Genomic DNA, 57,671 nt, shown 5'->3' with positions numbered 1-57,671 from the left:
TCATCGCGGCAATCACAATGGGACCGGTTGCCGGTATCCTCGTTGAACTGCTTAAGAACGTCCTCGACTGGGTCTTCTCAGGAAGCCCGACCGGCGTTCCGGTCGGCCATATGGCCAACTTCGCGACGGGTGTCCTGTTCATCCTGCCTGTCTGGTGGGTGTACCACCGCCTGTCCACCGCCAAAGGAATGACCACCGGTCTGATCCTCGGGACGTTCTCGATGGCAATCGGCATGAGCCTGCTGAACTACGTGCTGTTCCTCCCGCTTTATGTGAAGTTCATGAACTTCCCGGTCATGTCGGGCGAAGAACTGTACCAGATGATCGTACTCGGAATCCTGCCATTCAATCTGTTGAAGGGCATTATCCTCGCAGCCATCATCCTGCTGCTGTTCCGCAGCATGCATCGCTGGATCGAAAAACAGCGTGCCGTCTTCCAGGGATAATTCCCCGGGGCGGCCAGCATCCACTATACCTATTCAGGGACCGATTCGGGTAAAACCGGACCGGTCCCTTTCTGTAACCGTGGTGATTCTTCACGGAATATTAAAGCCCGGCGCCAGTAATGCGCAGAAGTCCTCCAATGAATTGGGACAGTAAAGGGGCATGAGTGAAGATTTGGATAAGTTTACGTATGAATCCGAGAAGCTTGCGTCGAAAAGTGGGGGCTGCCACCGGAGTATTCCGGAAAAGAAAAACTGCAGACAAAGGAGCAATCTGCTCACTTTATCTGCAGTCCTGACGGGATGTTCGGGTCAGTCTTCGTACTTCAGCGGATCGCCGTCAAACGGGGCATCGGCGATTTTGATGGAGTCTGTCGGGCAGCCGTCGAGGGCGTCTTCCATGTCCTCGATGAGCAGTTCTGGAACTTCAACAGTGCCCGTGTTATCATCAAGGATAACAAACGACAGGCCCATATCATCGTAATCATATATATCAGGGGCGGCTGCGCCGCAGGCCCCGCATGCGATGCACGTATCCTGGTCAACGATCGTGTACTTCGGCATAGTGGGTCTCTCCTTTAATCAATGAATCTCGAGTTCCGCATTGGCAGAACCGGTTTTGCATCACTACTAATGATAACACTTTATCCCGCGGAGGCGTGCCATGAGCTTCGATGACATTTTATTGAACATCATCAGCCGTCTGGACGGCGAGCGCTACAAGCACGCCGCCTTCCACCTGATGAAGGGGAAGCGGTCGGGCCAGACGCTGCAGGATACGGAGTATTACAGGCTGCACCCATTTTTCGGGATGCTGCCTTCTTTGCATGCAAATGATTTTAACCGGTGCTATCAGCGTCTCATGGCATCGGGCCTGATCGCTGAAAAAGAGGATGGGACCGTTTTTCTTACAGCGGATGGAAGAAAGAGGGCCTCCTCGCTTGGGCCGGTCCGGCTGAACGGCTGGGTATACAGGGGCATGGAACAGGTGTTTTTTGCAAGGCTCGCCCTCACCATCCAGACGGTTTCCCATGTGTCTGCGGGGGACCGCATGTTCATGCCGGTATCCGCCGATCCGGCTGTCCAGAGAGACGTGAGGAATTTGTTCGGGACTGTCCTGAGAGGACGGAAACCCGTGGAAATAGCACTGGAGATCTGTGAAGGACTGGAATCCACCGGAATGGAGGATGACCGTCTTTCCCGTTTTGCCGCCCGACTGACGGGAAAGGGCATGTCCGGCATGACCTGGCATCAGCTTTCCGGACTGACCGGCATGTCCGAAATGGACCTGAAGGTGGAATGGGTGGAAAGCCTCCATATCTGGCTTGATGCGATTGCCGATAACCCGACTCCGATCCTTTCTGCACTATCACGGGGAGTGCGGGCGGAAAGTCCGCTGACAGATTCCGCGAAAAAAACGGACGAGCTGTACCGCGCCGGGATGGGAATGCCCGAAATCGCGCAGCGCAGAAACCTGAAAATGAGTACAATTGAAGACCATTTTGTTGAGATTGCAATCAACGATCCGACATTTCCGTTGCGGAAATTTGCAGCGCCGGAGGACATCGAGGCCGTCAGAAACGAAGCGGACCGCCTGGCCACCCGCAAACTGAGCGTTCTGAAAAAATCGTTTCCGGGACTCAGCTATTTTCAGCTGCGCCTGATCCTCGCCCGGCTCGGAAAGGAGGACGGTCAAGATGGATATGACGATCCCGGAAAACCTGGACAGCCTGCTAAAACAGGTCACGGGCTTTGATGAATTCCGTGAAGGCCAGGAAGAGGTGATCCGCTCGGTGATTTGCGGCCATGACACAATCGCCGTTTTGCCGACCGGTGCCGGCAAGTCATTGTGCTACCAGCTTCCCGTCCACGCTCTGGGAGGGACGGTACTGATCGTGTCCCCTCTCCTGTCGCTGATGGAGGACCAGGTCGCCCAGCTGAAGATGAAGGGCGAAAAGCGGGTGGCGGCATTGAACTCGTTCCTGGCTCCAAAGGAGAGGTCTGATGTGCTGGCCAATCTTGGGAGGTACCGATATCTCTTTATCTCCCCGGAGATGCTGATCCAGCCTTATATCTCCGGTCGGATCAAACAGCTTAAGCTTGCCTATATCGTGGCGGACGAAGCGCATTGCATCTCCCAATGGGGCTTTGACTTCCGGCCGGACTATCTCAGGCTGAGGGAATGGCTCGAGGCATTGGAGAACAGGCCCCCTGTCCTGGCATTGACGGCGACTGCCTCGGAAAAGGCCATCCGGGATATCGCGGACTACCTTCTGATGAAGCAGCCGCAGCTGTTTATTCACCCGCCGGACCGGCCCAATATTGCAATGGAATTGATCGGTCTTGACGGCAGGGAGGAAAAAACGGAATGGATTCTTGAAAACCTCTCACGTTGGAAGGGGCCGGGAATCATCTATGTCCAGTCGAGGAAGCGGGCAGAAGAACTTGCGGACCTCCTGAGAAGCCGGCAGATCAGTGCGGCCGCCTTTCATGCCGGAATGGAGACTGAAGACCGAATCCTTGTCCAGCAGCAGTACCTGAATGGGGAGCTGGAATGGATCTGCGCGACGAATGCATTCGGCATGGGCATCAACAAGCCCGATATCCGGTGGATCATCCATGATCATCTGCCTCCTTCGGCGGCACAGTATATCCAGGAAATCGGCAGGGCAGGAAGGGATGGCGGGCAGTCTTTGTCCACCCTCCTATATTCGGAAAGCGATGCCGATACAGCGGCGTTTATTGCAATGGACGATCTGCCTGAACCGGAAACCGTCCGCTTTATCGGCAGGTGTGCAGCGGAAGGCATGGACATCGCGGAAGCGGGAGAGCGGGCGGGTCTTTCAGAAACCGCGATTCGTGTCGTCTCCTATTGGCTGGGCAGACTCGGAACAGAAAAGGCCGCAAGCCAGATGGAAAGCCTTGCGGCAGGAAAGCGGAATGAAATTATCGCGATGGTCCGGTTTGCGGAAGGACGGGGCTGCATCCGTTCCAGGGCCATGGGCCTGTTCGGCTACTCGCCGGCAGTACGTCCGGCCCATTGCTGTTCGGAATGTGGTCTTGAACCTCCCCAAATATTAATCGCCAGGACATCCGCCGAAAACACCCCCGGTCTTCTTGACTGGAGGAAACGGATTAGCGGTTTGTTCGGAGTTTAAAGCAGTGAATAACGTTTACTTTTCCGACATCTTTCGTCATAATATGTGTACGTACCTTTTATTGGAGGGTGACGGCGATGACGAATGATGACTTCAGGCAGAAGTTCGAGCAGCACCGCAAGGAAATCGCGGTGACAGACGATACGGACGCCTCGGACAAGCCGATGACAAGAGCTGAACTGTTCGGCCGTAAGGAACCGTCAGCCAAGAAAAAGCAGAAGGCCGGCAAGGCAGTCGGAAAAAAGAACAGGCCCAAGGGAAGCACGCTGATCAACACGTTGCTGATTCTGTTTATGTTGATTCCGATTTCGCTATTTATCTATGTTTATAAATTTTACGATCCGATGGAAAGCAGCAATGCGGCCGAACTCGAGCAGAACCTCGAGATCGAGACTTCAATCGCCGGAGAAGATGCCGAGCCGCCGGCAGAAGGCGCTCCCGCTTCTGATGCAGATGAGCAGGAAGAGGAAAAACAGGCGGAAAAGCAGCGGCAAGAGGAGCAAAAACGCCTGGAAGAGCAGCGGAAGCTGGAAGAGCAGAAAAAACTTGAGGAGCAGAAAAAACTCGAGGAACAAAAGCGACTCGAAGAGCAGAAGCGGCTCGAGGAGCAAAAGCGCAAAGAAGAACAGGCCCGGATTGCCGAGCAGAAAAAACTCGAGGAACAGCAGCGCCTTGAAAAGCAGCGGCAGGAGCAGGAAAAAGAAAAGCAACAGGCCAAGCGCGGTACCCACACCGTGCAGCCGGGAGAGACAATTTACCGCATTTCGGTGAATTATTACGGCTCAGGTGACGGCGTCGAAAAGATCAAGCGCGCAAACGGACTTTCCTCCAATGAAATTTCCGTCGGACAAACACTAATCATCCCTTAAACAGCCGGAATAATTAAAGGAATGACCGGTCCGCCTGCCGAATAAAAATATCCAGGACACAGATATCAAAAAGATGGGGTGGGACGATGTTTGTACGAAGCGTCATGATTCCAAAAGAGAAATGTGTGACCATCCAGATCAACGAGTCACTCGAAAACGTTCTTGAGCTGCTACGCCGAAAGGACATTGATGCACTGCCGGTACTGGATGGCGATGAGTATAAGGGCATCATCAACCAGTACCTGACGTATGAGGCTTACTTCCACTCCGGCAAGGACCGGCAATCCTATCTTTCGGAAACATCTCTTAACGACATCATCATCCGGAAGGACATCACGCTCACCCTCGATGATGTATTCGAGAAATCATTCGTTGAAATCAGCGATTTTCCGATTATCGCTGTCACCGATGGACCCAGGTTCCTTGGGATCGTCACGCGCCCGGACATCGTCAACCAGGTGAAAAGCGCATTCGGAATGAGCCGGAAGGGTGTGCGGATCACGTTCACTTCGGTGGAGACGGAAGGTCAGATCGCCCGTCTCGGAGAACTGCTCCACAAATACCACGAGTCCGTCATTTCCCTGATCACCTTTGATGAGACCGACAAGCTGATCAGGCGGATTGTCCTCAAAGTCGAGCAAAACGACAACCTGGGACAATTCCTGAAGCAGCTTGAGAAAATCGGTTTCCGCGTGCTGCACATCCATGAGGAAGACTGAAAAACGAATTTCATAGCGACGGCAGCGGCCTCCGGTGAGCGACCCGAGCTGCTGCCGTTTGCTTTTTTGTCGGGAAATCTTTTCGTGATCCCACTTTCTGTGAAGCGCAATCCGCTTTGGCGCATACTTTAGGCCAAGGCGGGCGTCTTATGAAGAAAGGGTCCAAAAGCCCCCGAAAAACGGGAGTTGATGCAATGGAATTAAAATCTGCTGCCGCCGTTCTGGCGGCAGCGGCGGGCACTGCGCTCGCCGCGATGTATGCCAGCGCCAAGCTGGCGATGCTCAGGAAGCATGAGGCTGTCATCCATACGGATCAGGATGCGGAAGGTCCTGACATCTTTTTTATATCGGATATCCACCGCCGCCGTATATCCAAGAAACTCATAGCGAAGGCTGGCGGTCCGTTTGATGCCGTGATCATCGGCGGGGACCTTGCGGAAGGCGGCGTCCCGGAATCGCGCATCCGCAGGAACATCAGCCGGCTTTCCGCGCTGGGTCCGATATACTATGTATGGGGAAACAATGACCGTGAAGTCGGTGAGGCCCTGATCCGTTCTGCCATCTCTGATGCAGGCGGAACCGTTCTTGACAATGAATCAGACGAACTGATGTCAGGTCCCGTCCGCTGGATGCTTGTCGGTACGGATGATACATCTTCTTTCAATGTCAATGTCAATCAGGCGTTCCGGAATGTCAGGGAGGGGGATGCGGTCATCTTCGTCTCCCACTCGCCGCGTGTGTTCGATATGCTCGGGTCTAGGGACCCGGAAGTCCGGATTGCCGGTCATACCCACGGGGGCCAGATTAGGCTGGGGCGGTTCGGGATGCTTGAAAAGGGCAGCTTCCGGTCGGATAATGGGAAGGTGGAACTCGTGAGCAACGGCTACGGGACTTCTCTCGTTCCGCTCAGGCTAGGAGCCCCGGCAGAAAGCCATGTAATCAGGCTGCGGGCAAAAAAAGAAGCACAGTAATGGAGCGTTGTAAAAATGATTCAGGAAGAAGCAATCATTATTGGGGGAGGGCCATGCGGAATCGCTGCGGCCATCGCATTGCAGGATGAAGGCATCCGTCCGCTCATCATCGAAAAAGGCAACATCGTCAATGCCATCTATCATTATCCGACCCACCAGACATTTTTCAGTTCAAGTGAAAAGCTGTCTGTCGGCGATATCCCCTTCATCACCGAACGGCTGAAGCCGAAACGAAACGAAGCGTTGGTCTATTACCGGGAAGTCGTGCGGAGAAAGCAGCTCCGGGTCAATCGGTTCGAACGGGTCGAACACGTGGAAAAATCGGAAGGCGGATTTAACATCAAAACCGATAAGGGCTATTATCGGACACCTGTCGCGGTCGTAGCAACGGGGTATTATGACAATCCGAACTATCTGGGTATCCCCGGGGAGAACCTGCCGAAGGTTTTCCATTATTTCAAGGAAGCGCATCCGTTTTTCGATACGGATGTACTTGTGATCGGCGGCAAAAACTCGGCTGTGGATGCCGCCATCGAGCTGAACAAAGCCGGTGCCCGTGTTACGGTCTCCTATCGCGGGACGGAGTACTCTCCGAGCGTCAAGCCGTGGGTGCTGCCGGAATTTGATGCACTTGTCCGGAACGGGTCGGTCGATATGCGGTTCGGCACGGCGCCTGTACGGATTACCGGAGACTCCGTCGAGCTTGAGGATAAAGAGGGCCGGATCATTCCGGTTCCCAATGATTTTGTGTTTGCCATGACCGGCTATCACCCGGACCATACCTTCCTGCGGAGCATGGGAATCGGGATCGACGGGGAAACCGGCCGGCCGCATTTTGATCCGGAGACGATGGAAACGTCAGTGCCCGGCCTCTTCATAGCCGGTGTCATTGCGGCGGGGAATAACGCAAATGAGATCTTTATAGAAAACGGACGGTTCCATGGAGGTCTCATCGCAAAGAAAGCGATAGAATATGTGAGGTAAGAAAAGCCGGAGCTGAAATCGGGAATTTCCCGCCATCAGCTCCGGCTTTTGTTTATTCCGTTCACATAATAGTTTTATGTAAACTAAGTCCTTTTTCTGTCTTGAGTGATGGAGCGGTCCTCAATGCCCCTTGAACGATTCTGCAATCTGCTCGGGGCCGATGCCGGACGACAGGGCGAGGAGCAGCTGGATCCTGGCTTTCTGCCCGCTGAGCCCGTGGGCGAAAATCACCCCTTTTTCGTGAAGCATCCTACCGCCCCCCTCGTAGCCGTACACCGGCTGGGCGATTCCATTGAAGCATCTCGAAACAAGCACGACAGGGATTTCATCATCCAGCAGTCGTTGAATTCCCGGCATGAGTGAAGGCGGAACATTTCCCTGTCCGAGCCCTTCGAGAACAATTCCTTCATAGCCTGCGTCTGCCGCATGGAAAAGGAATTCGGAATCCATTCCCGCATACACTTTCAGGAGTGCCACCCGACCGCCGAGCTCGTCCACATGAAAGCGGGTGCGGAGGAGTGGGGCATGATGATAATGGATATGGCCGTTTGTCACAAGGCCGATCGGTCCGTACTGGGGACTCTGGAATGTAGATACGTTTGAGGTATGGGTCTTGGTCACGTTCTGGGCCGTATGGATTTCATCATTCAGAACGACAAGGACACCTTTGCCGCGTGAACCTTCATCCGAGGCGACCCGGATGGCAGACAGAACATTGTGGACGCCGTCTGAACCGATCTCATCGGCGCTTCTCATCGCGCCGGTGAGGACGACGGGGATTTCCAGGTCCAGAGTCAGGTCCAGGAAGTAGGCGGTCTCTTCAAGCGTGTCCGTGCCGTGGGTGATGACGATCCCGTCTGCTGTCTGTTCGCTGAGCAATCGCATAATCAGTTTCTTCAGCTCCAGCATATGGGCAGGGGTGATGTGAGGGGAAGGCAGATTAAAGGCCTCGGTCTCGATGATCTCGTCAGCAAGTCCGAGCTTGTTGATTTCGCCGAGGAGCGGGTTGCTCAGTCCCGGTGTAACGGCTCCCCGTTCGTCGGTGGTCATTGATATCGTGCCCCCCGTATGGACCAGCAGTAGGGTTTTTGTCATTTTGGTACCTCCCGGTAGATTCTGACATGTTAAAATAGGATGATGGATGTAGTTCGCAAGGAGGGGGAGACGCCCTTGTTTATGCTGCTGACGGTGGCGATCGCCCCGGGCCTCGCGCTTTTCAGTTACTTTTACCTGCGCAAGCAGATCCATAAAGAGCCATCACGGAGCCTGCTTCAGACCTATATATATGGAATGATGCTGACATTTCCAATCCTCTTCATTCAATATGTGTTTAAGGAGGAAGGGGTTTTCGACTCGCTCTTTGTCAGTAATGTCCTGTTCACAAGCGGGCTGGAGGAGTTTTTCAAGTGGCTCGTCCTTCTTGTTGTCGTATACGGTCATGTGGATTTTGAGGATCCCTATGACGGCATATTGTTCGGTGCATCAGTATCGCTCGGTTTTGCAACTGTCGAGAACATCCTTTTCCTTCTGACTTTCGGAATGGATGAGGCACTGATCCGTGCGCTGCTGCCCGTCTCCAGCCATGCGCTGTTCGGCGTAGTCATGGGCTATTATCTGGGCCGCGCCAGGTTCGTAGAAGAGTCCGGCACGAAGCCGATGCTGTTCCTGGCATTCTTTACCGCATTCGGTCTCCACTTCGTCTATAATGCTCTTGTCATGACAGGCGGCATGAGAATGTACCTGCTGATCCCGTTTATGCTCTTCTTATGGTGGTTTGCCCTCAAGCGTGTAAAACAGGCGCACAGTCTGAGTGTGGACCAATATATACGAAAACAGCGTACAGTGCGATGACCCGGCCGGAGCCGGGTTTTTTTGTGCCTTTTCCGGCAACAATAAAACATTGATCCTTAAGAGTGAACGAATAGCCATTCCCGGCAAGCAAACTTTTTTCATTTGTCTTTCCCTGTTTATAATCCCCCTATTTTTGCACACGCTATGCAAAAGACCCTCCCGGAATCTCCGGGGCGGGCGATGGAAATCACAGGAGGGATTCATGTGCAAACGAAATCGGCGCGCCGAAAGCGCAGGCCCGTCCTGGCGGTGCTGGTTCTGGTCATGGCCTTATCCGTCCCGGCCGGCATGGACGCGTTCTCCGCGCAGAACATCGGGCGCGGGGCATTCGGCGATGATGTCATCGAACTGCAGGCTCGCCTTCAATGGACGGGATTCTATGACGGGAAAATCGACGGGAAGTTCGGTTATGGGACATACTGGGCGCTCCGGAATTTCCAGCAGTCGTACGGCCTCCCGATCGACGGTGTGGCCGGGGCGGCGACGAAAGAAAAGCTTGTATCTGTTTCAAAATATCACAAAGACTTTGTCATGGGCAATATTGCTGCGGGAAAGGCATTCACCCATTATGGCGGCACGCCGCTTGACGCCCAGGTTAAAGGCGGAGGTGGAGGCGGCGGAGCCGGTGGTGGCGGTGGAAACGGCGGAGGCGGACAAACAGCCAATATCCCTCCCGGCTACAGTGATCAGGACATCCAGCTGATGGCCAATGCGGTGTACGGAGAAGCACGCGGTGAGCCCTATGAAGGGCAGGTAGCGGTTGCAGCGGTCATTCTGAACCGGCTGGAGCATGCCGACTTCCCGAACACTGTGAGCGGAGTCATTTTCCAGCCTCTCGCCTTCACGGCAGTTGCGGACGGACAGATCTGGCTCACTCCGAACGAGCGGGCCAAAGAAGCGGTCATCGATGCCATCAATGGCTGGGACCCTACGGAAAACGCCATCTACTACTTTAACCCGGTCACGGCAACAAGCGAATGGATCTGGTCGAGACCACAGATCAAAAAAATCGGGCAGCATATATTCTGCATGTGAGGGATCCCCATGAAAAAACTGATATTTGTACTTGCCTATACTGTTGCCGCCCTGGCCATCTTTTCCTGGTCAGCCTCCGCCAAAAACGACAGGCTGACCCTGCTTCTGAACGGCCAGTATACAAACAAACTGACCGAGGCCACCGAACAGATGAATGAACTGGAACAGGAAGTGAGGAAGGTCCTGCTTTACGAGGATCACACTTCGGCAGCGGAGCCGCTCGACAACATCTGGAGACTGTCCTCGGAGATCCGGAATAATCTTTCCTCACTGCCGCTTGACCGGGAGTTTTCCTCGGAGTGGATGAATTACCTCACGAGGCTCGGGGATTATGCAGACCTGGCCAAAACCGGCGCGATCCCGCAGGACAAGTGGGAAAAGGCGCTCGGCAACGCGGCCGCGAACCTTGATGAGTTTTCCGACGAATGGTCCTCCGTGACGCAGGGGATGTTTGCGGGAGGCACCGGGCCGGACACGTGGTTTGCCCAGCTTGAAAGCGAGAAGCCCGACAAACGCTGGGCAGATCTCGGCCAGGCAGTCAAAACCTATTCGGAAAGCGATTTTCCGCTGACGGCAAGTGAGCATGACGAGGAAAAGAAAAAAGAACTCAAGATTCTGGAGGACGAACCGATCAGCAGGGACGCGGCGCTCAGCCGGTTTAAGGAAATCTTCCCGGACTATGACGGCGCCACCGTCCATGTAAGCCAGAGTGAGCCGGATGCACCTTACCCGTTCTATCACATCCGCTTCCAGGACGGGGCGAGGATCGGCTATGCCGACTTTACGGAACGCGGCGGCCATCTGCTGTCCCTTCTGGTCGAGCGGCCGGTAGGCGAGGATACCCTGCCTGAGGCGGACATCCGGAAGCGCGCGGAAGAATTTCTCCAACATGCGGGATATACGGATCTTGTCTACGAAGAATCCCGTGAAAACAGCCATTTCTGGCACCTGAGTTTTGTCCGTGTCGATCCTGATACCGGCGGGAAGGTGTTTGCCGACGGTGTCCAGGTCAAGCTCGCGAAGGATGACGGTGAAGTGCTTGGTGTCAACGCGATGGAATATATCCAGGAAGAAAAGCTCGAGGCCCAGCCGATCAACCCGTTCGATCCGGAAGAATTCTTCACGGACGGGACTGAGGTCCAATCGGAAGAGCTCGGATATACCGCCAACCGTGAGCTTGTCCAGCGCCTCTGCCATCTGCTTGTCGTCACCAAGAAGACAGGCGGAAGGACGGACACCTACAGGCTGATGGTTGATACAGAAACCGGGGAAGTGCTGAAGAGCGAAATCCTGAACTGAACCGGTGAAAAGTCCCCGCCATTGGGGGCTTTTCGTTTTTTGGTATGGTACAATGGGGTCGAATTGACTTGAGGAGAGTTGAACGAGATGACGAACGGAATCCGCATTGCGATTGACGGACCCGCCGCAGCGGGAAAAAGTACGATTGCGAAGTTAGTAGCCGAGAAATTAGGTTATACATATATCGATACGGGCGCCATGTACCGGGCGCTGACGTATAAAGCAATCGGGGCGGGCATAGATTTGGACAAGGCCGCCGATGTGGAAGCTCTTCTGCCGGGGACGGAAATTGTCCTGAAAGCCGGAGACAAGGGGCAGACCGTCTGGCTGGATGGCCGGGATGTAACGGATGAAATCCGGACGGATGCCGTGACAAACGGTGTTTCCGCCGTTTCTGCCCATCCCGGCGTGCGTGCCTACATGGTGGATGCCCAGCGCAGGATGGCGGAAGAGGGCGCTGTCGTCATGGACGGGCGTGACATCGGGACGGCCGTACTGCCTGATGCCGAACTGAAGATTTTCATGACAGCAAGTGTGGAGGAGCGCGCAAGCCGGCGCCATGCGGAAAACCTGAGCCGCGGATTTGATTCCTCTTTGGAGCAGCTGGCACAGGAAATTGCTCTCCGCGACAAGAAAGACAGCGAACGCGAATTTTCTCCGCTCACCCAGGCAAAAGACGCAGTGCTGCTTGACACGACGTCGATGACGATCAGGGAAGCGGCAGAAGCGATTATGGAGCTTGTCAGGGAGAAGGTGGACTGATGGACTTCTATCATTTCGCAAAGTCGGTCGTCTACGGCGTGCTCAAGCCGCTGTACCGGCTGGACGTGAAGGGGACCGAACATTTCCCGAAGGAAGGGGGCGTCCTCGTCTGTTCCAACCATATTGCAGATCTGGATCCCCCGGTTGTCGGGATCACCGCCCCGAGGCCGATCAATTTCATGGCGAAGGCCGAACTTTTTGAAGCCCCGATCCTGAAAAACCTGCTGCCGAACCTGCACGTCTTCCCGGTCAAGCGCGGGCTCAGTGACCGGAATGCCATCCGTACGGCAATCAGCCTGCTGAAAGACGGACAGGTTGTCGGGATGTTCCCGGAAGGAACCCGGAGAAAAGACGGAACCCTCGGCAAGGGCATGTCCGGAGCCGGCTTTTTCGCATTGAAGGGCGGCGACACAGTCGTCGTCCCATGTGCCATCATCGGCCCATACCGCCCGCTGAGGAAAGTGAAGGTCCGGTATGGCAGGCCCCTTGATATCACACCGTTCCGGGAGCGGAAAGCAGGGGCGGAAGAAGTGACAGAAGCGATCATGCAAGAAATACGCCTGCTGATAGAAAAAGAAAAATCGGCTAAATAAGCTTAATATTTTGTTTTTACAGGCGTTTTCTAATAAAATGGGGTAAGGAACCTTTATGGAGGAGGACTTAGGCATGAGTGAAGAGATGAATAACATGGAGCAACACATGGAAGAACAAGAAATCCGCGACTTCAAAACAGGAGATCGCATTACGGGGAAAGTCGAAAAGATCGAAGATAAATCGGTGACGGTTACCATCCCCGGAGCACCGTTTGACGGTGTCATCCCGATCAGCGAACTGTCGAGCCTCCATATAGAAAAGGCATCCGATGCAGTCCAGGTTGGCGACACACTGGAACTCATCATCCTCAAAGTAGAAAACGATAATGAGAACTTTGTTCTGTCGAAGCGCAAAGTCGATGCAGAAGCTGCTTGGGATAGCCTGAAGGAGAAGTTTGACAGCAACGAGACCATCACTGCCGAAGTGAAGGACGTTGTCAAAGGCGGTCTCGTTGTGGATCTCGGTGTACGCGGCTTTGTCCCGGCATCCCTTGTTGAAGACCACTATGTCGAGTCGTTCGACGACTACAAAGGACGTGAAATGACGTTCAAGATCGTGGAGATGGACAAGGAGAAAAACCGCCTGATCCTCTCCCACCGCGCCGTGATCGAGGAAGAGAAGGATGCCCAGAAGGGTGAAGTCCTGAACAACATCCAGGAAGGCGATGTTATCGAAGGGACAGTCCAGCGCATCGCTTCGTTCGGCGCATTCGTCGACATCGGCGGCGTGGACGGGCTTGTCCACATCTCCCAGGTTGCGCACGGCCACGTTGAGCAGGTGAGCGATGTCCTGTCCGAAGGCGATAAAGTGAATGTCAAAGTCCTCTCCGTTGACCGCGACAACGAGCGGATCTCGCTTTCCATCAAGGAAACCCTTCCCGGACCATGGGAAGACATCGAAGAAAAGGCGCCAAAGGGCTCTGTTCTTGACGGCGTCGTCAAGCGAATCGTTTCCTACGGCGCATTTGTAGAAGTGTTCCCGGGCGTGGAAGGACTCGTCCACATTTCCCAGATGGCCCGCCACCACATCGGCACGCCTCATGAAGTGATCGAGGAAGGCCAGACCGTCCAGGTGAAAGTGCTCGACGTCAACAAGCAGGACAAGCGCCTCTCCCTCAGCATCAAGGAGACACTGCCGCGCGAAGACCGCCGCGAAGCACAGCCTGACGAATACGAGATGCCTGAAGAGTCCAAAGGCTTCTCGATCAGCGATGTAATCGGCGACAAGCTGAAAGGCTTCCAGGACTGAGCCAGGACAATTCTATGAACAAACCAAAAGGTGATGGCGACTATTGCGCCATCACCTTTTTTGTTTGCGGATCTTCCCTTCCAGCTGCAGGCCGGATACTGAGAGTCATGGATGAATGGTAACCCTGGTGCCAACAGGTACTTGTGAGGACCATTCCATTACGTCATGGTTATGGATCCGAATGCAGCCGTGTGAGACATGCTTGCCGATAGAAGCCGGATTATTCGTGCCATGTATCCCATAATGAGGTTTTGATAACCCCATCCATAGCGCCCCAAACGGGCCTCCCGGATTGAGTTGCTTATTAATAATCGTGTAGGTTCCGGTCGGTGTGGGCGTCAGTATTCTTCCGACCCCGATAGGGTAAACCTTTATCAGCCTGTTTCCATCAAAGAGCCTTAATTGATGTTTAGAGACAGCCACGTCAATCCGTTTAACGATGAAGTTCACTCCTTCTCCGCATTGTATGATGGCGGATGGGATGAAATCATCTTATGTGTCGGAGGCACCGGTTCATCAAATTCCCCATGTGATCCGCAACCTGCGCGGGAATGGATGAGAATGTTCAGAAAAGCTGTAATATCAAGGTTCTGTGACAGCAGATGTTATCATCTGTTTACTGAAACGTTTTGTTGTATAATGACACAAGAAGAAACCGGAAGGGTGGAACAGATGACCAAACCGATTGTAGCGATCGTGGGGCGGCCGAACGTCGGCAAGTCAACGATCTTTAACCGCATCGTCGGCGAACGGATCTCGATTGTCGAAGACGTCCCGGGCGTGACGCGAGACCGGATATACAGCCCGGCAGAATGGCTGAACCATGAATTTAACCTGATTGATACAGGGGGCATCGACATCGGGGACGAGCCGTTCCTGGAGCAGATCCGGCAACAGGCAGAAATCGCGATGGACGAAGCTGATGTCATCATCTTCCTGGTGAACGGCCGTGAAGGCGTGACCGCAGCGGACGAGCAGGTAGCGAAAATCCTCTATCGCACGAAAAAGCCGGTCGTACTCGGCGTCAACAAGATTGACAATCCGGATATGCAGAGCATGATCTATGACTTTTATTCGCTCGGTTTCGGCGAGCCGTTCCCAATCTCCGGTTCCCACGGCCTGGGTCTGGGCGACCTGCTGGATGAAGTCGTCCGCAGCTTCCCTGAAAATGAGGAGGAAAAAATTGAGGATGACGTTATCCGTTTCTCCCTGATCGGCCGTCCGAACGTCGGCAAATCCTCCCTGACGAACGTTTTCCTCGGCGAAGAACGGGTCATCGTCAGCGATATCGCAGGAACAACGCGGGACGCGATCGACTCCGATTTCGTACACGACGGACAGAAGTACAAAGTCATCGATACCGCGGGCATGCGCAAAAAGGGGAAAGTATACGAATCGACCGAGAAGTACAGCGTTCTCCGCGCACTCCGTGCCATCGAGCGATCTGATGTCGTCCTCGTCGTCCTGAACGGCGAAGAGGGCATCCGGGAGCAGGACAAGCGGATTGCCGGCTACGCGCATGATGCAGGCCGTGGTGTCATTATCGTTGTGAACAAGTGGGATGCGGTCGAGAAGGACGAGAAGACGATGAACCGGATGACCGAAGAAATCCGGAAAAACTTCCAATTCCTTGACTATGCACCGATCGTCTTTGTATCCGCGAAGACGAAACAGCGTGTGCTGGCCATCCTCGAAACCGTGAACATGGTGAGTGAAAACCATACGCTGCGCATCCAGTCCAGCATCCTGAATGAAGTCATCGAAGATGCCGTGACAAGGAATCCTGCACCGTCCGATAAGGGTCGCAAGCTCCGGATCTACTACATGACCCAGGTCCAGGTTAAGCCGCCGACCTTCGTTGTCTTCGTCAACGATCCGGAAATCATGCACTTCTCCTATGAGCGGTTCCTTCAGAACAAGCTCCGTGAGGCCTTCGGTTTCGAGGGAACGCCGATCCGCCTCATCACAAGAAAACGCAGCTGATGACGGAAAGGATTTGAACATCATGACCAAAGTCGCCGTGCTGGGATCCGGCAGCTGGGGCACCGCCCTCGCCGCCGTCCTCGCATCCAACGGACACGACTGCACGCTCTGGTCCCGCCGGGCGGAGCAGGCTTCAGAAATAACAGAAAGTCATACGAACGAGCAGTATCTGCCGGGAGCCGTGCTCCCGGAATTGCTAAAGGCGGAACACGACCTCGCGAAAGCTGTAAGCGGAGCATCGGTTATAGTCATGGCCGTCCCGACCAAGGGAATCCGTGAAGTTTGCCGTGCGCTGAACGGCGTGCTGGACAGGCCGGTCCTGTTTGCCCATGTCTCAAAGGGGATCGAGCCCGATACGCACAAGCGCATCAGCGAGGTGATGGAAGAGGAACTGGACCAGGCGGTCTGCGAAGGCATTGCCGTTCTGTCCGGTCCGAGCCATGCCGAAGAGGTGATCCGGAACCAGCCGACAACTGTGACGGCCGCGGCAAAAGATATGGAACATGCCAGAAGAGTCCAGGACCTGTTCATGAACCAGGACTTCCGTGTTTATACAAATGATGACGTGGTCGGTGTGGAGATCGGCGGAGCGCTGAAGAACGTCATCGCACTCGCGGCAGGGGTCACGGATGGCCTTGGCTTTGGCGACAATGCAAAGGCAGCCCTCATTACCAGGGGCCTGGCAGAAATCACCCGCCTCGGTGTCGCGATGGGGGCGAATCCGCTCACTTTCTCCGGACTCTCCGGCCTCGGTGATCTGATCGTCACATGCACGAGTGTCCATTCCCGGAACTGGCGGGCAGGCAATATGCTTGGCCAGGGCAAGACTCTGGAAGAAGTGCTCGACAGCATGGGCATGGTCGTTGAAGGTGTCCGGACCACAAAAGCCGCCCATCAGCTTTCCGTGGAATGCGGGGTGCCGATGCCGATTACGGAAGCGCTCTATGCGGTCCTGTTCGAAGGGGAGAAGCCGCGCGATATGGTGGATCTCCTCATGGGCCGCATGAAAAAACATGAAACAGAAGATCTGGCCGGCTGGTCCTGAACCTGACCGGTCCTGAAAGGTGGACCCGTTTTGTCATCCCTGGATAAAATGTGGCTGTCGTTCTATGCAATGGGGGCAATGTTCGTCTGTATGATCCTCATCAGCATCAGCCGCAATAAGCTTAATAATAAACTGTTGAAATTCGTGTTCAGCCTGACTGCCTGGCTGCTGCTCCTCTTTGCATTTTTCTCGATGGTCTATATTGTCTTCAGCGGGCCGACGGGAGGATGACCGGCATGAGAAAACTTTGGGTCATCCTTCTGTCCGCTGCTGTACTCCTATTGTCTGGGTGCATGTATCCGGACAATGAACGTGCCGAAAGCACGATTCCCTATGAGGAGCAGCTGAGGTCCGTCCAATCCGCGGTCGAACAGTACCGGGAAAACAGCGGCGGCCTGCTGCCGATCAAGACACGCGACCAGGAAGTGGACGCGTTCATCAAGTATCCGATCGATTTCTCGAAAATCGTTCCGGCCCATCTCGAGAAGATTCCGTCGAATGCTTATGAGACCGGCGGAATCTATCAGTACGTCATCATGGACGCAGAAGAAAACCCGACGGTGAAGCTCGTCGACCTGAACGGTCCCGAGCGGATCAGGGAACTGAACCTCCGTAAAAGTGTCAACGGCCATGTGCCGATCGAAGAGATGCTGACGAAAGATGTCTTCCTGCCGAACTTCTCCGCAATGGGCCTGAGTGAACCACCAAAAGTGAAAAGTCCATACAGCGACAGGGAATTGCCGATTGTCCTGTCTGCGGACGGTAATTTCTACATCGATTACACGGCGGATCTGCATGATGCAGTGAGCGCCGGAGCCGATGTTGCACCTGGCGAGGATATCCGGCATATCCTGTACGATGAGAACCCGGTTCTCCCTGCCTACAGCCTGCCGTATACAGTGGATGATGAAGGCAATGTCATCTTCATGACAGAGAAATAATCCGGGCGCTTCATGCTTTTGCATGAAGCGCTTTTTGCGTGCATACAATGAATTGCGCAGAAAAGGAGGGCGAAAGGTTTGAGCGAAGCATTGTATGAAGAATTGGCAAAACGCACAGACGGTGATATTTATATCGGCGTTGTCGGCCCGGTACGGGTCGGAAAGTCGACGTTCGTAAAACGGGTCATGGAAGAAGTCGTCATTCCGAACATGGTCGAGGAAGCGGACAGGACCCGGGCGCAGGATGAACTGCCGCAAAGCTCGCCGGGACCGGTCATCATGACGGCAGAGCCGAAGTTCGTCCCGGCACGGGGGACAGGCATCTCGGTCGGTGACGGAGACCTGACGTTCCAGATCCGCCTTGCGGACTGTGTCGGGTATGTGATTGATGGGGTTAAGGGGCATATGGATGATGACGGCCCCAAATACGTCCACACGCCTTGGCATAATGAGCCCGTGCCATTTGAGGAAGCCGCGCGCATCGGCACCGACAAGGTCATCCGTGATCACTCGACAATCGGGATTGTCATGACAACGGACGGCACGGTGAACAACATTCCGAGGGCTGCAGCACTCAAGGCGGAAGAAGAGATCGTCGGTAAGCTGAAAGAAATCGGAAAGCCATTTGTCATCGTCCTGAACAGCCGGATGCCGGCCCACTCGGAGACGGTTGCGCTCCGCGATGAGCTGACAGATAAGTACGAGGTTCCGGTCATCGCCATCAGCGCGGACCAGCTAAATGCCAATGAGATCCAGCTGATCCTGCAGGAAGCGCTGTTCGAGTTCCCGATTTCTGAGATCGAACTGCAGAAGCCCGAATGGATGGATGTCCTGGCAGACGACCATTATCTGAACACATCCATCAGGAGCAGGCTCGATGATGGGCTGTCCGCGGTTTCCAAGATCCGTGACGTCCAGCGGCTCGCCGCTTCCATCCAGGAGGAGGACTTTGTCCGCCGTGCGGAAGTGGTCGGTGTTGATGCCGGCCAGGGCAAGGCGAACATCCTCGTCGAAACAGAAGACGGCGTCTTCCATGAAGTGTGTGATGAGATGATGGGCGAACCGATCCGGACCAAGAAAGACTGGCTGCTGTTTATCCGCGACGCGGTCAAGTCGAAGGAAGCGTTCGGGCAATACGAGGAAGCGATCGAATCCGCCAAGAAAACGGGATACGGGGTCACCCTCCCGGTCATCCACGACTTTGAACCGACGCCTCCGGAACTCATCAAGCAAAACAACTTCTTCGGTGTCCGGATGAAGGCGAAAGCCCCATCGCTCCATATCATGAGAATTGACATGGAAGCAGAGTTCTCGCCGCTCATCGGCTCGGAGTTCCACAGCCTCCAGCTGCTGAAAGACCTGAAGGAAGCTTACCTGAACGACCGGGAAGCCCTATGGTCCACCCAGTTGTTCGGCACGCCGCTGCATGAGGTGATGAAAGAAAGCATCCGCTTCAAGACAACCGCGGTCCCGGAACGCGCAAGAAACCGGATCCGCGAAACCATGGAGCAGATGGTCAACGACGGAAACAAAGGCATGGTCACGTTCATCCTATGAACTCATCCCGGCACCCGTGGAGGTGCCTTTTTTGGTTTGCGGAAATAAATACAAATAGTAAGACGGGATATCCTTCGAATTTCCGCCCCTACGATTCCTTTTGGGCGATCTGCAGGTTGGTAATATGAGACCATCCTAAGACATTGTGCGATATACTTCTCGCAACGTACATTAGGTGTGTTAATCACTCTCTGCTACACTTTGCTACAACCCATATATAGCTTTGTTGAATATGGCAAGAGTCTGAATACGAACCTGTACATTTAGAACTCATGCCGTCTTAAATCTACGTGTGTAACACTGAGGAGACAAGAATATGTAATTCATCATCCTTTTATTTATACTGTTCAATTTATGAGTCAGATTCCTTCAGCCTAACATGCTCAAAATCAGATTGAAGCGGAGGGCCGAAGACTCCTGCGGGAATAGCGTCAGCTGAAGACCCCGCCGGATGTTGCGCAACGCTTCGCGATGCGCACAGACGCCAGTCTTCGTACTGGCGCCGGCTGAGGCAACTCCTGCGGAAAGCGAAGGCCCGCAGCGGAAAATCCGGAGGAATTTATGAATAGCTGTTTTTAATCGGTATCCAGCCTGTATTTCCGCTATTTTATGAACGAAAAATGACAATCCGGCAGTTTAGCATCCACCATTCGGGGGAAGCATGAGAAACAGGGCCGCAAAAGGCCCGGAAAGCCCGTGAAACCTGTTGCGGTGCGGGTTTGGTTGTGATACAGTTTGAACATGCTTAAGCAAACTTTCTCTTTGAGAGGAGGTGAATGGTATGAACAAGACAGATTTGGTGAACTCCGTAGCGGAAGCGACAGGCCTCTCCCGCAAAGACGCGGTTAATGCAGTTGAATCCGTATTCAGCACAATTTCCGATGCGCTTGCAAAGGGTGAGAAGGTCCAGCTGATCGGTTTCGGCAACTTTGAAGTACGCGAGCGCGCAGCCCGCAAAGGCCGCAACCCGCAATCGGGTGAGGAAATCGAAATCGCTGCGAGCAAGGTTCCTGCGTTCAAACCAGGAAAGGCTCTCAAAGATGCGGTGAAATGATATCCTGACTACATAGGACGGTCCCACACTTCCGGTTCCGGAAGAGGGACCGTCCTTTTATGCGCTCCAAAATATGCCCAAAAGAGGGAATGAAGTCACATGTTTCCGGATGAACCGGTGAATTGTACCCGGACCCCGGTTGTGCTAACATTTAGGAGTACTGCGGAAAAGAAGCCGAATGGGCTTCCTCGCCCTTTGCGGCGGGTGTTTTCCGTATATGGAGGGACGATTATGGGAAAAGTGGACCATGGCAAGATTGAGGAAGCGGTCCGGCTGATTCTTGAGGCGGTCGGGGAAGACCCGGATCGTGAAGGTCTGCTGGATACGCCGAAACGGGTTGCCAAAATGTATGAAGAAGTGTTCGGGGGCATCGGCCAAGATCCCCGTGAATATTTTAAGACCGTATTCCATGAAGACCACGATGAGCTGGTCCTTGTAAAAGATATTCATTTCCAATCGATGTGCGAGCACCATCTGCTTCCGTTCTATGGCAAGGCACATGTGGCTTATATCCCGCGCAACGGGGAAGTGGCGGGCCTGAGCAAGCTGGCACGCGCGGTCGAAGCCGTTTCACGCAGGCCGCAGCTTCAGGAGCGCATCACTGCGGAAGTGGCAGATGCGCTGACCGAGATGCTCGACCCGCTCGGCGTCTATATCGTTGTCGAAGCCGAGCATATGTGCATGACGATGCGCGGAATCCGGAAGCCGGGTTCGAAGACGGTCACCGCGGCTGCACGCGGGATTTTCGACCAGGATGACAGCAAGCGGGCGGAAGTCATTTCTCTCATCAAGATGTCCTGACGTCCGGCATTTTGCGGGCTTCTTCCCTACTGTGATATGATAGGAAAGATTATAGATAGGAGACTGAACATGTCACAAAACGATTATGTCGTCATCAAAGCCCAGGAAGACGGTGTCCAGGTCATCGGCCTTACCCGTGGGGCGGACACTAAATTCGGTCATTCGGAGAAACTGGACAGCGGCGAAATTCTGGTCGCTCAGTTCACCGAGCATGTTTCTGCCATTAAAGTGCGGGGCGATGCAGAAGTGCATACTGCACATGGCGTGGTGAAGGGCGAATCACGGAAATGACGGGCAGCCGTCCGGCTGTCCGGATGGCGGCCGGCAAACCGTCTGATCCGTGCGGAAATGGAGCGGCGGAAGATGAATCCAACAAGTCTACATACAGAAGTTGAACAATTAAACGACGAAATCAGCCGCAAGCTTGCGAACCGGACACTTCTGAAGCATACCGGGCGGCCGGACATCCCGGTACCGGTCCTGGCTTCCCTTCTGTTGCCGAAGCTGTTCGGCGAACGTTGGGAGGAAAGGGACCGGCTTTCGGCTGTTGCGGCAGGAGCGCTTTATGCTGCGTTCACCGCACACGATTCGATCGGCGGGGAGGCGTCGGAAAGCCGGCAGGGACAGCTGACCGTCCTGGCCGGCGACTACTACAGCGGTGTTCACTACCGCATCCTTGCGGAGATGGAGGATATCGGGCTGGTCCGGCGGCTCTCTTCATCTGTCACCAAGATGAGCGAAAGGAAAATCCGGCTCTATGAACACCGTGAAGGAGATTCGCCGGAAGACCTTTTGTCGTATATCGAAACAATTGAAGCCGGGACGGTTTCCGCTTTCCTCCTGGAACGGGGATATGGGTCCTATGAGGCGGCAGCGCGCCATGGGCTGACCGCCTGCCGGCTCCAGGCAGAATCCGGAACCCTCCATGAAGGGGGGCGCACGCCGTTTCTTGATGCCTTTCTGCGTTCAGGGGGGATCGACGGCAAGCCGGCGGCCGCGGCCCGAATCCTGGACCGCAGCCGCCTGTTTCACGCCGGCCGGCTGATTGAAGAAACCGCAACGTTTGGAAACCGTACAGGAGATTTGGTTTCGGCAATTGCAGAAATCTACGAGATCACCGAACCGGCTTCCATACAGACGGGAAAAAAGGATTGAGCAGTTTGGAGACACCAAAAGAGCGACGGGTCCATGACGTGTTTGAAAAGATTTCGGATAACTACGATACGATGAACTCGGTCATCAGTTTCCAGATGCACAAGGCCTGGCGAAAAGAAATGATGAAAAAGATGGATGTCACCAAAGGGGCATCCGCGCTTGACGTGTGCTGCGGAACAGGGGACTGGACCATTGCACTCGCCGATGCAACAGGGCCGTCGGGCAAGGTGACTGGTCTCGATTTTTCGGCCAACATGCTGAGTGTGGCAAAAGAAAAGACCGAAGGCCGTACAAATATCCGGTTTGTCGAAGGAAATGCGATGGACCTTCCGTTCCCGGACAATAGTTTCGACTATGTCACGGTCGGCTTTGGCCTCCGGAACGTTCCCGATCTCCGGAAAACACTTTTCGAGATGCACCGGGTCCTGAAGCCGGGCGGGATGATTGCCTGCCTGGAAACCTCCCAGCCGACGTTGCCCGGTTACCGCCAGGCTTTCAAGCTCTACTTTAACCATATCATGCCGCTATTCGGCCGGTTGTTTGCGAAAAGCTACAAAGAGTACCAGTGGCTGCAGGAATCCGCGGACTCATTCCCGGACGCCCGCACGCTTGCCGGGTTCTTTGCGGATACCGGATTTGAAGGCATCCGCTACAAACCGTTCAGCGGCGGAGCGGCTGCGGGGCATATCGGATACAAACGGAGATAACGAGAACTAAAAGCGGGGAAGGTTTTTCTCTTGGAGAAGTTGAAACTCAAGTCCATCTACTCAGAGTTCCGTCCGGATCTCGAATATATAGAGCGAGAGCTGAACCGGTCGGTCCACTCGGATTCTCCCATGCTGGAAGGAGCCTGCCTGGCACTGATCGGTTCCGGAGGCAAGCGGATCCGCCCGGTCTTCACGCTCCTCGCGTCCAAATTCGGTGACTACAACCCGGCTGTCACGGCAAAGGCGGCCGTTCCGCTTGAGCTGATCCATATGGCCTCACTCGTCCATGACGATGTCATCGACGATGCCGACCTGCGCCGCGGAGAACGGACGGTCAAGTCCATGTACGGAAACCATGCGGCGATGTATGTCGGTGATTTCCTGCTCGGCCGGTCGCTGGAGATTATCGGAGAGCTTGAAGATCCGGAAATCCACCGGGTGCTTTCGCAGACCATGATCGAGATCTGCGTAGGAGAAATTATCCAGATCGAGGACAAGTTCGCGACAGAGCAGAATCTGAGGGATTACCTCCGCAGGATCAAGCGAAAGACCGCTTTGCTCATCGCCTCCAGCTGTGAGCTTGGCGGCCTCGTAGCGGGTGCGGACCCGCGGACGGTCAGGAAGCTGAAACGCTTCGGCTATTATGTCGGGATGTCTTTCCAGATCACGGATGATCTGCTCGACTTCACGGGTTCGGAGAAGCAGCTCGGCAAACCGGCGGGCGGAGACCTCCTGTCAGGCAATATCACACTGCCGGCCATTATTGGCCTCCGTGATCCGGGCCTCCGTCCTCAGCTGCTCGATGCATTGGAAGGCCGTATGGGCACAGAAGAAATGGCACAGCTGCTCGACAGCATGAGGGATTCCGAAGCGATCCGTGAATCGGTGCGCATCAGCGACCGCTATCTGGAAAAAGCGCTCCGGGAGGCGGAGTCCCTGCCGGATCTCCCTGACCGCGATTCCCTGATCCGGATCGCGAAGTTTATCGGAAAGCGTAAATTCTGACCGCACGGGCGCATCTTTTGTTGAAAGTGCGCCCATTGCAGTGGTACCATTTTGAAGGCGGCATCGCCGCACACCCTCAACTCACAAGGAGTGTACATGCAAATGGAAAAAACATTTCTCATGGTCAAGCCTGATGGCGTCCAGCGTAACCTGATCGGCGAAATCGTCAGTCGTTTCGAAAAGAAAGGCTTCCAGCTCGCAGGCGCAAAGCTGATGCAGATTCCTCAGGAACTCGCAGAGCAGCACTACGGCGAGCACAAAGAGCGTCCGTTCTTTGGCGAGCTTGTTGAATTTATCACATCCGGCCCTGTTTTCGCGATGGTCTGGGAAGGCGAAAATGTCATCTCGACAGCACGTCTCATGATGGGTGCAACCAACCCGAAAGAATCTGCACCGGGCACGGTCCGCGGCGACTACGCAGTTACAGTCGGCAAAAACATCATCCACGGCTCCGACTCTCCTGAAAGCGCGGAGCGCGAAATCAACCTGTTCTTCAAGCAGGAAGAACTCGTTTCCTACGAAAAGCAAATCAATAACTGGGTCAACTGACCCCGATGCCCGGCGGCTGCCGGGTTTTTTGTTTTTAGGACCATTTCTCTCCAGCGGTCTGGACTTTGCCCTGATTCTATTGAATGACAGAAATTCTGGCCTTTCTGATGAAATCTTTTCCAATTTTGTTACACTGAGTTTGGACAAAAGCAGAAAGGGGTCATTGATGTGATGAATTACAGAGCAGTCCTGGCCGCAGGAGCGTTGTTCCTTGTCGGCGGGCTTCTCACGGCTTGTTCGGATTCTGACGAACAGGCGGCAAGCGGTAAGGCAGAAGCCGCAAAAACGACGCAGGAGGACGCGGGAGCGTTGCAGGAAGAACGGATTGTCGAATACTTGACGGACTACGAACTTCCGCAGGAAGGACGACTTCCGAAAGATCACGAGTTGTACAGCTATTGGGATGAAGGAGCCGTCATACTATACGAAAACGGATATTCCTTCGATGGTGAAACGAAAGAACTTTTCGCCATTGCAAAGGATAGCGGGGATATGATCGAAGGGCAGGAACCCGCATTCGCCAACATGAAGTTGGAGGAAGCGACGAATTCCCTGGATATGGCTATGCGCCATAACCCTGAAGGGCTTCCCGAAGTCATAGCGACATTGGGCCAGGTAAAGGACGTAAACGAGTTCCCGCCGCTTGAAGGATGGTTGCAGAATAGAATCGACGGGCTGATGGAAGTGGAGGCGATCGAAAACGCCGAAAAACGAAAGGCGATGATCGAACCCGTACTTTTATCAATGGAAAACCTTCTTGAACGGGTTCGTGAAACGGCGAACCCGACGAAACCATACGAACCCGAAATCGCTCAATTCTTTGCTGACTACGAACTTCCCGAAGCAGGACAAATCCCGAAAGATGATCCGACGTACAAAGGGGTGAACGTTGACGCACTTGTCGCATATGAAAACGGCATGATGTTCGAACGGAGCAGCGGGCAAATGGTCGCAAGAAAGCACTATGACGACGGTACAAAATCGGAACCAACGCCCGAACAGGCGACGGGGGCCGTCATGGGCCTGATCGCTGACGCAGCTTCGAACGGCGGAGCGCAAAGACACGCTTCGCAAGGATCGGAATTCATGATTGGCCGACTGTCCGAAGCGAAGGAACTGAACGAGTTCCCGCCGCTTGAAGAATGGCTGACGGCTCGGATCGAAGGGTATACGGCGGCAGATGCAATGAATGACGATCAGGATCGAGTCCTAGCCCTCACGAACGAAAATGCTGAATTGAATAAGATGGTTCAGCTTTTCAGAAAGTAACAAAGGGCGTCCCGTTTGGGGCGTCTTTTTTAAGCGGAAAACGACTTTGTACCATGTCACACATGCAAATCTCTTTCAAAGGCCGATTCAAGTTCAACTGTTTTGGCAGAAAAATGCAACGTCGAAACCTACAAACACGCCTTTTGGAAAAGACAGCGTTTTCATTTGCGGGTATGGCCCAAACCCTTATGTTTTCTGTGAAAATCCGAATGATTCGCCGGGTGGGTTGTGTTATAGTGGTAAGAAAATTAAATGTATTTTGAGCCTGGGGGTAGCAGAATGAGATACTTGACAGCGGGAGAATCCCACGGTCCGCAACTGACCGCAATTATAGAAGGACTGCCGTCCAATCTGGAACTGACGGCGGAGTCCGTTAACCGTGACCTTGCCAGAAGGCAGGGCGGATACGGCCGGGGCCGGCGGATGCAGATCGAGAAAGACACAGTCGAAATCACGGCGGGAGTCCGCCACGGGAAGACGATCGGCGCGCCGGTCGCGCTGACCGTGACGAACGATGACTGGAAGCACTGGACCAAGATCATGGGCATTGAGCCCCTGCCGGAGGATGTCGATCCGGATGAGATCAAGCGCCGTGTGACGCGTCCTCGTCCCGGACATGCCGACCTTGTCGGCGGGATGAAGTATGGCCACCGCGATCTCCGGAACGTGCTCGAACGCTCGTCCGCGCGGGAAACGACCATGCGCGTCGCGGTCGGTTCCGTTGCCAAGAGCTTCCTGAAGGCACTGGGCATCGAAGTGACGGCGCATGTCGCCGAAATCGGCGGCGTGAAGGCCGACATGACCCTGCGCAACGGCAAGACGGTCAATGAGATCCGTGAAATTGCGTCTGCGGATGATGTCTACTGCATCGATCCGGAAGCATCGGAAAAGATGAAGCAGGCGATCGATGACGCGAAGGCAGCCGGTAACTCAATCGGCGGCGTCGTGGAAGTCATTGTAGACGGCTGCCCTCCGGGAGTCGGCAGCTATGTGCAGTACGACCGCAAGCTGGATTCGAAAATCGCAGGCGCCATGGTCTCGATCAACGCATTCAAGGGCGTCGAGTTCGGCCTTGGATTTGAAATGGCACGGCTGCCGGGCAGCGAAGTGCACGACGAGATCGAATGGACGGAAGTATCCGGCTACCGCCGCCGTACCAACAACCTCGGCGGTTTCGAAGGCGGAATGACCACCGGCATGCCGATCGTGGTCCGCGGTGTCATGAAACCGATCCCGACCCTTTACAAACCGCTGGAAAGTGTCGATATCGATACGAAAGAGCCGTTCAAGGCGAGCATCGAGCGCTCCGACAGCTGCGCAGTGCCGGCGGCGTCCGTTGTCGCTGAACATGTCGTCGCATGGGAAGTGGCGAAAGCCATCTCCGAAACATTCCATAGCGATACGATCGAAGGACTCAAAAAGAACATCGGGGAATTCCTCGCTTACTCCCGGGAGTTCTGAAAATGGAAACGGTCAGGGTAGATACGAAGGAACGCAGCTATGACGTGGTAGTGGGTCCGAACGCGCTCCAAAAGCTTGAAAGACTTCTTGCGGATGCCGACCGGGTAGCTGTCATCGCGGATGAAAAAGTGGCGGCTCTCCACGGGGACCGTCTCCGGACAGCGCTCGGTGATGCGGGCAATGAAGTTGCCTGGCTGAATGTGCCCTCAGGAGAGTCCTGCAAGACTCTGGAGTGGTTTGGCAACGCGCAGCAATTTCTCCTGGAAGCGGGATGCACGAGGCAATCGGTCCTGATTGCTTTTGGTGGAGGAGCATGCGGCGACCTTGCCGGATATGCGGCGGCTGCCTATATGCGCGGAATCCGCTTTATCCAGTGCCCGACGACAATTCTGGCACATGACAGTTCTGTCGGCGGCAAGACCGCGATCAACCTCCCCGGCGGAAAGAACATGACAGGCGCGTTTCATCAGCCGATCGCAGTCCTGTACGATACGGAACTCCTGCGGACACTTCCGGAAGTGGAGATCCGGTCGGGTATGGCGGAAGCGGTCAAGCATGTGCTGATATCATCCAAGGAAGACGCACCGGAAATTCTCCGCACGGTCGAGCTCGGCAAGATGAGTGAAGAGGAACTGATCCGCCATATTGTACGCGGCATCCGCGTGAAGGCGGATATCGTCGGCCGGGATGAACGGGAAGGTTCTGTCCGCAAATACCTCAACTTCGGCCACACATACGGCCATGCAGTGGAGGCGGCCGCAGGCTATGGCGGGCTCACGCACGGTGAGGCCGTCATGATCGGAATGATCTATGCACTGATCCTGAGCGAGCAGAAAGCCGGGGCCGGCAGGGAACTCACCGACGCCCTCCAGGAATTTGCCGGCAGGAACGGTTATCCGCTAAAGGAGATTGCGGATCATCCGTTTGAGAAATTGCTCGGATACATGAAAAAAGATAAAAAGGCTTCCTTCGGCGACCTCCACTTCGTCCTTCTTCCGGAAGCGGGCGCGCCGGACGTCAGGCGTGTCACGGAAGAGGACTGCAGGGAGGCGGACAGGGAGTTCAGAATACGCGCGGGGGTGAAACCGGAATGATGGTAAGGGGCATCCGCGGTGCAACATGCATCACGGCAGATGAAGATCAGCAGATTATGCAGGAGACCGCTGCGCTGGCACGGGAAATGGCGGAACAGAACGGACTGGAGCCGGAAGAAATCGTCTCGGTGATCATCTCGACCACGACGGACATTACTTCAGGATTCCCGGCAAAGGCGGTACGGACAATGGATGGCTGGGAGTATGTGCCGGTCATGTGCACCCATGAGATGGATGTGCCCGGGGCACTTCCGCTCTGCATCCGGCTGCTCATGCATGCGAATACCACCAAGACTCAAAAGGAAATCAAACATATTTACAGGAACGAAGCCGTCCGCCTGCGGCCGGACCTGGCAGGAGCGGCTGCCGAAAAGGAGGAAGCAAGATGAGATGGAATCCTCGTCTGGAAGGCATGCGGGCGTACGAGCCGGGCAAAACGATCGGGGAGGTCAAGAGGGAGTTTGGCCTGCACCGCATCGTCAAGCTCGCTTCAAATGAGAACCCGTTCGGCTGTTCCGGAAAAGTAAAGAAATTCATCGCTGAAGCGGGACTCGAAACCGCACTTTACCCAGACGGCTATGCAACAGAGCTTCGGGAGGCGCTGTCCTCCAAATTGGGCGTCGGCCCCCGGCAGCTCCTGTTCGGCGGCGGATCGGATGAGCTGATTGTCATCATCTCCCGTGCGCTGTTGTCCGAAAGTGATAATACAGTCATGCCATGGCCGTCCTTTCCGCAATACCGCCACAACGCCCGCATCCAGGGCGCGGAGGTCAGGGAAGTCCCGCTCCGGGAAGATTTCAGCCATGACCTGGACGGCATGCTGAAGGCCATCGACAAGAAAACTTCGATCGTGTGGCTGTGCACGCCGAACAACCCGACCGGCGGAATCATTCCTCACGAGGAACTGAAGGCCTTTATCCGCAAGGTTCCGGAGCATGTGTTGGTCATCGTCGACAACGCTTATCACGAATTCGTCACGGACCCCGCATACGGCGACCCGCTGGATCTGACCGAAGATTTCCCGAATGTACTTGTACTCCGCACGTTCTCGAAGGCGTATGGACTTGCTGCATTCCGTGTCGGCTATGCAATCGGAAGTGAAGAGGTCATTGCAAAGCTGGACCCTGTCCGTCCGCCGTTCAACACGAACGTCCTCGGCCAGCAGGCTGCTGCCCGCGCGCTCGATGACCAGGCGTTCATCGAAAGCACCCGTCAGCAGAACGAGTCCGGCAAGGATCAGTACACGCGTTTTGCCGAGGCACACGGGCTGACTTGCCCTCGATCGGAAGCGAACTTCGTGCTGATGGAAGTGAAGGGAAGCGCGGATGCTGCTGCGGACGAGCTGCTGAAGCGCGGATATATCGTGCGGAGCGGCGACAAGCTGGGCACACCGGGCTATCTCCGTATTACCGTGGGGAGCAGGGAAGATAACGAGGGCCTGCTTGCCGCACTTGAAGAAATGCTTGCGCAGGGTGTGCCTGAAGCGTAAGCAGTGTTTGATGGGAGTGTTGGGTTTTGTCTGAGTTGAAAGCTGCAATCATCGGCCTCGGCCTGATCGGCGGATCACTCGCCCTCGCGATCCAGCGTCACGGAAACGTCACGGTCACCGGCTTCGATGCCGATCCGATGACGCTCCGTGAAGCACAGACGCTCGGCGTGATCCACCATACTGCCGGATCGGCGGCAGAGGCCGCCGAAGGCTGTGATTACATATTTTTTGCCACGCCCGTCAATGAGACGGTGCGGATGCTGAAAGAGGCCGCTTCCGGCTGGAACCTGAAAGAAGGCGCCATCCTGTCCGATACGGGAAGCACGAAAACCTGGATTATGGAAGAGGCCCGGCGGTTCTCGGGAAGCAGTGCGGTCTTTATCGGGGGGCACCCGATGGCCGGCTCGCACAAGAGCGGTGTCCGCGCAGCCCGTGAGCACCTTTTCGAGAACGCCTATTACCTGCTGACACCTGCCGGCCGGGAGGCTGCTCCGGCAGTCAGGAAGCTGGAATCCTTCCTGTCGGTGACCAAGGCGAAGACGGCAGTCGTCTCCGCCGAAGAGCATGACGCCATGACAGCCGTCGTCAGCCATTTCCCGCATGTCGTCGCAGCCTCCCTGGTCCGCCGTCTTGAACAGGAGACGGAAGAAATGCCATTCACCCGGGAACTGGCCGCGGGCGGCTTCCGTGACATCACGCGGATCGCATCGTCCGATCCGGTCATGTGGCGCGACATCACGCTTCAGAACCGTGACGAACTGATTGTGCAGATCGATCTGTGGATCGAGGAGATGAACACGGTACGGGAAATGATCGAGTCGGGTGACTCCGAATCGATCCATGAATTTTATGGCGGGGCGAAGCAGTACCGGGATACACTCCCTGCCAAGTCGCAGGGTGCGCTATATACAACGTTCGACCTTAATGTCAATATCCCGGACAGCCCGGGGGCAATTTCCGAAATTGCCGGTTATCTGGCGGATGCAGGCATCTCGATCACGAACGTGCGGATCGTCGAATCACGCACAGACGTGTTCGGGATCATGGTTGTCAGTTTCCAGACGACGGAAGACAGGGAAAAGGGCCGCATACTGCTAAGCGACCGTACAAACTACGATATCTACATTACCTAACGGGGCAGGGGGCCGGAACAAATGGACAAGATGACACTGAATTACCCGCAAATACCGCTACGCGGAACGCTCGCCGTGCCGGGGGACAAATCCATCTCACACCGGGCAGTCATGTTCGGCGGGATCGCCAAGGGGCGCACGACGGTCTCTGGTTTCCTGCCGGGCGAGGATTGCCTGCGCACAATCGAATGCTTCCGCCTGCTAGGAGCGGATATCAGCCGCAATGGAACGGATCTGGTGATCGACAGCCCCGGAATTGACGGGTGGCAGGAGCCGGCGGATGTTCTCTACACAGGGAATTCCGGTACGACGACACGGCTGATGGTCGGCATCCTGGCCGGTTCGCGTGTGCATTCGGTCCTTGCGGGGGATGAATCGATTGCCCGCCGGCCGATGAAGCGGGTGACAGGCCCGCTCCGCGAGATGGGGGCTGATATCCGCGGCCGCGATGGGGCACAGTACACACCGCTCTCTATCCTGGGCGGCCCGCTCCGCCCCATTAATTACGAGATGCCTGTCGCAAGCGCGCAGGTCAAATCGGCTATCCTGTTTGCCGCGATGCGAGCGGACGGCACCTCGGTCATCCGTGAGAAGGAAGTATCGCGGGACCATACGGAGCGGATGATGAGAAACTTCGGGATGGAGGTCCATTCGGAGGATGGCTCCATTACGCTGCAGGGCGGCCAGGAGCTCGTGCCGGTCCATGTGGACGTACCGGGTGACATATCATCGGCCGCTTTCTTCCTTGCGGCTGCAGCGTTGGTTCCGGATAGTGAAGTGGTCCTTGAAAATGTCGGCCTGAACCCGACGCGCACCGGCATGATCGATGTCCTGGAGGCGATGGGCGCCGAGTTTACAGTGGATATGTCGGATGCGGATGACTCCGAACTGCGCGGAACCGTCACCATCCGCTCATCTTCGCTGAAGGCTACAGAGATCGGCGGCGACCTGATTCCGCGCCTGATCGACGAAATTCCGGTCATCGCCCTTCTGGCGACACAGGCTGAAGGGACGACCGTGATCCGTGACGCGGAAGAACTCCGTGTCAAGGAGACGGACCGCATCGCAGCCGTGGCCGAGGAACTGGGCAAACTCGGCGCAGACATCACCCCGACCGAAGACGGCATGATCATCAACGGCCCGACGAAACTGTCGGGTGCTTCCCTCGACTCAAGAGGGGACCACCGCATCGGCATGATGGCCGCCGTCGCGGCGCTTGTCACGGACAGCCCCGTGGAACTTAAGGGGCCCGGATGCATCGCAATTTCCTACCCGGAATTTTTCGGGCACCTGGATTCCCTCCGCGGAGAATAAGCTCCCCGGAGGGGCTTTTTTCTTGTGGAGGAAGCCCTGCATCCAGTAGCATTGAAGTATGAAAAAGGCGGGGACGGGTGAATACTGATGGAGACAATCGAACAGCTTCAACAATATATTCTGGATGGGGATTTCAAGAAGGCGGAGTCACTCGTTCTTGAAATCGGGGCTTCTTCCGACATGGAGACGCGCTACATGGCAGCCGGCCTCCTGGCCGAGTTCGGGTTCCTCCAGGAGGCGGACGCGCTCTATGAAGGCATGATTTCACTGATGCCGGAAGAGGCGCAGCTGAAGATCGACCGGGCACAGGTGCTGATCGAGCTCGGGGAGGAAGACGAGGCCCTCCTTCTGCTGACATCCGTCAGCCGGCAGGACGAAGAATATCCCCAGGCGCTTCTCGTTCTCGCAGACTACTACCAGATGGCCGGCATGGCAGAAGCGGCGCTGAGGAAGGTCGAGGAAGCAGAAAGCATGCTTCCCGATGAACCCGCCGTGAAATTCGCGAAAGCGGAGCTTTTGCTGGATGGCGGACGGTATGCGGAGGCGGCAAGGCTCTACAAGGAGGTTCGCCAGTCTGCCGTGGAAATGGCGGGTGTACGGCTTTCGGACCGAATTGCGGAAGCCTATGCAGCCGGGGCGGCCTTTGAAGAAGCCATGCCATACTATATGGAATCGCTGGAAGACGCGAGGACGCCTGATATGCTGTTCGGCTACGCATATGCCGCATATCAGAGCAAACAGTACGGAGAAGCCATCAAGACGCTCGGGGAGCTGAAAGCGATGGACCCCGACTACTTTTCCGCGTATGCCCTGCTAGCCCAGGCTCAGTCGATGGAAGGGGAGGACGAGGCGGCCTACGCAACGCTTCAGGAAGGGCTGGCACGGGACAAATACGACAAGGAACTTTATTTGTCGGCCGGTAAGCTGGCACTTAAAACCGGCCGTCCCGAGGAAGCCGAGTGCCACTTCAATGAGGCGGTCGCGCTAGATCCCGAATATATGGATGCCCTCCATGCGCTCATGTCCCTTTACGATCATCAGGAGCGGAATGAGGACATGATTTCAATGATCCAAGAGCTGCGTGAGGAGGGCCGCGACTGGCCGGCGCTTTATCCGTTTGCAGCAGCGGCCCATGAGCGCGAAGAGCAATACAAAGAGGCATATGAATTTTACCGGCTTGCATATAATGATTTCAGGGAAGACCCGCAGTTCCTTGAGAAATTCTCCCTTTTCCTGCTGGATGAAGGAAAACGGGAAGAGGCCATCGAATTGATAAAACAACTCGCCGTCCTCATGCCGGACGATCCGAGATGGTCTTCATTCCTGGAGACGGAAATGTAAGGGAAAGGAGGGGATGGTGTGACAGCGTCAGTCCCGGTCGCCGAGAAAAAGGAGTTTGTCAGGTGGTTTCTGAAAACCTACCATTTGAAACGGCGGGAGTGCGTTTGGATCCTGAATTATCTCCTGAGCCACGATCAGCTGCTGAATCATGTGCGTTTCGTCGATGAGGCGCACTACTGTCCAAGGGCGATGGTCATGTCCACAACTGACTCGGACGGCATCCCATTCCGCTTTTACAAAGGGAATCTGATGACTGCGGACGCCGAAAAGTCGTTCCATGACCTGAGGCTCCATCCGGAAGAGAACATGTACCTTCAGCTCAACTTCCCAAATCGGCATGCGTGCCCGGAATATGCGGCCGTGCTGGAGGACAATCCGTATGTACCGGAATACATCAAGATCAGTGATAAGGACCGACGTGAAGCTGAACAGCTTCTCGAGGAAAGCGTCCTCGCCTTTCGTGAGGAGCAGCTTCTCCGCCAGATCGACGAAGCTCTCGACCAAAACGACAAAGATAAATTTTTCGCCCTCTCCAAGACGCTCCAATCGATCAAGGAGATCGGCTCCAAGTGACTTCATCCGTCCGGATGAAGTCTTTTTCTTTTGCTTGTGGTAAAGTGAAAAGGCAGGATTGTTTGAATGGAAGCTTTTAGGAGGAGTTTTTCGTATGAACTGGACAGCGAATGACCTGGATCTTTATATGCAGCAGCAGGAATATATCGACACCGCCCTGATTCCACTTGTCCATATCGGCAGTGGAGGCGCGATGAAGCAAAGTGCCTCTTCGGCGGAATTTCTCTTGAATCTGTGCGCATTCATCGAGCGGCAGTTCAAGGGGCGTGTCGTCCTGTTCCCGCCATTCAGCTACACAGACGGCAATGACAAAAGCCGTCTCGCATCGGAGTGGGCCGACTCGGTCTCGGACATGCCATTCAAGCATGTCTTCTACCTGACGACCGATCCGTCCTGGTCCAGGGAAGGCATCATTGCGGATGCCATCTGGATTCCTTCGATCCCGATTGAAAGCATGGACAAGAAATTAAAGCAGTCCGTACTTGAAGATCAGGTGCGCCAGATCATCCCTGTTCTGACAGCCAAGTGGACAACCGAATAAAGTCGACAAAAAAAGTTCACAATCTCCATGTACCGCCAAATGCTTTGTTGAATTTCGAATTTGATTGGGATATCATAGATATGTCCTAGCTAAGCTATTCAGTAAAAGTTTGTCCGATGGACTGAACCTTTAGTAAGAGGGGGGAACATGATGAGCAATACTCGAGTTTCACGGCGCCAATTCCTGAACTACACACTGATGGGCGTCGGCGGATTCATGGCTTCCGGAATGCTCATGCCAATGATCCGTTTCGCAGTGGACCCTGTCCTCGAAGGCGGGGCTGCGGGAGATTTCATCCCGACAAGCCAAAAGGTGAGCGAGCTGACAGAAGAGCCTGTCCGCGTCGACTTCACGTACGATCAGGTTGACGGCTGGTACGAGTCCGAAGTGACCGGTACCGCATGGGTGTACAAGGATGGCGATAAAGTCATAGCGCTTTCGCCTGTTTGTAAGCACCTCGGCTGCACCGTCAACTGGGCGGGGGATTCGGCACACCCGAATCAGTTCTTCTGCCCATGCCACGCGGGCCGCTACGAGAAGAACGGCCAGAACGTTGCGGGTACACCGCCGATCGGGCCGCTGGACGAATTTGATGTAAAAGTCGAAGATGACCTGCTCTATCTTGGGGCCACAAAACCGAATACGTTGATTTAATCTAGTTAGGGGGTAAGACAACCGTGCTGAACAAGATCTACGATTGGGTGGACGAGCGGTTGGACATCACGCCGATCTGGCGCGATATCGCCGACCATGAAGTACCTGAGCACGTAAACCCTGCGCATCACTTTTCTGCATTCATCTATTGTTTCGGGGGCCTGACATTCTTCGTCACGGTCATCCAGATCCTGTCCGGGATGTTCCTCACCATGTACTATACGCCGGACATCGAAAATGCATGGAAATCCGTTTACTATCTTCAGAACGAAGTGGCATTCGGTGAAATTGTGCGCGGTATGCACCACTGGGGAGCCTCTCTTGTCATTGTCATGATGTTCCTCCATACTCTTCGGGTATTCTTCACAGGCTCCTACAAGAAGCCGCGTGAGCTGAACTGGATGGTCGGGGTCATGATCTTCATCGTCATGCTCGGCCTCGGCTTCACAGGCTACCTTCTTCCTTGGGACATGAAGGCCCTGTTCGCGACGAAGGTCGGCATCGAGATTGCCGCATCCGTACCGTTCATCGGGGAATGGATCAAGATCCTCCTTGCCGGGGACGCCACGATCCTTGGTGCGCAGACACTGACACGCTTCTTCGCGATTCATGTCTTCTTCCTGCCGGCTGCCCTTCTCGGACTGCTCGCAGCGCACTTCATCATGATCCGGAGACAAGGTATTTCCGGTCCGTTGTAAGACTGGCGGACACTAAGATCCTTATAGAGGAGGGGACACTATGCATCGCGGTAAAGGGATGAAATTTGTCGGGGATTCCCGTATCCGTTCTTACGAGAAGAACCGGATCCCTAAAGATTATTCAGAGTATCCAGGCAAGACGGAGGCGTTCTGGCCGAACTTCCTTCTGAAGGAATGGATCATTGGCGCCATCTTCCTTGTCGGATTCCTGATCCTTACGGTCGCGCACCCGTCGCCGCTCGAGCGGCAGGCCGACCCAACAGACACCGGGTACATCCCGCTGCCTGACTGGTACTTCCTTCAGATGTACCAGCTCCTGAAATATGAGTTTGCTTCCGGCCCGTACAACGTAATCGGTGCCATCATCATGCCGGGCCTCGCAATCGGCGCGCTCCTGCTCGTTCCATTCATGGACACGTCCAAAGAGCGCCGTCCGTTCAAGCGTCCGCTGCCTACCGCTTTCATGCTTCTCACACTGTTTGCGATGATTTACCTGACATGGGAATCCGTCGTCAACCACGACTGGGATGCTGCAAAAGCTCAAGGTGAAATCGTCGAAGAAGCAGAGTTCGACACATCCGATCCGGGCTATGAAATCTACATGGGCCAATCGTGTGTCACCTGCCACGGCGAGAACTTCGAAGGTACGCCTGCAGGGGTGCCGCTCACGGGTACAGGCCACACAGCTGAAGAGATTGCGGACATCGCCGTCAACGGCGTCGTCAAGGACGGCCAGCAGACCATGCCGGCTGACGCATTCTCGGGCAGTGAGGAAGAGCTTCAGCAGCTTGCCGAGTTCCTCTCGACTGTTACCCAACAATAATTCCGGAAGAAAGAGCCAGGTGACTGGCTCTTTTTTCTTACCCGGAGGTTTGTCATGCAATCTGTGATCCCATACATCCGAGCGGTCCTGGAAGACCGGCGCTTTCTGATCCTGCTTTTCTTCATCAATCTTGGCGGGACGATCTACGGCTATATCTGGTACGAGTCGCAGCTGCGGATTACTGAACCGGTCTTCCTTCTATTTGTGCCGGACAGCCCGACAGCCAGCCTGTTCTTCACGCTTTCGGTCGCTGCCTGGATCTGGGGCAGGCACTGGAAGCTGATCGAGGCGCTTGCCCTGGTCACACTCGTCAAATACGGCCTGTGGGCAGTCGTCATGAACATCTGGACACTCGTGGAAGTCGGAACGATCGGGGCCACGGGCTGGATGCTCGTCGCTTCCCACTTCCTGATGGCGGTGCAGGCGGTCCTTTACCTTCCGAAGTATACGTTCGGCATCTGGCACATCGCCGTTGCTGCGGTATGGACACTGCACAATGACGTGATCGACTATGTGTTCGGACAGATGCCGATCTACGGCCGGATCATGGAGCATATCCGGATCATCGGCTACTTCACGTTCTGGCTGTCGATTGCCTGCATAGCGCTTGCAATATATGCCTGGCACCGCCGAAACGTATCAGTTGCCGCAGAAGCTCCACAGCCGGTAAAATAAAGAGAGAGACAAAAGGGAGGAAGACGAATGTTCCTGATCTACCTGATCATCATCATTGCACTGCCCCTCTATTCGCAGTTCAAAGTCAAAAACACGTACAACAAGTATGCCCGTGTCCGTTCCACATCCGGTATGACCGGTGCGGAAGTGGCACGGATGATTCTTGACCGCAACGGCCTTGACAACGTCAAAGTCGTTGAGACACAGGGCGTCCTGTCCGACCATTACAACCCGCTGACCAAGACGGTTGCCCTTTCTTCGGACAATTACCACAATGCGTCCGTTGCGGGAACGGCAGTTGCAGCCCACGAAGTCGGGCATGCCATCCAGGATGCGCAGGACTATGCGTTCCTCCGCTTCCGCCACCGGCTGGCTCCGGTCGCGAACATCACATCGAACGCCTCGTGGATCTTCATCATGGCCGGCCTGTTCTTCTCCAGCATGAACAATCTGCTCGGAATCGGCATCGTGCTCATGGCGGTCGGTGTCCTGTTCCAGCTTGTGACGCTGCCGGTTGAGTTCAACGCCTCGAGCCGTGCGATGAACCAGATCGTCGAGCTGGGCATCATCCGGAACGAAGAGGAGCCCCATGCCAAAAAGGTGCTCAGTGCAGCCGCACTCACTTATGTGGCCGCAGCCGCAGTCGCTGTCCTCGAGCTCCTGCGACTGGTCCTGATTTTCCAGAACCGCGAATAATTGCATGAACAACACCCCGGCATTCCATCTCGGAATGCCGGGGTGTTGTTGTATGTGAATGATTTGTGCTCAGTCAAGCGGCTTTTTTTCCTCATCCAATGTAAAGCCTTCACCCATGACATCATGTACGTCGGTCACGGAGACAAATGCTGACGGGTCCACACTGTTGATGATGTTTTTGAGCCTGACAATCTCGTTTTTGCCGACCACGCAGTACAGCACTTCGCGCTCCTGCTTGGTGTAGTGGCCGCGGCCCTTCATGACAGTCACGCCCCGGTCCATTTCCTGCGTGATCTTATCCGCGATCTCGTCCTGCCATTCGGAGATGATCCAGGCTCCGCGTCCCGAGTACGCCCCTTCCTGGACAAAGTCGATGACCCGGGCACCCACATAGACCGCCACCAGCGTGTACATCATTTTCGGCATCGTCAGATAGGTTGCCCAGGACAGAAGGATGACCCCGGCATCAAAGATGAACATCGTGCGGCCCATGCTCCATCCATAGTACTTGTTCGCCAGACGGGCGATGATGTCGACGCCTCCGGTCGTTCCGCCGAACCGGAAGATGATCCCGAGCCCGATGCCGATAAAGACCCCGGCAAACAGGGAGACGAGGAGAAGGTCGTTCTCCATGTTAATGTCATACTGGTATGTCGTGAAGATGCGGAGGAAAACGGACACCGCGACTGTCCCGACGACGGTATAAATGAACGTTTTCCGGCCGAGCAGCTTCCATCCGATAAAGAACATCGGCACGTTCAGAACCAGGTTCATGATCGCCGGGTCCATATTGAAGACGAACAGCAGGATCAGCGTCAGGCCGGTAAATCCGCCTTCCGCAAGCTCATGCTGGATATTGAAATGGACAAGGCCGAAACTGAAGATGGCCGCGCCCAGCAAAATCATGATCAGGTTTTTGATTTTAATCCCCCGGAACAAATGCATCACCCCTCCGAACAAGTCTATACCCCACGTCAAGTATCCTTGATTCAATTAGTTTTGACAATAGAGCAGGGGTTTATATACGATTGACGAAGGAGTGATGGATGAATGAATAAATCTCGTACCATGAAGGACATGCAACATGAAGTGGACCGTTACATATCCCAGTTTAAGGAGGGGTATTTCCCGCCGATGGAGATGCTCGCCAGGCTGACGGAAGAGCTGGGGGAACTGTCGAGGGAAGTGCAGCATGTATACGGCACGAAAAAGAAAAAAACCGGTGAGGCGGAGAAATCCCTCGAGGAGGAGACGGGCGACCTGTTCTTCGTCCTCGTCTGCTTCGCCAATGCAAACGGGATCGACCTTGACCGGGCACTGGCCGGGGTTATGGAGAAGTTCAACCGCCGTGATAGCGGACGGTGGACCAAAATCGGGGAGGAATGACGATGATCCGTGTGGCAGTAGCAGGCCCCCGCGGGCGCATGGGTGCGCTCGCAGTCGAGACGATGATCACCGGGCGGGAATTTTTGCTGGTCGGTGTCCTGGACAGGAAGATGGCGGAAAAGGCGGACACGCTGGCAGGTGCCGTCCCGATTTATACGGACATGCTGACGCTCGCGGAAGAGGCGAAGCCGGATGTGCTGATAGAACTGACCAACCATGAGTCGGTCTATCCGAATACGCGGGATGCCATCATGAACGGAATACGCCCGGTGGTCGGGACGAGCGGGCTGACAGAGGAGCAGATCGGGAAACTTTCCGAACTGTCCGGGGAGCATGGCATCGGATGCATCCTGGCCCCCAACTTCTCGATCGGTGCCGCCCTTCTCATGAAGTTTGCCTCCATGGCAGTGAAGTACATGCCGGATGCGGAGATCATCGAGCTCCACCATGACGGCAAGAAAGATTATCCGTCAGGGACTGCGTCGCTGACCGCAAGGATGATGGCGGAATCGGCCGGTACCGGCAGCACTGAAGGAACAGGGGATGGCCGGGGAACGGATGTCTCCGGAATTCCGGTCCACAGTGTCAGGCTGCCGGGCCTGCTTTCCCATCAGGAAGTCCTCTTCGGCGGGGAAGGACAGCTGCTCACGCTCAGGCATGATTCATTCAGCAGGCAGTCCTACATGTCCGGCATGGTGCTTGCGGTGAAAGACGTTATGAACAGGGACTGTCTCATAGACGGATTAGACAAGATTATCGGGTAACAGGAGGGGTTCGGATGAATATTGCACTGATCGCTCACGACAGGAAGAAAGATGACCTGATCCAATTCGTCATCGCCTACCTGCCCATCTTCAAGGAACACGCTTTGTACGCTACAGGAACGACGGGCAAACTGGTTGCGGAGGCGACAGGGCTCGATGTCCACCGGTTCAAGTCAGGACCGCTCGGGGGTGACCAGCAGATCGGGGCGATGGTGGCGGAAAACCGCCTCGACCTGATCATCTTCTTCCGCGATCCGCTCACAGCACAGCCCCATGAGCCGGACGTTTCGGCGCTCCTGCGCCTGTCGGATGTGTACAAGGTGCCGCTTGCCACGAACATGGGCACGGCAGAGGTCCTGCTCCGCGGACTGTCGGAGGATCATCTCGACTGGCGGCTCAACAAAAATCCGGAAGGCGGTGGCCAGGCATGAGAAAGCTCAGGATCGGCATTACCTGCTATCCATCGCTCGGCGGCTCAGGTGTTGTCGCAACCGAACTCGGCATCCTTCTTGCGGAGCGGGGCCATGACGTCCATTTCATCACGTCGGGCCGTCCGTTCCGCCTTTACATGGACCAGCCCAACATCACGGTGCATGAAGTTGAAGTCAGCCAGTATGCGGTCTTTAAATTTACCCCTTACGACATCGCACTTGCCAATAAGATATCGGAAGTCATCGTAGAGGAAGAACTCGATATCCTGCACGCCCACTATGCTGTCCCCCACGCCATCTGCTCTGCGCTGGGGCGTGATATGGCGGGTGTGCCCATCCCGATCATCACGACGCTCCACGGGACGGACGTAACCATTCTCGGCCATGACCGGACACTTTCCGGTACGGTCAAATATGGGATCAACAAATCCGATATGACAACCGCTGTCTCGGATTCTCTCAAGGAAGAGACGTATGAACTGATCCGGCCGGCGAACGAGATCCGGACCATCTACAACTTTATTGACGAACGGAGCTATCGTCCCGTCAATGCGCACCACATGAAGGCGGGGCTCGGCATCGCCGAGACGGACAAGATTGTCATCCATGTATCCAATTTCCGTAAGGTCAAGCGCATCGAGGATGTCGTCAGGAGCTTTGCCATCATTAACAGGGAAGTGCCCTCAAAGCTTCTCCTGGTCGGCGATGGCCCGGAGGTCGAGACGATCCATGCGCTTGTTTCGGAAGAAGGGCTCGGGACAGAAGTGCTGTTTCTCGGAAAGCGTGACGATCTGCCGGACCTGTTCTCGATCAGCGACCTGAACATGCTGCTTTCCGAAAAAGAAGCGTTCGGACTCGTCCTGATCGAAGCGATGGCTTGCGGCGTGCCGTGCATCGGCTCGGATATCGGCGGGATACCCGAAGTGATCGAAGACGGGAAAAACGGCTTTATCCGCCCGCTCGGGGACATCGAGGGATACGCGGAGGCGGCAATCCGCATTCTTAGGGATTCCGATCTGGCCTCAAGTTTCTCACATGACGCCATCCGATCGGTCCGGGAACGGTTCGGCTCGGAGCGGATCGTCCGTGAATACGAGTCGGCCTACTACGAGCTGCTGGAGCGGAACGGGTTTTGACGGACAAGCACTGGCAGTCTGCGTTTGAAGTTGTCGGGCGCCTGAGGGAAGCCGGCCATGAGGCGGTGATTGTCGGGGGCGCGGTCCGGGACCGCCTGATGGGCCTGCCGGCTCATGACGTGGATGTCGCGACGGCGGCACTGCCGGAAGAGGTCAAGGCAATCTTCCCGAAAACGGCCGATGTCGGCATCGCACACGGAACGGTGATGGTCCTTGATCCGTCTCCGCCGGTCGAGGTGACGACCTACCGGACGGAAGGGACCTATACCGACCACCGCAGGCCCGATCATGTGGAATATGTGACTTCACTTAAGGAAGATCTGCGCCGCCGGGACTTTACGATGAATGCCATCGCGATCCGAGGGGACGGCTCCCTCTATGACCCGTTCGGCGGGGAGAAGGACATCGCGCTGGGCATCATCCGTGCAGTGGGTGATCCGGACGAGCGGTTCGGGGAAGATGCGCTCAGGATGCTGCGTGCCGTCCGGTTTGCCGCAAAGACGGGATTCAAGATCGAACCCGGGACCGGGGCGGCGATCGCCAGGCATGCCGGGAGCATCTCACATGTCTCTGTTGAGCGGATCAAGATGGAAATGGACAAGATCTGGACAAGCGGCCGGGCAGGCACGGCGGCACAACTCATGGGGGAATCGGGGCTTGCGGAACGCCTTCCGCTCATGAATCTTGCATTTTCAGGCGAGAATCTTGGCTTCTGGCAGAAATTCGGCAAGCCTGTACAGCCGGTGGAGGGGTGGGCACTGCTCTACCACCTTGCAGGGGCGAGGGACGGGAATCCATACAAGCTGTCGAACGCCGAGAAGCGGTCTGTCAGGGACATTCTCACTTCCTGCCGGATCCGCTCGGAACGGCCGTACAGCCCGATGGATGCTTACCGGCTGCCTGAGCCCGCGCTGATGGCAGGCGCACGGTTCGCCCATTTGACGGGAAAGATTGGAAATCCCGACAGTCCGGATCAGATCAGTTTGCTGAAAAACACACTCCCGATCTCTTCCCTGAGAGATCTTGCCATCACCGGTAATGACCTGATCGCCTGGTCCGGCAGGAAAGGCGGGCCATGGGTAAAAGAGTGGCTGGCCAACATCGAGGAAGCGGTCGTCAGCAGGCACCTGGAAAACACCCGGGAAGACATAAAAGGATGGTTTTTAGATGGAATCGAAAGTGAAGGATAAAGAGAGCCTGCTCAGGCGGCTCATGGAGTCCGGCGGAGAGCCGGTCTCCGGACAGATGTTGGCCGATGAGGCGGGCGTTTCCCGTACGGCCGTCTGGAAGTGGGTAAGGGAACTGGAGGAGGACGGCTACACGGTCCGGTCCATCCGGAAAAAGGGGTATGTGCTCGAAGCTTCACCCGACCGGCTGTCACCCGCGCTGATCCGGAAGTATCTGAATGATGATCCGTTCGTCAGCGAGATCATCCATTTTGAATCCGTAGGCTCCACGATGCCGATCGCCCACAGGGAAGCCCAAAACGGCGCGCCAAACGGGACGGTGATCGTCGCGGAGGAGCAGACGGAAGGCAGGGGGCGGCTTGCCCGGCCGTGGTCGTCAGCCGCCGGAAAGGGCATCTGGATGAGCGTAATCCTCAAGCCGGACATTCCGCCGCACCGCGCGCCGCAGTTCACCCTGATCACGGCCGTGGCCATCTGCCGGGCGATCCGAGAGACAGCGGATGTCGAAGCGCGCATCAAGTGGCCGAACGACCTGCTGGTCGGCGGCTGCAAGGTGACAGGGATCCTGACGGAACTGCAGGCGGACCCCGACCGTGTTCAGGCGATCATCATCGGCACCGGCATCAATGTAAACCAGGAACCCGGAGATTTTCCGGAAGAGCTGGCCGATATCGCGACCTCGCTCCGGATTGAATCGGGCCAGACTGTGGACCGCGCGGCTCTTGCCGCTTCGGTGCTGCGGAACATCGGCCGCTACTCGAGTCTGTATCTTGAAGAAGGATTCGCTCCCATCAAGGCGCTGTGGGAAGAAAACTCCGACACCATCGGCCGGAAAGTGAACGCGGTCATGATGCGGGAGACGGTGACAGGTACTGCCATCGGCATTACCGAAGAAGGCGTTTTGGAGATCCGGACGGACGACGGAACCGTCCGCGGCATTTATTCCGCGGACATCGTGCCCGCAGAATAACCCTTGCGCCCTGAAATCGCTTTCTGCTATATTGGAGGCGGAGAAGGGCGGTATCGTAACTGAACTGCACCTGAAACAAGCTGATTGGCCGGAATAGCGAATCCATCCCGCGACGGGACGGATCGCCTAAAGACTTGGTCCGCCTTGATCCAAAAAAGACAGGGACGGAGAAGACCGGAATGAATGCTCAGCCCTTCTGCCATTTTTTGGCTGAAGGGCTTTTGGTTTTCTCCAGGAAAGGAGAAGAACGGTGACAACCACTGCAGACCTGATGAAGAAAAAACAGAACGGCGAAAAGATTGTAATGATGACGGCGTACGACTATCCGACGGCGAAAATAGCCGCTGAAAACGGAATCGATGTGCTTCTTGTAGGTGATTCACTCGGGATGGTCGTGCTCGGCTACGATTCGACCGTGCCGGTGACAATGGAGGACATGATCCATCACGGCAAGGCGGTCCGGCGGGGGGCAGGCCAGGCATTCACAGTTGTGGACATGCCGTTCGGCACCTATCACGGGAGCCTGGACCGGACGCTTGAAGCGGCAGTCCGCGTGTTCCGTGAAACCGGGGCGGACGCCCTGAAGCTGGAGGGTGCCGGGATTGTGACGGACGCCATCCGGAGACTCGTATCGGCGGGGATGCCGGTCGTTGCGCACCTCGGTCTCCTGCCGCAGTCTGCAGGTGTGACAGGAGGGTACAAGGTACAGGGCAAGACGGCGGAACACGCGCTCCGGCTGCTCCGGGAGGCAAAGGAAGTGCAGGAGGCCGGTGCCTGCATGCTCGTCCTGGAATGCATTCCCCACCAGCTGGCCGGCCGGATCACCGAAGAACTGTCCATCCCCGTGATCGGGATCGGAGCCGGAGCGGAAACAGACGGCCAGGTACTTGTCTTCCATGATCTGATCGCATACGGCAGCCATCACGTGCCAAAATTCGTCCGCCAGTTCGCTGATGCCGGCACGCCGATCCGCGCAGGCATCGCAGCATATGCGGAAGCGGTCAGGGACGGCTCGTTCCCAACGGATGCCCACCGCTTCTCGATGAAAGAGGAAGAGGCAGGCAAACTGTATGGAGGCGATCCGATTGAAACGCATTGAAAAGGTTGCGGACATGGCTAAAACGTCACGAATTCTGGCAGCGGAAGGGAAAAGCATCGGTTTCGTCCCGACGATGGGCTATCTCCATGACGGACATCTGGCGCTTGTCCGGGAAGCAGGTAAAGAAAATGATGTCGTGATCATGAGCATTTTCGTGAACCCGGCTCAGTTCGGCCCGGGGGAGGATTTCGAGAGCTACCCGAGGGATCTCGAGCGGGATGCGGCGCTTGCGGAAAAAGCGGGAGTCGACATCCTGTTTCACCCGTCGCCGGAAGAGATGTATCCGGAAGAAAGCGACATCAGGATACTGCCCGGCAGACAGGCAGACGTATTATGCGGCGCAAGCCGGCCGGGGCACTTTGATGGCGTTCTGAAGGTCCTCACGAAGCTGTTCCACCTGACACGGCCGGAGCGGGCCTACTTTGGGCAAAAGGATGCCCAGCAGCTGGCCATCATCGAAACATTCGTCAGGAACTATAACTTTCCGCTGGAAATCCGCCGCGTGGCGACTGTCCGGGAAGAGGACGGCCTGGCAAAAAGCTCACGGAACGTCCGTCTGACTCCGGAAGAACGCAAGGAAGCCCCGGCCATTTATGCAGCACTAAAAGATGGCGCCAGGATGCTGCGGGAGTCGGGCGATCCGGAACTCGTGCTCGGCATGGTCCGCAACAGCCTCGGACGCATTCCTGATGCGGAGGCCGATTATGCGGAAATCCTCGATTATCCGTCGCTGCGGCCGCTTTCTGCGGAGTCAGGGGAAGCGATCATTGCCGCCGCGGTCCGCTTCTCCGGTGCGCGCCTGATCGACAACATTCTGGTTCCGCTGGAGGGGAAGACTTCATGATGAGAATCATGCTGAACGGCAAAATCCACCGTGCCACAGTCACCGAAGCCAACCTGAACTATGTCGGCAGCATTACGATCGACCGCGACATCCTGGATGCGGCCGGGATGCTGCCCAACGAAAAGGTACAGATCGTGAACAACAACAACGGCGCACGTTTTGAAACCTATATCATCGAGGGCAGGCGGGGAAGCGGGGTCATCTGTGTCAACGGAGCCGCCGCCCGTCTTGTCCAGCCCGGCGATATCGTCATCATCTTGAGCTATGTCCATGTCGATGCGGGTGAAGCTGCCCGGCACACTCCGAACATTGTCCTGATGGGCGAAAACAACCGGATCGACGCTGTCACCGGCCACGAGCCGGAAGCGACGGTTTATTGAAATGCGGACTCCCGAACATGGTGCTTCGGGAGTTCTGTTGTTTGACTGACGGCCGATCATACTTTTGGCAGCCGGCCGGGCGATTCAAAGCCCGGGGATGTGGTACAATTTCCGTAAGACACCGACGGACAGCGAGATGATAAAGATGGATGGAAAACGATATGCGGTCGTGGATCTTGAGACGACCGGACATTCACCGAAGAGCGGCGACAGGATGATCGAAATCGGGATGGCAATCGTGGAAAACGGGTCCGTGACCAAAACATACTCCACTTTCCTGAATCCCGGACGGAAGATCCCTGCCTTCATCAGCAGCCTGACCGGCATCCGGGACAAGGATGTTGCGGACGCCCCGATGTTCGAGGACCGCGCGGCCGAAATCAGGGAGTGGCTGGAAGGATGCGTGTTCGTCGCGCATAATGTTTCGTTCGACCTGCCGTTCCTTCAGCATGAATTCAGGCGCGCGGGACTTCCGAAATGGAGCGGGGAAACAGTCGATACCGTGGAACTCGCGAAAATCATCCGCCCATCTGCAGCAAGCTTCAAGCTCCAGGATATTGCCGCGGAATTCGGCATTGGCCTGGAAAACGCCCATCGTGCCATCGAGGATGCCAAGGCTACGGCTGAACTGCTGATCCGGCTCCAGGAAGAGACCGACCGCCTGCCCGAGCCGACGCTGTCCATCCTCCATAAACGTTCATTCCGGCTCAAGTCGGACCTGAGCTCCCTGTTCTACGGCGCACTTAAGCAAAAACGCAGGCATGCCGCGGCGGAAGGGGGCTACCTCGTCTGGAAAGGCATCGCGATGAAAGAGCCGGTCCCCCAAAAAGAACGCATTTCCGCACGGATCGCCTATCCCGGCAATCCTGAAAAGAAGGAATCCTTGTTCCGGAATGCTTTTGAGCAATATGAAGAGCGCCCGGCACAGTCCGCGATGATGGATGCAGTGTACAGCGCCCTTGAGTCAAAGTCCGAGCTTGCGGCAGAGGCGGCGACCGGTATCGGAAAGACATTCGCCTATCTGCTCCCTGCTGCGGTGCATGCACTCAGGGAAGGAAAGCCGGCTGTGATCAGCACCTACACCAACCACCTGACCGAACAGATCATCGGACGGGACATGGAAAAAGCGGAGCGGGCCGTCGGTGTGCCTCTGCGTACAGCGCTTCTCAAGGGGGTCGGGCACTATATCGATCTCGAGCGGTTTTCGCGCATCCTTGCGGCAACGGATGAGTCCTATGACGAGACGCTTGCCATCTTGCAGGTGGTGGTCTGGCTGGCAGGCACCGAGACCGGGGACTTGGAGGAGCTCAATGTATCCGGCGGGGGCGGTCTGTTCCTTGACAAGATCCGCAAATACCGGGCGGCCGTCCGGGAAGGGGAACTCAAGAAAATCGACTTCTATCTCCGTTCGCTGGATCTGGCGCGGAACGCGGATCTGATCATCACCAATCATGCCATGCTTCTATCCGCGCAGGATCGCAGCCACACACCGTTTCCGCGTCTCTCGGGCATGGTCATCGATGAAGCCCACCAGTTCATCACGGCAGCGCGGTCACATGCGGAGACGCTGTTCTCCTACACGGATTTCAAGTATACGCTCGGCCAGATGGGCAGGTCCGGAGAAGGGTTGCTTCAGGACCGGTTTGTGTCGCTGGCCCGGAAAACCGGCGTGCCCGGCGAGCGGGAAGCCATCCGGGCAGGAGACATGTATGATCGCGCAATGGATGCATTCGATGCAGCGTTCGAGGGCATCCAGCTGCTCATCCAGACATTGGCCGAAGACCGTCCGCACGAACAAAAGCGGACTTATGCACTTGCTGACCTCGAACCGCTCGTCCCCCTCTGCAGGGAGGCGGGAGACCGGCTGTATGCCTACCTGGACAAAGTGACGGAACTTACGTCACCTCTACTTGCAGCCGGGGGGCACCAGCCTGAAGAAGCAAGGTTCCTATCGGAGTGGCAGCACTGGATCCGGGAAATTCGCCTGCAGGCGGCCGGCTGGATGGAACTGTTCGGCCCGGCCGGACTTGAAGATGCGGCTGCCTGGATCGAAGCGGATATGAGAAGCATACCCGGCAGCCTGAAAATCGTACGGCAGCCGGCGGATGTTTCCGGCATGATCCGGAAATCGGTGAACCCGGATGGGCGGTTTGGCGTGATCTGGACTTCAGGGACACTTTCTCTTCCGGGTCGGGAGCGGTTCATCGCCGATCAGATCGGACTGCCCGGTACGGTCGGCATCCGAAAGTTTACGGCTCCGCCGGAATTTTACCGCGGGGCGAAAATGTTCATCGTAAGTGATATGCCGGACATCCTGAACGTACCGCAGCAGGAGTATATCGAATCTGTCGCGGATGCGGTCGTGCAGGCAGTGATCGCGACAGGCGGGAGGTGCTTCGTGCTCTTTACCTCCCATGATATGCTCAGAAAAACGTACGAGCTGATCGTGGACAGCGAGCTCCTCGCGGAATACATGCTGATTGCCCAGGGAATCACGCCCGGAAGCCGGATGAGACTCCTGAAGTCCTTCCAGCGGTTCAGCCATTCCGTCCTGTTCGGCACGGACAGCTTCTGGGAGGGCGTTGACGCTCCGGGTGATGCACTGGCTGCCGTCATCGTCGTGCGGCTGCCGTTCAGTTCCCCGGAGAACCCCCTGTTCAAGGCCCGGGCGGCAAAAGTCGCCGCCTCAGGCAAAAACCCGTTCCAGGAGCTTTCGCTGCCGGAGGCCATCATCAAGTTCCGGCAGGGGTTCGGCCGGCTGATCCGTTCGACATCCGACCGGGGCGCCTATATTGTGCTGGACCGCCGGATCGAGAAGAAATCATACGGCAAGGACTTTATCCGGGCATTGCCGCCGGTACCGGTCGAGAAAGTCGGCCTCGGTGATATGGTGCTTGAATTGGAAAGTTGGTATAATGACGAAGTATGAAGACAGAAGGCAGGTCTAATATGGAGAGCAGAATTGAAATTGTGAACACGGTGAAAGTGAAGTATCAGCCGGACCTCTATAAAATTGTCGACGCGCTCAACCGGACATTGAAGAAAGACGACCTGATGTTCGGCCTTGCGCTTGACCCGGATGATCAGGAAACAGCTGTTTTCACGATCTACAGGACGTGACCGCGTCATGAAAAACTGGATCAGGTTTACCGTCATCTTTACGCTTGCCCTTTTTACGCTTATCGGAGTCGTCGTCTTTTATCAGGCCCAGAAGCCGATCAGCGATGCGGAAAAGAGGGCTGAAGTGCGTGCCATCGAAGAAGGCCATCTTGCCGAGATCACCAGGTCCTACCCTGTGAACGGGGCCGAGCCGTCGATCACGGTGCTCGGCAAGGACAAGGAGGGCCGCCCGAAGGCTGTATTTGTTCCGGACGGGAAAAAAGGCGATATCCGCGGCGTTCTCCTTTCGGATGGCATCAGCCCCAAAGAGGCGCTCTCGGCTGTCCGGAAGGAAATGAACGTCTCGGACGTGATTCACGTCCATCTCGGGACAGACGGATCCGGCCCGTTCTGGGAAGTGGCCTTTTCCGGCCCGGATGACAAGCTGAATTACGTCCAAATGAGTTTCAAGGATGGCAGCACACGAAAAAAAATATTGAACTTATAGGAAGGGGTTCCCGGCATGGACCGCAGACTTGCAAAACGGACAGAAACGCTTACACCATCTTCGACGCTCGCGATCACGGCAAAGGCGAAGCAGATGAAAAAAGAGGGCATCGATGTCATCGGACTCGGTGCCGGGGAGCCGGATTACAATACACCGGACCACATCATCGAAGCCGCCTATGCTTCGATGAAGGAAGGCAAGACGAAATACACGCCGGCAGGCGGTCTTCCGGAGCTGAAGGATGCCATCATCCGGAAGATGTCAGGGGACCACGGACTTACATACAAGCCATCTGAAGTGCTCGTCGGCATCGGGGCGAAGCACGTTCTTTATACGCTCTTCCAGGTCATCCTGGATCCGGGCGATGAAGTCATCATCCCGATCCCATACTGGGTCAGCTATCCCGAACAGGTGAAACTCGCCGGAGGGGTGCCTGTACACGTGGACGGATCGGTTGAATCCGGATTCAAGATCACGGCAGAGCAATTGAAAGAAGCGGTATCGGACAAGACAAAAGCGTTTATCCTGAACTCACCGAGCAACCCATCAGGCATGATCTATACGGAGGATGAGCTGCGTGACATCCTGGAAGTCTGCAGGGAAGCGGACATCTGGATCATATCGGATGAGATCTATGAGAAGCTGATATACGGCGACGCCGAGCATGTTTCCATCGCGACGCTTTCCGATGATGCGAAAGAACGCACGATTGTCATCAACGGCGTATCGAAATCCCACTCGATGACGGGCTGGAGGATCGGTTATGCGTGCGGCGACGGGGCGGTCATCAAGGCGATGACGGACCTCGCGAGCCATTCCACGTCGAACCCGGTCACAACTTCGCAGTACGCTGCAATCGAGGCGTATAACGGGCCATGGGATGCGGTCGAGACGATGCGGAAGGACTTCGGAAAGCGCCTGGATGCCGTATATCCGCTCCTTTCTGACATCCCGGGCTTCAGGGTGCTAAAGCCCCAAGGCGCGTTCTATCTGCTTCCTGACGTGTCGGAAGCGGTTCGAAAGACAGGCTTCGAAGACACGGATGCCTTTGCCCGCGCGCTCCTCGAAGAAGCAAAGGTCGCGGTGATTCCGGGAAGCGGCTTCGGGGCACCGGGCACGATCCGGCTCAGCTACGCGACCGAACTCTCGCAGTTCAAGGAAGCCGTCCGGAGGATCCGTGAATTTGTCGAGGCCCGCTGGCAAGACTGAACGAAAATCGGAGGTTTACTTTATGGATAAAATCATGATCAACGAAATGCCGAAGCATGTAGGGGAAACAGTCCGCATCGGCTGCTGGCTCGCGAACAAGCGCTCGAGCGGGAAGATCGCCTTCCTTCAGCTGCGCGACGGTTCCGGCTTCGTGCAGGGCGTCGTCGTCAAGGCGGATGTTCCGGAAGAATTGTTCGCCACGGCGAAATCAATCAACCAGGAAACATCGATGTATGTGACCGGCACCGTTGTCGAGGACGAGCGGTCCGCATTCGGCTACGAGCTCCAGGTTTCCGGCATCGAAGTGATCGGCGAGGCTGAAGACTATCCGATCACACCAAAAGAACACGGCACCGAATTCCTGATGGACAACCGCCACTTCTGGCTCCGTTCCAAGAAGCAGCATGCCATCATGAAGATCCGGAACGAGATTATCCGAGCGACGTATGAATTCTTCAATGACCGCGGCTTCGTGAAAATCGATCCGCCGATCCTGACCGGTTCCGCACCGGAAGGAACGTCGGAACTGTTCCACACCAAATATTTTGAAGAGGACGCATTCCTCTCCCAGTCCGGCCAGCTTCATCTTGAAGCAGCGGCGATGGCACTGGGCAGGGTGTTCTCGTTCGGCCCGACATTCCGCGCGGAAAAGTCCAAGACCCGCCGTCACCTGATCGAGTTCTGGATGATGGAGCCGGAAATGGCATTCACTGAACACGACGAAAGCCTCGAGGTCCAGGAACAGTATGTGGCACACCTTGTCCAGTCCGTCCTGAAAAACTGCAAGCTGGAACTCGGCGTGCTCGGCCGGGATACTTCGAAACTCGAGAAGGTCCAGGCGCCGTTCCCGCGCATCACTTATGATGAAGCGATCGAATTCCTCCATGAGAAGGGCTTCGACGACATCCAGTGGGGGGACGACTTCGGCGCTCCTCACGAAACGGCCATCGCCGAACACTATGACAAGCCGGTATTCATCGTCAATTATCCGACGGCGATCAAGCCGTTCTACATGCAGCCGCATCCTGACCGGGACGATGTCGTGCTCTGCGCGGACCTGATCGCGCCAGAAGGCTACGGCGAAATCGTCGGCGGCTCCGAGCGGATCCACGACTATGAGCTCCTTAAGCAGCGGATCGAAGAGCACCAGCTCGACCCTGAAGCTTACGCGTGGTATCTCGAACTCCGCAAGCAGGGCTCCGTGCCGCACTCCGGCTTCGGTCTCGGGCTTGAGCGGACGGTCGCATGGATTTCCGGCGCGGAACACGTGCGCGAAGCGATTCCGTTCCCGCGTCTGCTGAACAGGCTCTACCCATGATGAAGATGAAGGAGGTTGATTCGGTGAACAGTCAGGATCGGCTCCGCATCTGGATTGAGCAGGGGAATGTCTCCATTTCCCAGCTCTTTTTTAGCTCTTATAAGCAGCTCGGCATCCGCGACCTCGATGCCATGCTCGTCATGCAGCTGATGTCGTTTGCTGAAGACGGCCAGGGCCTTCCCGGACCGTCGGACATTTCTGCGAGGATGTCGCTGTCCGGTGAGGAAATCGGCCACGGCCTGCAGCGCCTGATGCAGTCAGGATTCCTGACGATCGAGCGGACGATGGATGAAAACGGCGTGCTGAATGAAAACTACAGCCTCCAGCCGCTCTGGACACGCCTCGTCGATGCGCAGGTGCTCGGATGCTCCGGCAAGGAGGAAGAAAGCCGCCAGGCGGAAGAAGGGGAGATTTTCGCCCTGTTCGAGCAGGAGTTCGGCCGGCTGCTTTCCCCGATGGAATGTGAGACAATCTCGATGTGGTTTGATCAGGATGGCCATTCCGCTGACCTGATCAAGGCGGCACTCCGTGAAGCGGTGATTGCGCGGAAGGTGAGCCTCCGCTATATCGACCGGATCCTCTTCGAGTGGAAAAAGAAAAATATCCGGACCGTCCAGGAGGCGGAAGGGGAAGCGCGGAATTTCCGCGGACAGTCCCAGCCGCCGCGGCACGCATCCGGCAATGAAACCAAACGGAAAGTCCCGTTCTACAACTGGCTGGAAGAACGCGACTGACCCGCAGACCAACAACCGGACGGCCGGCTCCCATCAGGCGGGAGCCGGCCGTTTCAGAAAGGACCAGGACATGCTGACGAAAGCCCAATGGAATGTTTGCCGGGAAGAAATTGCCGACATCTACCCGGACGCACACTGTGAGCTCGTCCACGACAATCCGTTCGAGCTGCTGGTCGCGACGATGCTGTCGGCCCAGTGTACAGACGCACTGGTCAACAGGGTGACAAAGGACCTCTTCCAGAAATATAAGCGCCCGGAAGATTATCTGGCTGTCCCGCTCGAGGAACTCCAGAACGACATCCGGTCGATCGGCCTGTTCCGCAACAAAGCAAAGAACATCCGGGCAATGAGTGAAATCCTTCTTGAGAAATACGGTGGAATCGTCCCCGACGACAGGGACACCCTCACGACACTGCCCGGCGTCGGCCGCAAGACGGCGAACGTCGTCGTCTCCGTCGCGTACGGCGTTCCCGCATTTGCTGTCGACACCCATGTGGAGCGGGTATCCAAGCGTCTCGGCCTCAACCGATGGAAAGACAGCCCGATGGAAGTGGAGCAGAAACTGATGCGCTGGACACCGGAAGATGAATGGTCGCAGACCCACCACCAGCTGATTTTCTTCGGGCGCTACTTCTGCAAAGCGAAGGGCCCCGAATGCGGCATCTGCCCGATCCTCAACATGTGCCGGGAAGGGCGAAAGCGCATGAAGCTGAACAACAAGGAAGAAGAAGCAGAATAAATAGGATAACCCGGAGCTGTCCCCATTGAGGGGGCGTTCCGGGTTTTTGGTTATACGCGAACAGCGCGTGAAAGTTTGCATCCCGAATGAGAGGCTCCTTTACTCCAATTGGGTCGCCGATACTCCAAATGGGGAGCCGTTGCTCCAAGCAGGTCGCCGTTACTCCAAATCAGGGACTGTTACTCCAAGCAGGTCGCCGTTACTCCAAATCAGGGACTGTTACTCCAAGCAGGTCGCCGTTACTCCGAATCAGGGACTGTTACTCCAAGCCATGTCGCCATATTCCAAGTGAGGCCCCTGTACTCCGGGGAAAGCCAAGTTCGCGTACGAAAAGTGGGGCGCGTCCACGTTGATGCACTAAAAAACGGCCATGCGATTTCACGCATGGCCGTCTGTTTATCAAGGATTCTGGGTTTCTTCTCCGGTTCCGTCTCCGCCCTGATCGCCGGATCCGTCGCCGGGGCTAGTCTGGCCGCCCGGTCCGCCAGGGGTCTGCTGCTGGCCACCGCCTTGGTTGCCTTGGCCGCCGCCCTGGCCGTTGTTCGGGTTGCCCTGGTTGCCGGATCCGTTGCCCTGTCCTTGGCCGGGGTTTTGGTTCCCGGGGTTTCCGTTGTTGCCGCCGTCGCCCTGTTCATTTTCATCAGGCTCTTGTTCGTTTTCGTCCGGTTCCTGCTCGTTCTCGTCCGGTTCCTGCTCATTTTCTGCAGGTTCTTCCGGCTGCTCATCTTCTGGGGCCCCTCCGATCTGGAGGGAGACCGAGGCAGGAGGGCTGGAGGCATCTCCGGATCTTGCCACAACCGAGAACGTGTACGTCCTGCCCGGTTCGACGCCGGTTGCCGCTGCGGCCATCTCGGAGGTGGTTGTCAGGTTCTGTGCACTGCCGCCGTCGACACTGTAGGAAACAGCGAACTCAACACCGTCTCCGCCTTCGTGGTTCCAGCTGAGGCGGACAAGATTCTGTGCTTCGTCATAGTCCGCGCTCAGTCCGGTCGGTGCCGGCAGTGTTTCTGTTTCCTCTTCTTCCGGTTCATATGTCTTGGAAACACGCTCAGGGACCGTGCCGCGGACAAACAGTTCCGTGCTCTTCCGGTCGGATGGTGTCCAGTCGCTCGCGAGACGGAGCGGATCCGTGCCGACCTCGATCGTTGCTTCCACGACGGATTTTGGCTTCTTGAACGAAGAATGTTCGCCGCGCTGGGCGAGATCGCCGAGGATTTCAGAGAAGGCTCTCTGAGGGAACCAACGTTCTTCCCATTCGGTAAGCGGCGTGTAATAATCCTGATGGCCGGTCCACACTGCTATGGAGTATTCTGGTGTATATCCCACAAACCAGCTGTCAGGAACCGCCATATCTTCACCGCTAAAGCGTTCCTCAAATGTTTTTGTGTCATAGTTCGTTGTTCCCGTTTTACCCGCAACATCCAGGCCATGAGAGCTTACGTGTCTATATGCCGTTCCCTGAGGATTCTTCACCACTTCTCTTAGAACATCTGTAATCATGTATGCGGTGGAATCCTTCATGGCACTGGCCGGTTTCGGACGGAGGTCGCGTTCCGTTTTGCCATCACGCATGACAACCTTGTTGATGGTATAGGGTTTGGTATACATCCCGCCGTTGCCGAATGACGCATAGGCGCTTGCCATCTGCAGCGGGGAGGCTCCGACGCCGCCGCCCAATGCAGATGAAGAATTAGGGTTTTCTATATTGATGCCGACATTCTTTGCGAAGTCGGCTGCTTTTTCCGGGCCGACTTCTTCGAATGTGGATACTGCCGGTACGTTCTGGGACATGTAGAGTGCTTTGCGCATCGTCATTTTTCCGAGGTAGCGACCGTTCGCATTTCGGATGACCTGGTCGCTTCCTTTGTAGGTTCTGCGCTCGTCATCTACTGTCTGGCCGGTTGACCAGTCAAGATATTCAATGGCCGGGCCATAGTCCAGGATCGGCTTGATCGTTGACCCGACGGAACGATCATCGACCAACGCAAGGTTTTTGTCGCCGCTTCTGTAATCAGGCCGACCTGCTATCGCCTTGATGGCGCCAGTTTTTGTGTCAATAACTGCTGCGCTGGCCAAAGGATTCTTGCCGGTTTTGGCCTCAATGTTCTCACTTGAGATGGTGGATTCGACTTTCTCCTGTGCGGCCGGGTCGAGCGTAGTATAAATCTTTAGCCCGTCTGCAGTGGAAAGGTCATGTTCTTCAAGCTCTTCTCTGACCATATCGACAAATGCTGCATATTTGTTGTTGCCGTGGTGTTTCTGTTCCTCAGGCGGAATGAGTCCTTCTCTAACCGGCACCGCTTTCGCCGCATCCGCCTGTTCCTGGGAGATCTTGCCGTGCTGGACCATCAGTCCGAGGACGACGTTCCGTCGCTTTTCTGCGCGCTCGGGATGGCGGTACGGGTTGTAGCGGTTCGGGCTCTGCGGCATTCCTGCGAGAAGGGCAGCTTCGTGCAGTTCAAGTTCTTCCGGCTCTTTTCCGTAGAACTGATCTGCCGCCGTACCGAAGCCGTAGATGTTATCAGTCATGAGTACCTTGTTGAAGTACATCTCGAAGATTTCTTCTTTTTCGTATTTCCGTTCAAGCTGGAAGGCGAGCCATGCTTCCTGGGCTTTCCGTTTCAGTGTTTTCTCGTTCTGGAGGAACGAGTTTTTCACGACCTGCTGGGAGATCGTGCTGGCGCCCTGTGCGCCGAAACCGTCCCGGAAGTTGGCGAGCACCGCGCCGCCGAGGCGCCACAGGTCCATCCCGTGGTGCTTATAGAACCGTACGTCCTCGGTTGCCAGGATGGCATCTTCCATGATTTGCGGAATCTGTTCGTATTCCACATGTTCCCGCTTTTCAGGCCCCAGTGTAATGAGCGGTTCCTCCGAGCCTTCTACGTAAAGCTCTGACGAAAGCGGATCTTTCAGCGACTCCTCGTCCAGTTCCGGCGCGGTCGCCGCGTAGTACGTGAACAGCCCGGCACCGAATACAAATCCGGCAACCGCCACGATGACGGCAATTTTCAATATCGTTTTCCAGAGCGGCTGTTTCTTTTTGCCCCCGGGCTTTTTGGAGCCTTTGCGGTCCGTCTTTCGGGCCTGCTCCTGCTGTTTACGCCTTTGGGAGCGCGATTGAATCTGGTCACTCATAGGTTTTCCTCTCTTTCTGATGCGTCAAGAAATGCCTAATTTCGCGATGGCGCCCAGATAGTCGAGTCTCGGCCGGAATCCGGCGTGAAACTCGACGGCCCCTTCCTCCAGTTCGGAGACCGGAATCGATTTCCGGCCCCCGTCCTTCATCCGCTTCCAGGCACGGTCGACCAGATCGAACGGGACGATAAAATAACGTTCAGTTTCTGTGAACTTGACGATCAGGAAAGCGATGCCTCCC

At 55.9% G+C, this 57,671-nt stretch carries 62 protein-coding genes (2 of these 62 cut by a window edge); 56 read left to right on the top strand and 6 right to left on the bottom strand.

Annotated elements, in window-relative coordinates:
- Positions 1-446, top strand: partial view of an ECF transporter S component gene (locus C772_RS02220; protein WP_008297033.1) — the 3' portion only. It extends 139 nt beyond the left edge of the window; the window shows 446 of its 585 coding nt (coding positions 140-585); the start codon falls outside the window, past its left edge; it ends in the stop codon at positions 444-446.
- A 309-nt stretch (positions 447-755) separates the two neighbouring features.
- Here the strand turns inward: C772_RS02220 and C772_RS02215 are convergent, their stop codons facing one another.
- Positions 756-1,007 carry a ferredoxin gene (locus tag C772_RS02215; protein WP_008297032.1) on the bottom strand — a complete coding sequence of 84 codons (252 nt, stop codon included), beginning with the start codon at positions 1,005-1,007 and terminating at the stop codon, positions 756-758.
- Positions 1,008-1,107: 100 nt separating this feature from the next.
- Between C772_RS02215 and C772_RS02210 the strand changes: the two genes are divergently transcribed.
- From C772_RS02210 to C772_RS02185, 6 genes are all read left to right on the top strand, one after another.
- On the top strand, positions 1,108-2,199 hold the full coding sequence (locus C772_RS02210) for a helix-turn-helix domain-containing protein (protein ID WP_008297031.1): 1,092 nt from the start codon (positions 1,108-1,110) through the stop codon (positions 2,197-2,199).
- On the top strand, positions 2,141-3,601 hold the full coding sequence (locus C772_RS02205) for a RecQ family ATP-dependent DNA helicase (RefSeq protein WP_008297030.1): 1,461 nt from the start codon (positions 2,141-2,143) through the stop codon (positions 3,599-3,601). The genes C772_RS02210 and C772_RS02205 overlap by 59 nt, the downstream gene beginning before the upstream one ends.
- A 77-nt stretch (positions 3,602-3,678) precedes the next feature.
- The gene (locus tag C772_RS16005) at positions 3,679-4,470 is read left to right on the top strand and encodes a LysM peptidoglycan-binding domain-containing protein (protein WP_008297029.1); all 792 of its coding nucleotides are present in this window, start codon (positions 3,679-3,681) and stop codon (positions 4,468-4,470) included.
- Between the two features lie 86 nt (positions 4,471-4,556).
- A complete protein-coding gene (locus C772_RS02195; RefSeq protein WP_008297027.1) occupies positions 4,557-5,189 on the top strand; it encodes a CBS domain-containing protein in 633 nt (210 codons plus the stop codon).
- Between the two features lie 194 nt (positions 5,190-5,383).
- Entirely contained in the window at positions 5,384-6,160 is a 777-nt protein-coding gene (locus C772_RS02190; protein ID WP_008297025.1) for a metallophosphoesterase, read from the top strand.
- Between the two features lie 15 nt (positions 6,161-6,175).
- Positions 6,176-7,144 carry a YpdA family putative bacillithiol disulfide reductase gene (locus C772_RS02185; RefSeq protein ID WP_008297024.1) on the top strand — a complete coding sequence of 323 codons (969 nt, stop codon included), beginning with the start codon at positions 6,176-6,178 and terminating at the stop codon, positions 7,142-7,144.
- A 120-nt stretch (positions 7,145-7,264) separates the two neighbouring features.
- On the opposite strand, the gene C772_RS02180 is transcribed toward C772_RS02185, so the two are convergent.
- Positions 7,265-8,239: an asparaginase gene (locus C772_RS02180; protein WP_008297023.1), complete on the bottom strand. Its 975-nt coding sequence runs from the start codon at positions 8,237-8,239 to the stop codon at positions 7,265-7,267.
- A gap of 75 nt (positions 8,240-8,314) precedes the next feature.
- Here C772_RS02180 and prsW point away from each other — a divergent pair, with 75 nt between their 5' ends.
- The 6 genes from prsW (at position 8,315) to rpsA (ending at position 13,933) form a co-directional block, all read left to right on the top strand.
- Positions 8,315-8,995: a glutamic-type intramembrane protease PrsW gene (prsW, locus tag C772_RS02175; RefSeq protein ID WP_008297022.1), complete on the top strand. Its 681-nt coding sequence runs from the start codon at positions 8,315-8,317 to the stop codon at positions 8,993-8,995.
- Positions 8,996-9,259: 264 nt separating this feature from the next.
- Positions 9,260-10,030: a spore cortex-lytic enzyme gene (gene sleB, locus C772_RS02170; RefSeq protein WP_035001284.1), complete on the top strand. Its 771-nt coding sequence runs from the start codon at positions 9,260-9,262 to the stop codon at positions 10,028-10,030.
- Between the two features lie 9 nt (positions 10,031-10,039).
- Positions 10,040-11,329 (top strand): PepSY1/2 domain-containing protein, encoded by a 1,290-nt coding sequence (locus C772_RS02165; RefSeq protein ID WP_008297020.1) that lies wholly within the window; start codon positions 10,040-10,042, stop codon positions 11,327-11,329.
- 87 nt (positions 11,330-11,416) lie between these two features.
- Positions 11,417-12,091, top strand: coding sequence for a (d)CMP kinase (gene cmk, locus C772_RS02160; RefSeq protein WP_008297019.1), 675 nt, complete (start codon positions 11,417-11,419; stop codon positions 12,089-12,091).
- Positions 12,091-12,684, top strand: coding sequence for a lysophospholipid acyltransferase family protein (locus tag C772_RS02155; RefSeq protein WP_008297018.1), 594 nt, complete (start codon positions 12,091-12,093; stop codon positions 12,682-12,684). Before cmk ends, C772_RS02155 begins: the two co-directional genes overlap by 1 nt.
- A 73-nt stretch (positions 12,685-12,757) precedes the next feature.
- The gene (gene rpsA, locus C772_RS02150) at positions 12,758-13,933 is read left to right on the top strand and encodes a 30S ribosomal protein S1 (protein WP_008297016.1); all 1,176 of its coding nucleotides are present in this window, start codon (positions 12,758-12,760) and stop codon (positions 13,931-13,933) included.
- Between the two features lie 105 nt (positions 13,934-14,038).
- Here the strand turns inward: rpsA and C772_RS16275 are convergent, their stop codons facing one another.
- Positions 14,039-14,374, bottom strand: coding sequence for a L,D-transpeptidase (locus tag C772_RS16275; protein WP_081607108.1), 336 nt, complete (start codon positions 14,372-14,374; stop codon positions 14,039-14,041).
- Between the two features lie 231 nt (positions 14,375-14,605).
- Between C772_RS16275 and der the strand changes: the two genes are divergently transcribed.
- From der to C772_RS02015, 27 genes are all read left to right on the top strand, one after another.
- Positions 14,606-15,916 (top strand): ribosome biogenesis GTPase Der, encoded by a 1,311-nt coding sequence (der, locus tag C772_RS02145; RefSeq protein ID WP_008297015.1) that lies wholly within the window; start codon positions 14,606-14,608, stop codon positions 15,914-15,916.
- Between the two features lie 22 nt (positions 15,917-15,938).
- Complete coding sequence (locus tag C772_RS02140) at positions 15,939-16,961, top strand: NAD(P)H-dependent glycerol-3-phosphate dehydrogenase (protein WP_008297013.1); 1,023 nt, start codon at positions 15,939-15,941, stop codon at positions 16,959-16,961.
- A gap of 30 nt (positions 16,962-16,991) precedes the next feature.
- On the top strand, positions 16,992-17,192 hold the full coding sequence (locus tag C772_RS02135) for a DUF2768 domain-containing protein (RefSeq protein ID WP_008297011.1): 201 nt from the start codon (positions 16,992-16,994) through the stop codon (positions 17,190-17,192).
- A 5-nt stretch (positions 17,193-17,197) separates the two neighbouring features.
- On the top strand, positions 17,198-17,902 hold the full coding sequence (locus C772_RS02130; protein ID WP_008297010.1) for a hypothetical protein: 705 nt from the start codon (positions 17,198-17,200) through the stop codon (positions 17,900-17,902).
- A gap of 78 nt (positions 17,903-17,980) precedes the next feature.
- Entirely contained in the window at positions 17,981-19,459 is a 1,479-nt protein-coding gene (gene spoIVA, locus C772_RS02125; RefSeq protein WP_008297008.1) for a stage IV sporulation protein A, read from the top strand.
- 781 nt (positions 19,460-20,240) lie between these two features.
- Positions 20,241-20,513 carry an HU family DNA-binding protein gene (locus C772_RS02120; RefSeq protein WP_008297005.1) on the top strand — a complete coding sequence of 91 codons (273 nt, stop codon included), beginning with the start codon at positions 20,241-20,243 and terminating at the stop codon, positions 20,511-20,513.
- Positions 20,514-20,744: 231 nt separating this feature from the next.
- Entirely contained in the window at positions 20,745-21,314 is a 570-nt protein-coding gene (gene folE / locus C772_RS02115; RefSeq protein WP_008297003.1) for a GTP cyclohydrolase I FolE, read from the top strand.
- 69 nt (positions 21,315-21,383) lie between these two features.
- Positions 21,384-21,605 (top strand): trp RNA-binding attenuation protein MtrB, encoded by a 222-nt coding sequence (gene mtrB / locus C772_RS02110; RefSeq protein ID WP_008297001.1) that lies wholly within the window; start codon positions 21,384-21,386, stop codon positions 21,603-21,605.
- A 72-nt stretch (positions 21,606-21,677) separates the two neighbouring features.
- Positions 21,678-22,469 carry a heptaprenyl diphosphate synthase component 1 gene (locus tag C772_RS16000; RefSeq protein WP_008296999.1) on the top strand — a complete coding sequence of 264 codons (792 nt, stop codon included), beginning with the start codon at positions 21,678-21,680 and terminating at the stop codon, positions 22,467-22,469.
- A 5-nt stretch (positions 22,470-22,474) separates the two neighbouring features.
- Complete coding sequence (locus tag C772_RS02100; protein ID WP_008296996.1) at positions 22,475-23,176, top strand: demethylmenaquinone methyltransferase; 702 nt, start codon at positions 22,475-22,477, stop codon at positions 23,174-23,176.
- Positions 23,177-23,206: 30 nt separating this feature from the next.
- On the top strand, positions 23,207-24,181 hold the full coding sequence (locus C772_RS02095; RefSeq protein ID WP_008296994.1) for a polyprenyl synthetase family protein: 975 nt from the start codon (positions 23,207-23,209) through the stop codon (positions 24,179-24,181).
- A 102-nt stretch (positions 24,182-24,283) separates the two neighbouring features.
- The gene (ndk, locus tag C772_RS02090) at positions 24,284-24,730 is read left to right on the top strand and encodes a nucleoside-diphosphate kinase (RefSeq protein ID WP_035001220.1); all 447 of its coding nucleotides are present in this window, start codon (positions 24,284-24,286) and stop codon (positions 24,728-24,730) included.
- A 171-nt stretch (positions 24,731-24,901) separates the two neighbouring features.
- Complete coding sequence (locus C772_RS02085; RefSeq protein WP_035001218.1) at positions 24,902-25,999, top strand: hypothetical protein; 1,098 nt, start codon at positions 24,902-24,904, stop codon at positions 25,997-25,999.
- A gap of 279 nt (positions 26,000-26,278) precedes the next feature.
- Entirely contained in the window at positions 26,279-27,460 is a 1,182-nt protein-coding gene (gene aroC, locus C772_RS02080) for a chorismate synthase (RefSeq protein WP_008296988.1), read from the top strand.
- Between the two features lie 2 nt (positions 27,461-27,462).
- On the top strand, positions 27,463-28,554 hold the full coding sequence (gene aroB / locus C772_RS02075) for a 3-dehydroquinate synthase (RefSeq protein ID WP_008296986.1): 1,092 nt from the start codon (positions 27,463-27,465) through the stop codon (positions 28,552-28,554).
- Positions 28,554-28,943: a chorismate mutase gene (gene aroH / locus C772_RS02070; protein WP_035001281.1), complete on the top strand. Its 390-nt coding sequence runs from the start codon at positions 28,554-28,556 to the stop codon at positions 28,941-28,943. Before aroB ends, aroH begins: the two co-directional genes overlap by 1 nt.
- Positions 28,940-30,043 (top strand): histidinol-phosphate transaminase, encoded by a 1,104-nt coding sequence (hisC, locus tag C772_RS02065; RefSeq protein ID WP_008296982.1) that lies wholly within the window; start codon positions 28,940-28,942, stop codon positions 30,041-30,043. Before aroH ends, hisC begins: the two co-directional genes overlap by 4 nt.
- A gap of 26 nt (positions 30,044-30,069) precedes the next feature.
- Positions 30,070-31,176: a prephenate dehydrogenase gene (locus C772_RS02060; RefSeq protein WP_008296980.1), complete on the top strand. Its 1,107-nt coding sequence runs from the start codon at positions 30,070-30,072 to the stop codon at positions 31,174-31,176.
- Positions 31,177-31,197: 21 nt separating this feature from the next.
- Positions 31,198-32,490 carry a 3-phosphoshikimate 1-carboxyvinyltransferase gene (gene aroA / locus C772_RS02055; protein ID WP_008296979.1) on the top strand — a complete coding sequence of 431 codons (1,293 nt, stop codon included), beginning with the start codon at positions 31,198-31,200 and terminating at the stop codon, positions 32,488-32,490.
- A gap of 87 nt (positions 32,491-32,577) precedes the next feature.
- On the top strand, positions 32,578-33,831 hold the full coding sequence (locus C772_RS02050; RefSeq protein ID WP_008296978.1) for a tetratricopeptide repeat protein: 1,254 nt from the start codon (positions 32,578-32,580) through the stop codon (positions 33,829-33,831).
- Between the two features lie 18 nt (positions 33,832-33,849).
- The gene (locus tag C772_RS02045; RefSeq protein WP_008296977.1) at positions 33,850-34,404 is read left to right on the top strand and encodes a ReoY family proteolytic degradation factor; all 555 of its coding nucleotides are present in this window, start codon (positions 33,850-33,852) and stop codon (positions 34,402-34,404) included.
- Between the two features lie 94 nt (positions 34,405-34,498).
- On the top strand, positions 34,499-34,945 hold the full coding sequence (locus C772_RS02040) for a YpiF family protein (protein ID WP_008296976.1): 447 nt from the start codon (positions 34,499-34,501) through the stop codon (positions 34,943-34,945).
- A gap of 150 nt (positions 34,946-35,095) precedes the next feature.
- Positions 35,096-35,599 (top strand): QcrA and Rieske domain-containing protein, encoded by a 504-nt coding sequence (locus C772_RS02035; protein ID WP_008296975.1) that lies wholly within the window; start codon positions 35,096-35,098, stop codon positions 35,597-35,599.
- 23 nt (positions 35,600-35,622) lie between these two features.
- Positions 35,623-36,297 carry a menaquinol-cytochrome c reductase cytochrome b subunit gene (qcrB, locus tag C772_RS02030; RefSeq protein ID WP_008296973.1) on the top strand — a complete coding sequence of 225 codons (675 nt, stop codon included), beginning with the start codon at positions 35,623-35,625 and terminating at the stop codon, positions 36,295-36,297.
- Positions 36,298-36,337: 40 nt separating this feature from the next.
- Entirely contained in the window at positions 36,338-37,120 is a 783-nt protein-coding gene (locus C772_RS02025; RefSeq protein WP_008296972.1) for a menaquinol-cytochrome c reductase cytochrome b/c subunit, read from the top strand.
- Between the two features lie 54 nt (positions 37,121-37,174).
- Entirely contained in the window at positions 37,175-37,795 is a 621-nt protein-coding gene (lhaT, locus tag C772_RS02020) for a lipoprotein heptaprenylglyceryl N-acetyltransferase LhaT (RefSeq protein WP_008296971.1), read from the top strand.
- Positions 37,796-37,822: 27 nt separating this feature from the next.
- The gene (locus tag C772_RS02015) at positions 37,823-38,491 is read left to right on the top strand and encodes a zinc metallopeptidase (RefSeq protein ID WP_008296970.1); all 669 of its coding nucleotides are present in this window, start codon (positions 37,823-37,825) and stop codon (positions 38,489-38,491) included.
- Between the two features lie 69 nt (positions 38,492-38,560).
- Here C772_RS02015 and C772_RS02010 read toward each other — a convergent pair whose 3' ends face one another.
- Positions 38,561-39,436: a YitT family protein gene (locus C772_RS02010; RefSeq protein WP_200858832.1), complete on the bottom strand. Its 876-nt coding sequence runs from the start codon at positions 39,434-39,436 to the stop codon at positions 38,561-38,563.
- Between the two features lie 105 nt (positions 39,437-39,541).
- Between C772_RS02010 and C772_RS02005 the strand changes: the two genes are divergently transcribed.
- From C772_RS02005 to nth, 16 genes are all read left to right on the top strand, one after another.
- Positions 39,542-39,877, top strand: a complete 336-nt coding sequence (locus C772_RS02005; RefSeq protein WP_008296968.1) for a nucleotide pyrophosphohydrolase — start codon at positions 39,542-39,544, stop codon at positions 39,875-39,877.
- Positions 39,874-40,641, top strand: coding sequence for a 4-hydroxy-tetrahydrodipicolinate reductase (dapB, locus tag C772_RS02000; RefSeq protein WP_035001215.1), 768 nt, complete (start codon positions 39,874-39,876; stop codon positions 40,639-40,641). The genes C772_RS02005 and dapB overlap by 4 nt, the downstream gene beginning before the upstream one ends.
- A 14-nt stretch (positions 40,642-40,655) precedes the next feature.
- On the top strand, positions 40,656-41,072 hold the full coding sequence (gene mgsA, locus C772_RS01995; RefSeq protein WP_008296965.1) for a methylglyoxal synthase: 417 nt from the start codon (positions 40,656-40,658) through the stop codon (positions 41,070-41,072).
- The gene (bshA, locus tag C772_RS01990; RefSeq protein ID WP_008296964.1) at positions 41,069-42,208 is read left to right on the top strand and encodes an N-acetyl-alpha-D-glucosaminyl L-malate synthase BshA; all 1,140 of its coding nucleotides are present in this window, start codon (positions 41,069-41,071) and stop codon (positions 42,206-42,208) included. The genes mgsA and bshA overlap by 4 nt, the downstream gene beginning before the upstream one ends.
- Positions 42,205-43,398: a CCA tRNA nucleotidyltransferase gene (locus C772_RS01985; protein ID WP_008296963.1), complete on the top strand. Its 1,194-nt coding sequence runs from the start codon at positions 42,205-42,207 to the stop codon at positions 43,396-43,398. Before bshA ends, C772_RS01985 begins: the two co-directional genes overlap by 4 nt.
- The gene (locus C772_RS01980; RefSeq protein WP_008296962.1) at positions 43,376-44,365 is read left to right on the top strand and encodes a biotin--[acetyl-CoA-carboxylase] ligase; all 990 of its coding nucleotides are present in this window, start codon (positions 43,376-43,378) and stop codon (positions 44,363-44,365) included. The genes C772_RS01985 and C772_RS01980 overlap by 23 nt, the downstream gene beginning before the upstream one ends.
- Positions 44,366-44,615: 250 nt before the next feature.
- A complete protein-coding gene (gene panB / locus C772_RS01975; protein WP_008296960.1) occupies positions 44,616-45,464 on the top strand; it encodes a 3-methyl-2-oxobutanoate hydroxymethyltransferase in 849 nt (282 codons plus the stop codon).
- Positions 45,451-46,308, top strand: a complete 858-nt coding sequence (gene panC, locus C772_RS01970; protein WP_008296958.1) for a pantoate--beta-alanine ligase — start codon at positions 45,451-45,453, stop codon at positions 46,306-46,308. The genes panB and panC overlap by 14 nt, the downstream gene beginning before the upstream one ends.
- A complete protein-coding gene (gene panD, locus C772_RS01965; protein WP_008296957.1) occupies positions 46,305-46,688 on the top strand; it encodes an aspartate 1-decarboxylase in 384 nt (127 codons plus the stop codon). The genes panC and panD overlap by 4 nt, the downstream gene beginning before the upstream one ends.
- 145 nt (positions 46,689-46,833) lie before the next feature.
- A complete protein-coding gene (gene dinG / locus C772_RS01960; RefSeq protein WP_008296956.1) occupies positions 46,834-49,617 on the top strand; it encodes an ATP-dependent DNA helicase DinG in 2,784 nt (927 codons plus the stop codon).
- Positions 49,618-49,637: 20 nt separating this feature from the next.
- A complete protein-coding gene (locus tag C772_RS16270; RefSeq protein ID WP_008296954.1) occupies positions 49,638-49,808 on the top strand; it encodes a YpmA family protein in 171 nt (56 codons plus the stop codon).
- A gap of 7 nt (positions 49,809-49,815) precedes the next feature.
- A complete protein-coding gene (locus C772_RS01955; protein WP_008296953.1) occupies positions 49,816-50,295 on the top strand; it encodes a cell wall elongation regulator TseB-like domain-containing protein in 480 nt (159 codons plus the stop codon).
- A gap of 15 nt (positions 50,296-50,310) precedes the next feature.
- Complete coding sequence (locus C772_RS01950; RefSeq protein ID WP_008296952.1) at positions 50,311-51,504, top strand: pyridoxal phosphate-dependent aminotransferase; 1,194 nt, start codon at positions 50,311-50,313, stop codon at positions 51,502-51,504.
- Between the two features lie 22 nt (positions 51,505-51,526).
- Positions 51,527-52,822 (top strand): asparagine--tRNA ligase, encoded by a 1,296-nt coding sequence (gene asnS / locus C772_RS01945; protein ID WP_008296951.1) that lies wholly within the window; start codon positions 51,527-51,529, stop codon positions 52,820-52,822.
- Between the two features lie 23 nt (positions 52,823-52,845).
- A complete protein-coding gene (locus C772_RS01940; protein WP_008296950.1) occupies positions 52,846-53,556 on the top strand; it encodes a DnaD domain-containing protein in 711 nt (236 codons plus the stop codon).
- 70 nt (positions 53,557-53,626) lie between these two features.
- Complete coding sequence (nth, locus tag C772_RS01935) at positions 53,627-54,295, top strand: endonuclease III (RefSeq protein WP_008296949.1); 669 nt, start codon at positions 53,627-53,629, stop codon at positions 54,293-54,295.
- A 399-nt stretch (positions 54,296-54,694) separates the two neighbouring features.
- On the opposite strand, the gene C772_RS01930 is transcribed toward nth, so the two are convergent.
- On the bottom strand, positions 54,695-57,430 hold the full coding sequence (locus C772_RS01930) for a PBP1A family penicillin-binding protein (RefSeq protein WP_008296948.1): 2,736 nt from the start codon (positions 57,428-57,430) through the stop codon (positions 54,695-54,697).
- A 24-nt stretch (positions 57,431-57,454) separates the two neighbouring features.
- Positions 57,455-57,671, bottom strand: the end of a protein-coding gene (gene recU / locus C772_RS01925) for a Holliday junction resolvase RecU (RefSeq protein WP_008296947.1). The gene runs 389 nt beyond the window's last position; the window shows 217 of its 606 coding nt (coding positions 390-606); its start codon lies beyond the right edge, outside the window; it ends in the stop codon at positions 57,455-57,457.

Source organism: Bhargavaea cecembensis DSE10 (genome assembly GCF_000348905.1).
Lineage (GTDB): Bacteria > Bacillota > Bacilli > Bacillales_A > Planococcaceae > Bhargavaea > Bhargavaea cecembensis.
This window is presented reverse-complemented; position numbering and strand designations above follow the sequence as displayed.

Bases quoted from the DNA above. Each gene is read 5' to 3' on its own strand.
- C772_RS02215 (WP_008297032.1), bottom strand. From the start codon at position 1,007: ATGCCGAAGTACACGATCGTTGACCAGGATACGTGCATCGCATGCGGG.
- C772_RS02210 (WP_008297031.1), top strand. From the start codon at position 1,108: ATGAGCTTCGATGACATTTTATTGAACATCATCAGCCGTCTGGACGGC.
- C772_RS02205 (WP_008297030.1), top strand. From the start codon at position 2,141: ATGGATATGACGATCCCGGAAAACCTGGACAGCCTGCTAAAACAGGTC.
- C772_RS16005 (WP_008297029.1), top strand. From the start codon at position 3,679: ATGACGAATGATGACTTCAGGCAGAAGTTCGAGCAGCACCGCAAGGAA.
- C772_RS02195 (WP_008297027.1), top strand. From the start codon at position 4,557: ATGTTTGTACGAAGCGTCATGATTCCAAAAGAGAAATGTGTGACCATC.
- C772_RS02190 (WP_008297025.1), top strand. From the start codon at position 5,384: ATGGAATTAAAATCTGCTGCCGCCGTTCTGGCGGCAGCGGCGGGCACT.
- C772_RS02185 (WP_008297024.1), top strand. From the start codon at position 6,176: ATGATTCAGGAAGAAGCAATCATTATTGGGGGAGGGCCATGCGGAATC.
- C772_RS02180 (WP_008297023.1), bottom strand. From the start codon at position 8,239: ATGACAAAAACCCTACTGCTGGTCCATACGGGGGGCACGATATCAATG.
- sleB (WP_035001284.1), top strand. From the start codon at position 9,260: ATGGCCTTATCCGTCCCGGCCGGCATGGACGCGTTCTCCGCGCAGAAC.
- C772_RS02165 (WP_008297020.1), top strand. From the start codon at position 10,040: ATGAAAAAACTGATATTTGTACTTGCCTATACTGTTGCCGCCCTGGCC.
- cmk (WP_008297019.1), top strand. From the start codon at position 11,417: ATGACGAACGGAATCCGCATTGCGATTGACGGACCCGCCGCAGCGGGA.
- C772_RS02155 (WP_008297018.1), top strand. From the start codon at position 12,091: ATGGACTTCTATCATTTCGCAAAGTCGGTCGTCTACGGCGTGCTCAAG.
- rpsA (WP_008297016.1), top strand. From the start codon at position 12,758: ATGAGTGAAGAGATGAATAACATGGAGCAACACATGGAAGAACAAGAA.
- der (WP_008297015.1), top strand. From the start codon at position 14,606: ATGACCAAACCGATTGTAGCGATCGTGGGGCGGCCGAACGTCGGCAAG.
- C772_RS02140 (WP_008297013.1), top strand. From the start codon at position 15,939: ATGACCAAAGTCGCCGTGCTGGGATCCGGCAGCTGGGGCACCGCCCTC.
- C772_RS02130 (WP_008297010.1), top strand. From the start codon at position 17,198: ATGAGAAAACTTTGGGTCATCCTTCTGTCCGCTGCTGTACTCCTATTG.
- C772_RS02120 (WP_008297005.1), top strand. From the start codon at position 20,241: ATGAACAAGACAGATTTGGTGAACTCCGTAGCGGAAGCGACAGGCCTC.
- folE (WP_008297003.1), top strand. From the start codon at position 20,745: ATGGGAAAAGTGGACCATGGCAAGATTGAGGAAGCGGTCCGGCTGATT.
- mtrB (WP_008297001.1), top strand. From the start codon at position 21,384: ATGTCACAAAACGATTATGTCGTCATCAAAGCCCAGGAAGACGGTGTC.
- C772_RS16000 (WP_008296999.1), top strand. From the start codon at position 21,678: ATGAATCCAACAAGTCTACATACAGAAGTTGAACAATTAAACGACGAA.
- ndk (WP_035001220.1), top strand. From the start codon at position 24,284: ATGGAAAAAACATTTCTCATGGTCAAGCCTGATGGCGTCCAGCGTAAC.
- C772_RS02085 (WP_035001218.1), top strand. From the start codon at position 24,902: ATGAATTACAGAGCAGTCCTGGCCGCAGGAGCGTTGTTCCTTGTCGGC.
- aroC (WP_008296988.1), top strand. From the start codon at position 26,279: ATGAGATACTTGACAGCGGGAGAATCCCACGGTCCGCAACTGACCGCA.
- aroB (WP_008296986.1), top strand. From the start codon at position 27,463: ATGGAAACGGTCAGGGTAGATACGAAGGAACGCAGCTATGACGTGGTA.
- aroH (WP_035001281.1), top strand. From the start codon at position 28,554: ATGGTAAGGGGCATCCGCGGTGCAACATGCATCACGGCAGATGAAGAT.
- hisC (WP_008296982.1), top strand. From the start codon at position 28,940: ATGAGATGGAATCCTCGTCTGGAAGGCATGCGGGCGTACGAGCCGGGC.
- aroA (WP_008296979.1), top strand. From the start codon at position 31,198: ATGGACAAGATGACACTGAATTACCCGCAAATACCGCTACGCGGAACG.
- C772_RS02050 (WP_008296978.1), top strand. From the start codon at position 32,578: ATGGAGACAATCGAACAGCTTCAACAATATATTCTGGATGGGGATTTC.
- C772_RS02040 (WP_008296976.1), top strand. From the start codon at position 34,499: ATGAACTGGACAGCGAATGACCTGGATCTTTATATGCAGCAGCAGGAA.
- C772_RS02035 (WP_008296975.1), top strand. From the start codon at position 35,096: ATGAGCAATACTCGAGTTTCACGGCGCCAATTCCTGAACTACACACTG.
- C772_RS02025 (WP_008296972.1), top strand. From the start codon at position 36,338: ATGCATCGCGGTAAAGGGATGAAATTTGTCGGGGATTCCCGTATCCGT.
- lhaT (WP_008296971.1), top strand. From the start codon at position 37,175: ATGCAATCTGTGATCCCATACATCCGAGCGGTCCTGGAAGACCGGCGC.
- C772_RS02015 (WP_008296970.1), top strand. From the start codon at position 37,823: ATGTTCCTGATCTACCTGATCATCATCATTGCACTGCCCCTCTATTCG.
- C772_RS02010 (WP_200858832.1), bottom strand. From the start codon at position 39,436: ATGCATTTGTTCCGGGGGATTAAAATCAAAAACCTGATCATGATTTTG.
- C772_RS02005 (WP_008296968.1), top strand. From the start codon at position 39,542: ATGAATAAATCTCGTACCATGAAGGACATGCAACATGAAGTGGACCGT.
- dapB (WP_035001215.1), top strand. From the start codon at position 39,874: ATGACGATGATCCGTGTGGCAGTAGCAGGCCCCCGCGGGCGCATGGGT.
- mgsA (WP_008296965.1), top strand. From the start codon at position 40,656: ATGAATATTGCACTGATCGCTCACGACAGGAAGAAAGATGACCTGATC.
- bshA (WP_008296964.1), top strand. From the start codon at position 41,069: ATGAGAAAGCTCAGGATCGGCATTACCTGCTATCCATCGCTCGGCGGC.
- C772_RS01980 (WP_008296962.1), top strand. From the start codon at position 43,376: ATGGAATCGAAAGTGAAGGATAAAGAGAGCCTGCTCAGGCGGCTCATG.
- panD (WP_008296957.1), top strand. From the start codon at position 46,305: ATGATGAGAATCATGCTGAACGGCAAAATCCACCGTGCCACAGTCACC.
- dinG (WP_008296956.1), top strand. From the start codon at position 46,834: ATGGATGGAAAACGATATGCGGTCGTGGATCTTGAGACGACCGGACAT.
- C772_RS16270 (WP_008296954.1), top strand. From the start codon at position 49,638: ATGGAGAGCAGAATTGAAATTGTGAACACGGTGAAAGTGAAGTATCAG.
- C772_RS01955 (WP_008296953.1), top strand. From the start codon at position 49,816: ATGAAAAACTGGATCAGGTTTACCGTCATCTTTACGCTTGCCCTTTTT.
- C772_RS01950 (WP_008296952.1), top strand. From the start codon at position 50,311: ATGGACCGCAGACTTGCAAAACGGACAGAAACGCTTACACCATCTTCG.
- asnS (WP_008296951.1), top strand. From the start codon at position 51,527: ATGGATAAAATCATGATCAACGAAATGCCGAAGCATGTAGGGGAAACA.
- nth (WP_008296949.1), top strand. From the start codon at position 53,627: ATGCTGACGAAAGCCCAATGGAATGTTTGCCGGGAAGAAATTGCCGAC.
- C772_RS01930 (WP_008296948.1), bottom strand. From the start codon at position 57,430: ATGAGTGACCAGATTCAATCGCGCTCCCAAAGGCGTAAACAGCAGGAG.